Source organism: Streptosporangium sp. NPDC050148, from assembly GCF_055586505.1.
Window position 1 is genome coordinate 1 of record NZ_JBVJIA010000050.1, and the last position, 47585, is coordinate 47585.

The following is a 47585-nucleotide window of genomic DNA, read 5'->3' on the forward strand; positions in this document are numbered from 1 at the left end:
ATGGCGAGGTGTACCCCCATCCCCCCCCCGGCTCTTTTTGGATTCCAAAGAGAAAAACTCCCCCCCCTCCCGGGCGAGGGTGCTCCTGAACAGCCTGTACACCCTGCCCGCCGCCGATGACCACGACGTCGACCGAGCGCGAAGTGCCCGTCGACGTCGTGGTCATCGGCGCGGTCATACGCCGGTGAGCTTCAAATCGGCCGTCCCAAGGACGGGCGTGGCCAGCGGCGCGAACAGGGCGCCGAGCCTGTTGACCGCCTCGGGGACGATCCAGTAGTAGATCCAGGTGCCGCGACGCTCGGAGTCGATCAGTCCGGCCGTCCGCAGCACTTTGAGGTGGTGGGAGATGGTGGGGGCGCTCAGGTCGAAGGCGGGGGTCAGGTCGCACACGCACGCCTCGCCGCCCGCGTGCGAGCCGATCATCGACAGCAGGCGCAGCCGGACCGGGTCGGCGACGGCTTTGAGCATCACCGCCAGCTCGGCCGCCTCGCCCTCACCCAGCGGCTCGGCCACGATCGGCGCACAGCAGGCGACGGTGGCGGCGGTCATACACCAACTCCTCTATTTCGACATTTGTCTAAATTATACGCGGTGGTAGGCGACCAGCGCGAACGCGGCGACGGCGCAGGCCACCGCCACGGTCGCCATCACCCACGTGTAGCCGGCCGCCTGGGCCAACGCGACCGCGCCGAGAGGGGCCAGGGCCTTGTCGGCGACGGAGAAGGCAGCGATGCGGCCTGACAGCGAGGCATAAGCACTGCTGCCGTAACGCTGCAACAGCAGATGCGGCAGGGTGATGGAGGCGATGCCGAAGCCGAGCCCGAACCCGAGCACGCACCCGACGGCGCCCGGCACCGTACGCCCGGCCAGCGGGAGCAGCGCGGCGGAGACGCCCTGCAGGGTGAAGATCGCAGCGGCGATGAGAGCGGCGGGCAGGCGGCGTTGCAGGCCGGTGGTGAGCAGGCGGCCGGTCACCGACAACACCCCCAGCAACCCGGCCAGCGTGGCGGCCAGCACCGGTGAGTGCCCCAGGTGGATGAGATAGGTGACGAGCAGGACGGCCATCACCGCCACCGCGCCGCCGCTGGCGGTGAAGGCGACCACCAGCAGCCGGAACGGCCGCGTCCGGGCGGCGGCCCTGACGATGTGGGCTCGCTCTTCGGTGGTGACGGGCCGATGCCCGGCGCGGGCCGGGCGGCGTACGACGAGCGCGTGCAACGGGATCGCCGCCGCTCCGTAGAGTGCGGCCAGGATCACCAGGGCGGTGCGCCAGCCGTGGACGTCGACCAGCAGGCCGGTCAGCGGCAGGAAGATGGTGGAGGCGAATCCGGCGACAACGGTGAGCGCGAGCAGCGCGTTGGCCCTGCCATGGCCATGGCCATGGCCATGACCGTGGTTGTGGGTGGCATCGCGGGCAGAGTCGGAGGCGGGGGAGGGGGCGGGGTTGTCGAACCAGCTGACGATGACGGCGAAGGCGCTTTCGTACAGCACCATCGCCGAGGCGATGCCGATCGCGGCGAAGACCGCATACAGCTGGGGCAGGTTCTCCACCCGCGACCAGGCCAGGACGGCGAGCGTGCCGATGACCGACCCGGCGGTCATCAGGACCCGGCCGCCATGGGCGTCCAGCAGACGGCCGACCAGAGGGGCGCACAGCGCGGTGATCAGGACCGAACCGGTCAGCGCGGCCGCGATCTGGGCGCCGCCGGCGTGCAGGTCGGCCGCCATGGGGATGAGGAAGACCGAGAAGGCGTAGTAGAGCACGCCGTAGCCGATGGTCTGGGTGACGGCCAGGGCGGCGACGATCCGCCACCCCTGGGCCGGACGCGGCCGACCGCCGCCCCCGGGAGCGGGGGCGGCGGCCTCAGTGGCGGCCTCAGTGGTGGCCTCGGTGGCGGGTTCAGCGGTAGAGCTCACCCGCGGGTCCCGGCGCAGCCGATCAGCCGACGCCCATCCGCCGTGGTCGTCCAGCGGCCAGGCGACGGGTCTTCGGCGACGAACCCCTGGACGTGCAGCCGCCAGGCCAAGGTTTCGGCCGTCCGGGCGATCGCCGGCGCGAACGTGGGGTTGCCGCTCGGCCCGCGGGCGGCGACCAGGCGCTCTGCCAGCCGGTGGGTGTCGATCGGCCCGTGCTCGCAGATCAGGCGCAAGACTTCCTTCTGGGCGGCGGTTGGGTATCCCTCAGACATCGTAGGCTCCTTGTCGGTGCGGCTTCGTCGCCGGCCGCCGGCCGGTGTTCAGCCGCAGCAGCCACCACCGTCACCATCACCGTCGCCTCCGACGGTGACCAGCGGGAGCGGGGCGGCCAGCAGGCCGCCGCTGATCCCGGTGGCCAGACCGACCTTGCGATCTTGCGCCTCGACCAGCCCTGAGGAGCACACGCCGGTCTCGGGCAGGTCCAGCTGCACGTCGTGAGCGGCCTCCCAGTCGCCGGCCAGCGCGGCGACGACGGAACGGACCTGCTCATATCCGGTGGCCATCAGGAACGTCGGGGCGCGGCCGTAGCTCTTGACGCCGACCGCGTAGTAGGCGGACTCCGGGTGGGCCAGCTCACGGGCGCCGTGCGCGGGGACGGTGCCGCACGAGTGCTGGTTGGGGTCAATCAGCGGGGCCAGGGCGCGGGTGGAGCCGAGGATCGCGTCCAACTCCAGGCGCAGCTCGGTGGCGATGGAATGGTCGGGCCGGTAGCCGGTGGCGGCCACGATGCGCTCGGCCGTGACCGACTGCTCGGCGCCCGAGGGATCGCGGCTGATCACCGTCACCTGGCCGTCGTTCTCTGTGATCGAGTGGGTGTGGAAGCCGGTGACCAGGGTGATACGGCCCGAATCGACGTGCGCCCGCAGCCGGGTGCCCAGCGCCCCACGCGCCGGAAGGGCATCGGCCTCACCGCCACCGTAGGTGCGGCCGGCGTTGGTGGCGCGGATCGCCCATGTGATGGGAGTGTCCTCCAGTTCGGCCAGGGCCAGCAGCGTGGTGGCCGCCGAGTGGCCCGCCCCGACGACCAGGGTGTGCTTGCCCTGGTAGGTGTCACGGTCGGCGCCCAGCACGTCGGGCAGCGCGTGGTCGATGTGCGCGGCCGCCTCGTGCTCGCCATGGGCGGGCAGGCCGCTCGCGCCCAGCACGCTGGGGGTGGTGTAGGTGCCGGAGGCGTCGATGACCGCCCTGGCCCGCAGCTCTTCACCATCGGACAGCCGCAGCAGGAAGGGGACGTCGTCTCGGCCGGTGCTGCGGACCCGGTCAAAACCCAGGCGGCTGATCGCGGTCACCTTCGCGCCGACGCGGACCTTGTCGCCGAACAGCTTCGCCAGCGGAGCGAGGTAGTCGGTGATCAGCTCGGCACCGGTGGGCAGCCAGTCCGAATCCGGGGCGCTCCAGCCGTCGGCCTCCAGCAGCCGGCGGGCGGCATTGTCGATGTTGTAGCGCCACGGGCTGAAGACCCGCACGTGAGCCCACCGGGCGACCGACGCGCCGACCTGCTGCCCCGCCTCCAGCACCAGGAAGTCCAGGCCGCGCGCCGCCAGGTGCGCGGCGGCGGCCAAGCCGACCGGGCCGGCGCCGATGACCACGATCGGCAGGTCGCCGGGTGCGCCGGGCGTGGCGTGCGCCACGATCTGCTCGATCTCCACAGCGGCGGTGGTGGAAGTGGTGGTGCCGCAGCATCCGTCACTCATGAGGGCCTCTCCTGCCATTCGTGCGACGTGTGATCGCTGGATTTCAGCGGTGGAGCAGGGCGGGGGAGCGCAACCGGCGAAACCGGACGCGCACCACTCCTTCTGTTTAGAAAATCATCTAAGTAGTAAAGAGAGTGCCTCACTGATTAGAGGATTGTCAAATCAGTAGATCGGGCGGCGCGGGTCGACCGGCGAGGGGGGCTCACCCGCAGGTGGTGCCCGGGGTGCAGGTGTCGGGCGGGCAGCAGGCCTGCAGGCTGGTCTGGAGATCGCTCAGCGCCTGGCCGATCCGAGCGGGGTCGGCCCGGTAGTAGACCGTCTTCCACTCCCGCCGGGCGCTCAGCACCCCGCCGTCGCGCAACGTCGCCAGATGGGTGGAGGCGGCCGACTGGGCGAGCGCCATCCGCTCGGCGACCTCGCCCACCGTCAGCTCGATCCCGCCGGCGAACAGCATGAGGATCTGCTGGCGGGTGTCGCTGGCCATCGCCTTGAGGAAGCCGCGCGCGGCCTCGGTCAGCTCGATGTCGGTGCTTCCCGTCTCCATGAGGACGACTCTACCCGTCATATTGTCACTTCTTGATTTGACGATACGATGCGGCGCATGGACACCATCGTCATCGGCGGCGGCCAAGCCGGACTGGCCGCCACCCGAACTCTTCTGGACGCCGGCTTGACTCCGGTGCTCTTGGAGGCAACAGATCAGACCACCGGCTCCTGGAGGCACTACTACGACAGCCTCACCCTGTTCTCACCCGCCCGCTACAGCTCCTTGCCCGGCCTTCCTTTCGGCGGCGACGGCGATCGCTACCCGCACCGCGACGAGGTCGTGGACTACCTGGCCCGCTACGCCCACGATCTCGGCCGCGGGGGCGCCGAGATCCGCACCGGCGCCCGCGTCATCGCCGTCGAAGCCGATACCCATCGCGGTGCCCGAGGCGGTGGCTTCGCCGTGCACCTCGCCGACGGCAGCACACTGAACGCGCCCACCGTGATCGCCGCCAGCGGCTCCTTCAACCGCCCTCACCTGCCCACCCTGCCGGGCCGCGACGACTTCACCGGCCAGATCCTGCACGCCGCCGCCTACACAAACCCCCTGCCCTACGCGGGCCGGCGCGTCGTCGTGGTCGGCGCCGGCAACTCGGCCGTGCAGATCGCCTACGAACTCGCCGAGGCCAACACGGTGACCCTGGCCACCCGCGCACCGATCCGCTTCGTCGACCAGCGCCCCCTGGGCAAGGACCTGCACTTCTGGTTCACCGCCACCGGCTTCGACCGCCTGCCCGCCCGCCTGGTCGCCACCCCGCCCCCCGTCCCCGTCCTGGACCGGGGCACCTACCGCCAGGCGCTGCGCGACGGCCGCCTGGACCGGCGCCCGATGTTCACCCGCCTCGACGGCGATGACGTGGTGTGGGCCGACGGCAGCCGCGAACCCGTCGACGTCGTACTGCTGGCCACCGGATACCAGCCCGACCTCGACTACCTGAACGAGCTCGGCGCCCTGGACGAGACCGGCCACCCCCGCCATGACCGGGGCCTGTTCATCACCCACCCCGGGCTGGGCTTCCTCGGCCTGGAATGGCAGCGCACCCCCGCCTCCAACACCCTGCGCGGCGTGGGCCGCGACGCTCGCCACCTCACCCGCAAACTCACCGCTCACCTCAACACCCGCCGCTCCCGGGCGGGCATATAACGATGGGCGCCTCTCGGTTCTCCGCCGCCGAGAACGCCGTATCGCCTTCAGTGACACATCAGCGCGGTAACCACTGTCAAAAAATCTGACAGTAACCCAGACTCATCGGTCCATTCCTACTGGACCCCCAGCATCACGTGTCCATCGAGCCGGGCGGCGAGCTCCTCGGCGTGCTCCAACGCCATGGCGAGCGGGATGTTGTGATAGCCACCGATGTGCATCGTCTCGAACTCCGCGCGAGTGCGGACGTCGATCACCGTCATGGCGCTGTCGCAGCACAGGTGGTCCAGGAAGGTGGAAGCGTCGATAAGACAGCAAGCGGGAGTGAGCACCTGGTCTCCTCGAAAGACGCCGTATCTCACCCGGTGACCAGTGCTTTACAGGGCGCACGACGATGGCGAGCACGGTCGTCGCCTCAACGTCGAGTGTTCCACCACGCCGTGGTGGTACCAGGACCAGCCCCAGCACGAAAGCAGACATGTTATATGGAACCGGTATCGGCGTCCTGTTGTGAGACGGCTGCGCTCGGCCTGAGCACTTGACAGCATCACCGCGACCCTCGCCCTGCCCGCCATCTTGGGACGGCCTGTCGACCTCACCGCAGCCGGTCTGCCATGAGCGTTCACCCCCTGATGACGTTCGGTAGATTCGTGCTCCTCGGCGACCGGCGGGACCTGCTGAAGCGTCACCGGATCCTCAGTCGCCGGATCGCCCCTGTACGCCAGGGCCTTGCTGATCGCCGACCTTCTCAACCCCCTGGCATGCCGATCGGCCCACCTGCCCCCGCAGAGCCTGGACCGCCGCACTCATCGCGCCGAGGAGGCTCTGTATGATCACCGTGATCTTCTTCAAGGAGGATCCGCAACCAGGCGATCGTGATCTGCGCGGCTGCCACCGGCGTGAACACTACGCTCAGCGTGCCCGTTGGCGCTCTGCCGGCCGGGTTGATAGCGGGACTTCTTCGTCGACGCCTCGATCGGTGTGGTTATTCTCGCCTTCCGACGAGCACTCTGCGCCGATCACCGCGCCGCTTTCAGCCGCAGCTTCGATGTGGGCGGTGCGCTCGGCCCGGTGATGGCCGCAGCCGTCGTCTGCCCCTGACGACGACCGGATCGGCTCCGACCTGTTTTCAGCTACCGCGCTGACCGGTGGCCTCAGCCTCGACGTCACCCGGGGGAGCGAGGCCGATGGTTCTGGCCGCCGATGTGGTCAGAGCACGCCCGGCGTCGACGAACCGGCCGCAGTGAACCCGCGAGGCAACCGGCACGACAGCAGAGGCTCTACTACGGCCGATAGTCATGTTGCTCGACCGATGACCCGTTGCCGCCACAGGAACCGGCAGATGGCAAAGCGCCCGCACGGGCGAAGGAAACACAGGCTGAGCAGGAAGGATGCGACAAGGTGCGGTGCGGGTGGCTTCGCGACCTCACCCGGACGCACGCCAGGATCGTCCCGCGCCGGTTCGGAAATACGGAGTAAACGGTGAATAACCCGTGCCGCTTCTGTAGCATTTCGCCCGACATCGGGACGAGGGAAGGCATCACACAGTGGCCGTTGCGGGCATGCCGGTGCGAGTCAGGCGGATACCTGTGGTGGTGGGAGTTGCACTCGCCGTCTTGTTGTCGCCGCTCGACGGAGCGGGTGCCGAGCCGCAGCCCACCCTGCCCCAGGCCAGGGCGAAACTCGCAAAGCTCAACGACCAGGCCGGTAAGGTCGTCGACCGCTACAACCTGGCCAACGAGCGCTGGAAGAAGGCCAAGAAGCACTACGACGCGCTGAATGAGGCCTACGGCCAGCAGCGTGAATCGGTCGACGCCCTGCGTCGCAGCCTCGTCACCTTGGCCGTCAGCAGCTACCAAAGCGGCGGGATGAGCGGCGGAGCGGAGCTCATCTCCAGCGGAGACCCTCACTCGCTACTGAGCGGCATGGCCGTGTTCAGCCAGATATCGGCCGGGTACGTGCAATCGCTGCGGACGTTCGACACCGCCACCCAAGCCCTTAGAGCCCAGCACGCCAAGGCCAAGGATGCGCTGACCGAAGCGGACAAGGCACGCGACACCCTGGCCGAGGAAAGAACCAAGACCAAGCGCCTGATCGCCGAGCAGACGAAACTGCTGCGCAGGCTGGGTGCCTTCCGGGTCGGCGACCCCACCAGCGTCGGCATCGCCTACACCGGCTCAGCCTCCGGCAATGCGAGGGTCGCCTTGCAGTTCGCCTACGCGCAGATCGGCAAGCCCTACCAGTGGGGCGGGGAAGGACCGGGTTCTTACGACTGTTCGGGCCTGGCGCAAACCGCCTGGCGCAACGCCGGGGTCAGCATCCCCCGCACCACGTGGGAGCAGTGGAGCTGGGGCGCCAGCAGACGGGTACCGCTGGATGTGAACCAGCTACGGCCCGGTGACCTGCTCTTCAGCAAAGGCCTGGGCCACATGGGCATATACGCCGGCAACGGCAAGATGGTGCATGCCCCGCGGACCGGCGACGTCATCAAAGAGGTCGACCTCGACGACTACTGGTGGGGCCGCCTCCTGGGCGCCGTGCGCCCATGACGCTCTTGATGCCACCGCCGGCGGCTACCGGCGCGAACCGCGCGTTGCCCGTGCGACATACGCCCGCCCGTAGCGGGTCATGCCCCGCGGTTTGTACATCGCCAGCATGGTGATCACGAGGAGCACCAGCAGGGCGGCGCCGGCATGGAGTGCGACGGAGGGGGTGCGCAGCACATTCAGGTCGGCAGCGGAGAGCGTCGGTTTCGCCGCCACGCCCGCCAGGTAGGCAAGCGTTTGGGTGTACACCACCAACACGACGGTGGCGAGAACGGTCAGCAGGAGTTTCGCCACCACCCAATAGTGTCGCAACAGGCCCCAGGCGGTGCCGAGGGACTGGACGAGCCCGGTGAGCAGTGAGGCGAAAGCCAGCGGAATGAGGACCAAGCGGCCCATCGCCTCCATCGCCAGATGGGCCGCCCGCACCATCTGAGCATCCCGGCTGCTCAAGCCGACGGCAGCCAGAGCAAGGACGGCGAGGACCGCGCCAAGCCAGCCGATCGAGAAGACGACGTGCGCGGTGAGGGCGAACGTGCGCAGGCGAGGTTTCATGGTCATCGTGGCTGACGGCCCGCCGTGGGGGATGGATGCTCCCCGGTGTCGGAGACGGCAGGTGAGGACACCGCAGCGGCGGGGCCATCGTGGGATGACATGTGGCGGTCTGGGCCGTGCTCGCCGCCGGCACCGGTGAGCAGCAGGGCGGCAAACAACACGATCAAGATGGCGCCGATGATTACTGAAATCTTCACCCAGCGCGGCAGGCCGGGGGTCGGGCTGCGGCCAGGTCCTGCACCGGTGCCGCCAGAGTCGGATGAGTCGCTCATGTGCCCCCCGCTGTCGTGCCTGGTGAAACAGATTGCCGCGACGGTAGCATTTTGCGAGACATTGTGTCTATGTGATAGACGAGATGTCTTGTGGTTGTCGCCGCGTACACTGAGGCGGTGCCGAGATTGTGGAACGAGACGATCGAGACGCACCGCCGCGCCGTGCGCGACGCCACCTTGGACACCACCGCGGCACTGGTGGCCGAGCATGGGCTTGCGTCGGTGACGATGTCGCAGATCGCCGCGCAGACCGGCATCGGACGCGCGACGTTGTACAAGTACTTCTCAGATGTCGAAGCGATCCTGATCGCCTGGCACGAACGCCAGATCAGTGGCCACCTCGAACACCTCGCCGCGGTCCGTGACCGGGCCGGCAGCGCCGGCGAGCGGCTCGAAGCCGTACTCGAGACCTACGCGCTCATCTCTCATGAGCACCACGGCACCGAGCTCGCGGCGCTCCTGCATGGAGGCGAACATGTCGCCCGGGCGCAGCGGCAGCTCAGCGACTTCATCCAAGACCTGCTGGCCGAGGGCGCCAAGGCCGGCGATCTGCGCGACGATGTCGCACCGGACGAGCTCGCGAACTACTGCCTGCACGCCCTTCGGGCAGCGAGCAGTCTGCCGTCTGCGACTGCGGTTCGACGGCTGGTCATGGTGACCTTGACCGGGTTGCGTTCCCCGGCACGTTCCGCCTGACTGTGAGCCGGATGCTCCCCGTCCTTGTCGTCGGCCCGGACGATTGTGGCATCCAAAGCCCGAACACCACTGCGGGAGCTGTTCAGCTCGCCAGGCGTCCGGCATGTCGGCGCTTGGGCACCGGCCCTCCAGCGCCTTTCGCGTCAACCAGCCCACCCGCGCCGGCCTCCCACGGCGCACATGGCCGGCTACCTCGGCTGGCTTCTCGGCCGATCATCAGCAGGGTGGGCGATCACGCTCCAGGAAGGGCGACAGCAGCGCATACGTCGGCTCAGGGCAGTCGCGTCATGCAGGGAGTGCCCGCAGGCCGAAAAGACATGAGGTTCGGCTGATGGCAGTCGTGCGGTGAATCGGCTGAGGAGGTGGACGGGAAAGTAGCGATCCTCGCTTCCCCGCAAGAGCAGGACGGGTATCTGGACGAGGTGAAGATCTCGTTCGGTCTGTCGCCAGTTCACCGACCGCTCGACACGCAGCATGGTCTTCGATCTGGCCGCCGCGCCGGGATCGGACCTCATCGTCTGCACCACGTCCTGCACCAGGTCCTCGGGGATGTGGTGGCGATGCACGAAGGACTTCCTCAGCATGTGGCGCACCGAGCCTATGGAGGTCAGGTGGATGGCGATCTCGCCCAGGATCGAGGAGCCCCGGACCACGCGTAGCGCACGATCCGGCTTCGATGTCCCAGTTATTCAGTCCCGGATCCTTGCGGCTCCTGCGGCACGTGACGGGGGGGCCGCGACGTCGGCCTCGGCCAGGGCGCGGTAGACCGAGGCTGGGGAGGGGTTCTTGCCCGCTTGATCCCGGTCTTGATCGTCAGCTTCCTGGCGATCTCGGAAACCGGCACGCCCTTGTCGCGCAACGCCAGGGTGGAAGGTGAGTATGTCCTCGTCGAAGACCTTCGGCCGGCCGCTGTGGTTGCCCTTGGCCGTCGCGGCCTGGGCAGACGACCACCACCGGCTTCAACCGCCTCCCCCAGGGCGTCTTCGAGGCCTCCGACTTCCCCGGCGACGACTACGCCTGGGTGGCGGTCAACCCCGCCTGGACGACCTCGCCCGCGGTGGCCACCGGCCAGGGCGGCACCGTGCCGGTCGCCGGGGCCAAGGTCGCCATCGAGGGCGCCTCGGTCTGCCGGGCCGGCTCCACCACCGACTGGCACTGCGGCCTCGTCCAGCAGCGCGACGCCAGCATCACCTACCCCCAGGGCACCGTCTTCGGGTCGACCCGCACCACCGTCTGCGCCGAGGCCGGCGATTCCGGCGGGGCGTTCATCTCCGTCGACCAGGCCCAGGGGATCGCCTCGGGCGGCTCGGGCGACTGCAGCCTCGGCGGCGTCACTTACTTCCAGCCCATCTTGGAGGCCTTGTCGGCCTACGGCCTGGAGCTGAGGCCGACCGCGGGCAATCCCCCGCCGCCGAGCACCGGCACCTGCACCGGCTACACCGTCACCTACGACGGGATCCTGAAGACTGAGGAGTCCGCTTACCAACCACGAGGGATCTTCTACACGACCAAGGTCAAGGGAAGCCATGTCGGCTTCCTGGTCAGCCCCGCCGACGCCGACCTCGACCTGTGCCCGCAGAAGCTGTTCGGCGGGGTGACCTGGGAGATCGTCGCCACCGCCGACAGCGTCGGCCCGGATGAGAAGATCACCTACGTCGGCACGCCAGGTCGCTACCGCTACAAGGTGACCGCCACGGGCGGCTCCGGCGCCTACACGTTGGGCTTCAACGCCCCCTGACCCGCCCTTTGGGACACTGCTTCTCAGGCTACGGTTACCTTCAGCGTCACGGCGCGGTGTCTTCCCGTCGTATTTCAGCCGTACCCGCCACTGACAACAAATCGGCGCGACCCACTGACACCCATCGGCTCTGGCTCACTCTCGATGATGTGGTGACGGAGCGTGGATATGGTCACAGGAAGTAGAGGTCTTGAACCGTGACCAGCCGTATTCAGCCAGCGTTGTAGGCGCCGTGGTCGAAGGTGAGATCGTCAGCGAGGTCACCCCGTCCTGAGCCTCAGCCGGCGTCTGCCGCCCACCTGCGTACTGGGGCATGCTGGAACCATGACTGGTGATCAGTTAATCGCTGCTGTCCGCGCATTGATCAACCGATACGATCCCGAAGGCCTGTTGGGCATGGGTGCCCCTGACGACGAATACGACTCCGAAGTGCGTGAACTCACCGCTCTCGTGCGGGGTAGAGAAAAGATCACCGTTGGCGTCGTCGGCTCCGTCTGGAACCGGTGGTTCAACGACGCCTCCGATTGGTGCACCCGGCAGCCTGAGCAGGTTCGTGAGGTCGCGGCTGCGCTGGAGGACCTTCGTGGCCGACGATAGCGTTCAGGCCTTCCCTGATAGCAGGCGCCTTGCTGGAAAGCGTCACGGCGATCGGTGACGCCCGACCTCACTGACACAACCGGCTCGGACCCACTCTTGAGGGTCGGACGACAGAGCGTGATGGGGTCAGCGGTGGCGAAGTACACGGATTCGGAGCAAGTCGAAGTTGGCGCGACCGAACATCTGACGCTTTAGGAATTTGATCTTGTTGACGATGCCCTCGACCGCGCCGCTGCTGTAGGGCAGTGTCAGCCCGGCGGCCACCGCGGCATGGTCGCGACGTAGGCCAGTAGCAAAGGCGGCCAGCTGGGGCGAGTTTCCTGCCGCGACCGTGGCGATCCAGTCGTCGAGCAAGTGACCGTTGCGGCCGGTCATCATCGCGGCGAAGCCGCGGACGTGTTCAGCGGCGGCGTCGAGTTCGCAACAGCGGGTCAGGATCTGTTTCAGCTGGACGTGGTCGTCGGCGTCCAGGCGATCGGGATGGGTCATGATCCAGCCGGTGATGCGGCGAGGACTGGGCGGTGGACAAGGTTCGGGTCGTACTTTCCGGCGTCCGCGCAGCGGAGTCAGCCAGCCCTGGACGGCGCGCAGGCCACCTTCCCATCCCTGGGCCTGCAGTTCTTGGTGAAGCTGGACGGCATTGGTGCAGCCCTCGTTCCAGCGTCGGGTTAGGTAGGGCTTGAACTCGTCCAGTTTGCTGGAGCGGTTAAGGGTGGGGGCCAGTAGTTCGTCGATGCTTTCGGCGGTGGCGAACTTGCGGGCGGTGCGAAAGGCCAGGCCGAGTTCACGGCTGATCGCGTTCAGCGATGCTCCGCCTTGTCGAAGTTCCTGCACTTTGGCGTATCGTTCCTGGATCCGCGCCACCAGCAGCCGCTCATTGCCGTGGGCGTCCAGCGTCTTGGGCCGCTCGACGAGTTCGGCCCCGTCGTCGGTCTCACCTTCGACCCCGGGGCCTGCTTCGAAGACTTCCTGTAGGCAGGACCGGTGAGCGCGGATCGTTTTCTCCAGCGCCTGAGCAAGGTTCTGCCACAGGTGGAAGCGATCAGCGACCTGGGTGGCCTCGGGAGCCCCTTGCCGGGCGCCGTCAGCGTAGGCGCCGGCCCGGTCCCGGCAGATCACTTTCACCCCGGGATGGTCCTTCAGCCAGGCGGCCAGGTCGCCGGCGGCGCGGCCGTCCAACAGATCGATCGGGCGATGGGTGTCCATGTCCACCAGGACGGTGCCGTAGGAATTTCCTCGGCGTTTGGCGAAGTCGTCGACGCCCAGAACCACGATCTTCCCGGCCACTGGGTCGGGCAACGCCCGCAGCATCCGCAGCAACGTGGAGCGACTCACCGGCATCCCCATCAAGGTCGCCAGGCGGGCCCCGGCCCGCCCAGCCAACGCGACCGCGATCGAGGTGAGCAGATCGTGCAACGCGCCGGTGCGACGGGCGTGCCGCCGCGTCAGCCCATCGGCCTGCTCGGCGAAGATTTTCTGCTCACAGGACGGCTCGCCGCAGAAGAACCGACGCACCTCCAACTCGACCAGAACCTGCCGTCGACCCGCCGCCAGGTCCCCCAGCATCCGCCGGTAGCGGCTGTGCACCCGGATCGAGGGGCGGCCACAGCGCGGGCATGCGGCTTCGGCCGCTACGGTCCGCGCCGTGATCAGCAAAGTGTCACCTTGGTCCTCGACTCCCCGGACATGCATGTCCTTGAGCGCGGGACAAAACAGATGGAGGCAGCAGGCATCGTCGCCTGCCGGGGGAGGTAGCACAATTGACTCCACGGCCGCTCGTTGGTGATCGGGTTCTCGACAAACCAGATCGTTGACGAGCGGCCGCTTGCGCGTGCGGCCCGTTACGAAATCGCGAGCAACGACGGCATGAGCCCAGCACTCTCTGAACTCACCCTGAGTTACCGATCACCAAAAGTGGGCCAGAGCCGCTTGTTGTCAGTGGATGCGCGGGATTGTTACCTGCTGGCCGCCCATGGCTCCGCCTGGCAAAGGTATACCGCGCGGGTCGGCCGCTTCGTGCCCGGTCTGGGCCGTCTGCCCGGACCGGGCGCCACCGCACGGACGGACGGATCATCCGTGGCCTGCGGCCGACGGCCCGCTTCACTGACAACAACCAGGCGCTCAACAAGCTCGGAAGCGCGTATCAGTGCGGCTGGGCGGCGGCGATGACGCCGTGCACGGCCTGGTCGATGCGGCGCGCGGCGGTCTCGGGGTCGGGCCGGCCGGCGTCCAGCCAGGCGATGACGGCCTCCAGGGTGAGGGTGGGGATCAGGTTGGCCGCCCAGTCCAGCCACGGCCCCGCGGGGATGACTTTGGCCAGGTTGCGGTGGGCGATCTCGCGGGAGGCGGCGGTGATGGAGTCGATCAGCTCACCGAAGTCGGGCTCGCGGGCGGCGTAGCGGAACAGCAGCCGGAAGCCGTCGGGATCGGCGGTGGCGGCACGCAGCAGCGCGGGGATGGCGCTGTCGTCGAAGTCGTCGCCTCCGGTGGCCTCGGCCAGCCGGGTGCAGGCGCGGTCCAGCACGGCCCGGTACAGGTCGGCCTTGGACTCGAAGTGCCGGTACAGCATGGCCCGGGTGAGTGCGGCCTCGGTGGCGATGTCGTCCAGGCCGGTGGCGGTATACCCGGCGCGGGCAAAAGCGCGGGTGGCGGCGTCGAGGATCTGCTCGCGGCGCTCGGCGCGGCGCATCCGGCGCACCGGCGCCGGTGCGGCCGACATGAGGGCGGCCTGCGGGCTGTGCGGGTTAGGGGTGCTCATCTCCACTCCTCCACTTGTAGAAAAGAGAGTATACAAGTAGCGTTTTAGACGTTCACGTATACAAAGTGATGTCTACTTCTGGAGGAGTCGTGTCCGAACCCGCCCGGTTGCCGTTCGCCCAGCCTCATCCGATGCGGCCGGCCCCGCTGCTGCGCCGGTTGCAGGCCCGCGGCCCGATTCACGCGATCCGCACCGCCGTGGGTGATCCGGCCTGGCTGGTGACCGGCTATGAGCAGGTCCGCGTCCTGCTGGACGATGAGCGGCTGGGCCGCGCTCATCGCATGCCCGAGACCGCCTCCCGCACGGGCGAGTCGGCGCTGTTCGGCGGACCCCTGGGGGACTTCGCCACCGAGCAGGCCGACCACCGGCGGATGCGCGCGCTGCTGCGGCCGCATTTCGCGCCCAAGCGGATGCGCGCGCTACGCGGCCGCGTCGAGGCGCTGAGCGCGGCCTTGCTCGATGAGCTGGAAGCCGCAGGACCGCCCGCCGACCTGCACGCCGCGCTCGCTTTGCCGCTGCCGATCGCGGTCATCTGCGAGCTGCTCGGCGTGCCGTATGAGGACCGGACGCAGTTTCGGGCCTGGAGTCAGGCCGCCGCCGACACCACCGACCGGGCTCGCTCCGAGTACGGCCTGGCCGAGCTGTTCTCCTACGGCCAGAAGCTGATGGCCTCCAAGCGGGCCGATGGCCGTCTCGACGCCGCCGCGGATGGCGATGTGATGTCCCGCCTGGCCGCCACCGAAGGCGTCGGTGACGACGAGGCCGCCGCGCTGGCCATGTTCCTGCTGTTCGCCGGGCATGAGACCACCGTCGCCGCGATTGGCAACGGCGCGGCATGGCTGCTGGCCACCCCGGGTCAGTGGCCGGCCCTGTGCGGCGATCCGGCGCTGATTCCTGTGACGGTGGAGGAGATCTTGCGCGTGCCGGGCCTGGGGGGCGGCGGCATCCCCCGCTACGCGCGCACCGACTTCGAGATCGACGGGGTCCTCATCACGGCGGGGGATCTGGTGTTGCTGGACACCGGCGCCGCCAACCACGACGCGGCCGTGTTCACCGACCCCGACCGCTTCGACCTGGAGCGGCCGGCGGTGCCGCATCTGGCCTTCGGCCACGGCGCCCGCTACTGCATCGGCGCCCCGCTGGCCCGCATCGAGCTGACCGCGGCCTTCTCCCAGCTCGCCCAGCGCCTGCCCACTTTGCGGCTGGCCGTGGCGGTGGAGGAGCTGAGGTTCGCCACCACGCTGACCGGCGGCCTGACCGGGCTGCCGGTCACCTGGTGACCCCGAGATCAGCAGGAACAACGCTTGAACAGGAGAGCGCATGGACACCTCGACGGTGAGTCGTCCGCTGTTTGCCCGGTTGTATCCGCGCATGAGCCGGGCCATGGACGATGGCGGCATGGCCGAGCATCGCAGGCGCCTGCTGGCCGGTCTGACCGGGCAGGTGGTCGAGGTCGGCGCCGGGCACGGCGCCACCTTCGCCCACTACCCCGCCGAGGTGGCGCGGGTTTTGGCCATTGAGCCGCAAGCACGACTGCGTGCGCTGGCCCGCACCGCCGCCGCGGCCGCACCGGTCCCCATCGAGGTCACCGCTGGGCTGGCCGAGTGCCTTGCGGTTGCCGACCACAGTGCGGACGCGGTGGTCTTCTGCATGGTGTTGTGCTCCCTGCCCGATGTCGGTACGGCGCTGGCCCAGGCGCACCGGGTACTCAAGCCGGGCGGGCAATTGCGGTTCCTGGAGCATGTGCGCGCCAAGACCCCGGGCCTGGTCCGGGTGCAGCGGGTGCTGGATGCCAGCGTCTGGCCCCGCCTGATGGGCGGCTGTCACACCGGCCGTGACACGGTCGCGGCGATCCGGCACGCCGGCTTCGCCGTGCGGGATCTGGAGGACTTCTGCTTCCCGCTGGCGCGCACCCCGTTCTCCTTGCACGTCATCGGCGCCGCCATACCGCAGGCGAACGCGCCCCGGGCGACCTGAGCACCCGATCAGGCGGTCGGCGACCAGCGGCCGGGACCAACCAGGCGCCGGGGATGATCGCGGACCCCGGGGGCGTGCTCGCGCTGCCCGAGGGTCGGCTCGCCGAGGATCCGCACCGCGCGCACGACCGCATGCCACTCCAACCGCCCCAGCCGCCCAGCTACGCCTTCGGGTTGGTGGCGCGATAGCGGCGGGGCGATCCCCGAGCCGGCAGCGCGGCCGCTCCGGCGGCCGCGCTGCCGATGGGAGTCGGATGACGATCAGGAGCTCAAGGACTCAAGGACTCAGGGGTTCAGGGGCTGGTCACAAAGTGGTGCTTTCACTGAAAGGGCTGCGGTCCCGGCGAGCTGTGAACCGCGCCGGGTTTCGTGGAGACTCTGATGTACCCCGGCTTTCGTGGAGTCGCTTTGGTTGACTTATATGCCCCCGCCCCCTTCAGGAGAGGTCGGCATGGCAAGGAGATATCCCCCTGAGTTCCGCCGCAAGGTCCTGGACCTGTTGAAGGCCGGCCGGACCGTACGGCAGGTGGCCTTCGATCTACAGATCAGCGACCAGACGATCTACAACTGGCGTGAGCAGGAGCTGATCGATACCGGTCAAAAGCCCGGCGTCACCTCCTGCGATCACACCGAGCTGATCGCGGCCCGTCGCCGGATCGCCGAGCTGGAGACCGAGCCGGCCGTGACCAGGCGCGCCGCCGAGCTGTTGAGAGAGGCGGTGCCCCCAAAAGACGGTTCGAGGCCATCGCGGTGATGGCCGCCGAAGGGCTCCCCATCCAGGTCTGCTGCCGCATCATGGACGTGTCGCAGTCGGGCTTTTACGCCTGGCGCAAGCGGCCGCCTTCAGCCCGGACGCTCCGGCACGCCTGGTTGACCGACGAAATCCGGAAAGTACACGCCGCATCCAACGGCGTCTACGGCGTCTACGGCAGCATGCGGGTGCACGCCGAGCTCACCATGGGACGCGGCATCGCGGTCGGACATGGCGCGGTGGCCATGCTGATGCACCGCGCCGGCATCAAAGGCCTGCCCGGCAACAAGCGCCGCCGGCCCGTTCATCAGACCCCCACTGCCGCGGACCTGGTCGAGCGCCAGTTCACCCGAGGCGCCCTCAACGAGCTGTGGGTCACCGACATCACCGAGCACCCCACCCGCGAGGGCAAGGTCTACTGCTGCGTCGCCAGAGGACGTCTACTCCCGCCGGGTGGTGGGCTGGTCCATCGATGCCAGCCAGACCGCAACGCCGGTCACCAACGCGCTCGGTATGGCAATCCACAACCGCACACCGCGGCCTGGAACGCTGATCCACTCCAACCACGGGGTGCAGTTCACCTCCTGGGCCTTCACCCAGCGTGCCAAGGCCTCCGGCCTGATCCCGTCCATGGGCTCGATCGGCGACTGCTTCGATAACGCCGTCATCGAGTCGTTCTGGGGACGGATGCAGACCGAGCTGCTCAACCGCAAGCGATGGAAGACCCGGATCGAACTGGCGAATGCGATCTTCGAATACCTGGAGATCTTCCACAACCGGCAACGACGCCACAGCGCCTTGGGGATGCTCACCCCCGTCGAGTACGAGATGCTCTACCCGAACGTCCAGTCGGCATGAGAGTCAACCAAGCCAACTCCACCAAACTCGGGGTACATCAGCCGCTGCAGAGGGGCTGGCTTGCTCGCCGGGCTGCGGTGCTTCGTGGTTTTCGGGGTCAGGAGGCGTCAAGGGCCTGGGCGAGGTCGCGGATGAGGTCATCGGCGTCTTCCAGGCCGACCGACAGGCGGATCATGCTGTCGGCGATGCCGCGCCGGGCGCGCTCGGCCGCCTCCAGGCCGTGGTGGGTGGTGGTGATCGGCTGGGTGATGAGGCTTTCCACGCCGCCGAGGCTGGGGGCGATGGCGAACAGGCGCAGCCGGTCGACGATGGCGGCGGTCTGGGCGGCGGTGGCCTCCAGCACGGCGCTGAGCATGCCGCCGCCACCGCTCATCTGCGCCTGCACGATCCGTTTGGCCTCACCGGTGGCCAGGCCCGGGTAGTGCACCCGGCTGATGCGCGGGTGGGCGGCCAGGAAGGCGGCGACGGCGGCCGCGGACTCGTTCTGCGCGCGCACGCGGACCGGCAGGGAGCGGATGGAGCGGGCCAGCAGGTCGGCGACGGGCGGGGCGATGACCTGGCCGAGGTTCTTGCGCCACATGGCGACCGGGGCCAGCAGGTCGGCCGGTCCGATGAGGGCGCCGGCGGTCAGGTCCGAGTGGCCGCCCAGGTACTTGGTGGCCGAGTGGATGACCAGGTCCGCGCCGTGCCGCAGCGGGTTCTGGTTGACCGGGGTGGCGAAGGTGTTGTCGACGACCGTCAGCGCGCCGGCCGCGCGGGCCTGGGCGGACAGCGCGGCGATGTCGAAGACGTCCAGGGTCGGATTGGTGGGGGTTTCGAAGAACACGATGCGGGTGCGCTCGCTCAGCGCCTCGCCCAGCCGATCGGCCTCATCGGCGCGTAGGAAGGTGGTGGTGATGCCGAGCTGGGGCAGGTTGGCGCCGAGTAGCTCGAAGGTGCCGCCGTAGACATCGCCCAGGCACACGATGTGCTCACCGGTGCGGGTGTGGGCCAGGAAGGTGGCGGCTTCGGCGGCCATGCCGGAGGAGAAGGCCAGCGCCTGAGTGCCGCCTTCGAGGTCGGCGAGCTTGTCCTCCAGCGCGCGGATGGTGGGGTTGAGGCCGTAGCGGGTGTAGAGGTTGCCGCTTTTTCGGCCTTCAACGACGTCGAGCAGATCGGCGGTGGAGTCGAAGGCGAAAGTGGAGTGCGCATACAGCGGGGTATGGATCGCGCCTTCGGGATCGCGGCGCTCACCGGCGTGCACGCTGCGCGTGGCCAGTCCCTGCCCGGTGGCGCCACGGGAGATGGCGCCCGGCACGGTGGGGTCTGAGGCGGTGGGGTCGGGGGCGGTGGGGTCGGTCATGCCTCTCCTTGGGGTCGATTACTGGTAGATGTCGGCGTTATCGGACTGTGGCGGCGTCGATCAGTGCGATCGCCGCCGTCTCGACGTCGGCGGGCGTGCTCCAGCGGCCCAGCGACAGCCGCACCGCGCCAAGGGCGCGCTCGGCGTCCAGCCCCATGGCGCTCAGCACCGGGGAGGGGGCATAGGTGCCGCTGTGGCAGGCCGAGCCGGTGGAGGCCGCGATTCGGGGCGCCGCGGCCAGCAGGTCGTGTCCGGGCGCGCCGTCGATGCTGATGTTCAGCGTGTTGGGCAGCCGCCGCGTGACGGGTCCGTTGAGGTGCACCCGGCCGCCCAGAGCAGCCGCCAGTTTCCGGTGGAGGTCATCGCGCAGCGCCGCGATCCGCGCCGGCGCGCCGCCGGCGAGATCGTCGCCGGCCAGCTGGGCTGCGGCGCCCAGGGCGACGGCCAGGGCGACGTTCTCGGTGCCGGCCCGCAGCCCGCGCTCCTGGCCGCCGCCGTAGACGACCGGCTCCAAGCGCACGCCCTCGCGCACGTACAGCGCGCCCACCCCCTTGGGCGCATACATCTTGTGTCCCACCACGGTCAGCAGGTCCACCCCCAGGGCCTCGACGTCGAGGGGGATCTTCCCGGCGGCCTGGGCGGTGTCGCAGTGCATCAGCGCCCCATGCTCGTGGGCGAGGTCGGTCAGCTCGGCGATGGGCTGCAGGGCGCCGGTCTCGTTGTTGGCGGCCATCACCGACACCAGCACCGGCCCGCCGGCGGATGCGGTGTGCTTCTCCAAGGCGGCGCCCAGCACGGCCGGATCCAGCAGCCCCTCGCCGTCGACCGCCAGCACGCTCACCCGCACCCCGTGCAGGCGCTGCAGCGCCCGGCAGGTCTCCAGCACCGCCGGATGCTCGGTGACCTGGGTGATCACATGCGGCCGCGGGCCGGTGAGGGCCGCGCCGCGCAGGGCCAGCAGGTTCGCTTCCGATCCCGAGGAGGTGAACACGATCTGCGTCGCCCTCGCGCCGAGCAGCGCGGCGACCTGCTCGCGGGCGTTCTGCAGCGCCGCTGTGGGCTGCGCGCTGTAGTCGTGACCGCTGGAGGGGTTGCCGAACCATCGGGTCAGGTAGGGCTCCATCGCCTCGACGACGCGGGGGTCGATGGGGGTGGTGGCGTTGTAATCGAGGTAGATCGGCCCGCCGACCAGAGCGGGATGGCTCATCGTGCCTCCTTCGGGTGGGTCTCGGCCATGCGCACCGCCACGACCAGGCCGGAGACGGCGGTGAGGGCGGCGACCGTCCACACGGCCGCGCTCAAGCTCCAGAGGTCGGCGATGATCCCGGCCAGCAGCGCCCCGGCGGCGAAGCCGCCGTCGCGCCACAGCCGGTAGACGCCGACCGCACGGGCCCGCCAGGCCGGGTGCGCGACGTCGCCGATGACCGCCAGCAAGGTGGGGTACACCAGTGCGGTGCCGGCGCCGAGCAGCACCTGCGCGAGCGCCCAGACGGCGAAGCTGTCGCCGAGCGCGACGGCGGCGATGGCGACCGCCTGCAGCAGCATTCCGACGGTGATCAGGTGCTTGCGGCCCACATGGTCCGACCACCAGCCGGTAACCATCTGCCCCAACCCCCACACGGCCGGATACAGCGCGCCCAATACCCCGATCTCCACCACGCTCAGACCCCGGGCGGCGAAGATGATCGGGAAGACGCCCCAGGCCAGGGCGTCGTTGAGGTTGTTGACCATTCCGGCCTGGCTGGCCGCCGACAACGACCGATCGCCGATGCTGGTGCGCCAGGCGATCTGCCCGGTCGACAGCTCGGCGTGGTGGTGGCCGCCCGCCGGGTGGGCGGCGGCCTCGGCCCGGGCGTGCTCGCGGGTCTCGCGCACGATCAGCGTCGACAAGCCCAGGCCGAGGGCGGCGTAGGCGGCGCCGAGCAGGAACGGCGCCGGCCGCAGCCCGTAGATCTCGGCCAGGTAGCCGGTGGCCAGGGCGGTGGCGGCGACCGCGACGTAGCCGGCGGCCTCGTTGAAGCCCATGGCCAGGCCGCGCCGCTCCGGCCCGGCCAGGTCGATCTTCATGATGATGGTCGTCGACCAGGTCAGCCCCTGGGAGATGCCCAGCAGCACGTTCGCCGCAATGATCCAGCCCCACGTCGGTCCCCAGGCGAGCATCGCCGGGATCGGCAGCGCGATCAGCCACCCGGCCACCAGCACGGGCTTGCGGCCGAACGCGTCCGAGAGCGTGCCGGCGAAGAAGTTCGTGATCGCCTTGGTGGCGCCGAAGGCCAGGATGTAGGTCAAGGTCGCGGTGTAGGCCGACAGGCCGAACACGGACTCGGCCAGCAGCGGCAGCGTGATGCGCTCCTGGCCGAGCATGCCGCCGACCAGCGCGTTGACCACCACCAGCAGCACGAACTGGGGAAGGTTGGCGGCCAACCCCAGCCGGACACCCGCCGCAACGGGAACGGGATCAGGGATGGGATCGGGGATGGGGGCGGGGGCGGGGGTGTTCACGCCGTTCCCTGCGCGAGCGCGCGACCGGTGCAAGCGGCCCAGTCCTGCGGGCCGCCCTGCAGCACCCGCACCTGCCGGCGGCCGGCGCGTGCCAGCAGGCTGGCGGCGGTCATGGCGCGCTCGCCGTGCCCGCACATCACCACCACCGGCCCATCGGGCACATCGCCGACGCGGGCGGGCAGGGAGCCGAGCTCGACGTGCGCCGCGCCAGGAATATGACTCTCGGTGTACTCGGCGTCCTGGCGCACATCCAGCAGCCCGGCGCCCTCCAGACGGTCGGCGCCGACCAGGTCGATGTGCTGTGTCGGGCCGTCCCAAGCGGCCATGCCGCCGGCCAGTTCCCCGACTGCCGGTCCGTACCCGATCTTGGCGGCCTGCCAGGCGATCTCCGCGGCGTCTTGCCCGAGATCACGGACGATGACGTACGGCGTGGCCGGATCCAGCAGCCAGCCCAGCCAGGAGGCGAACTGCGCCCGCAGCGGGATGGAGAGCGCCCCGGGGACGTGCGCGGCGGCGAAGGCGCGCACCGGCCGCACATCCACGACCACCGCGCCGCTGCCGCGCAGGCCTCGCACCGCCTCGGCGCCCAGCGGCGCGAGCTCCGCGACACCGTCCAGCAGGGGCGCACCGAGGCGGTTGGCCTCGGGCAAGGTCAAAAAGTACGGGGGGAAGCTGCCCACACTGCCCGACAGCGCGGCTACGAAGGCGTCCTCATCAGGGGAGCGAAGGAGCGGGTTGCCGGTCTTCTCGGCGCCGATGGTGGAGGTGCGCTCGGCGCCGGGCGGGGCCGAGCAGAACGAGCCGGCGCCATGGGTGGGCCACAGCGCGACCTGGTCCGGCAGCGCGGCCAGCCGCTGCAGGGAGCGGTACTGGGCGCGGGCCAGGGCCTCGGTCTGCTCGGGGCCGGACAGGTCGGTGCGGGCGGCCGCGCCGACGATCAGTGACCCGCCGGAGAACACCCTGACCGGGTGGGAGCCGTCCAGCAGCAAAAAGGCCAGGTGCTCGCCGGTGTGGCCCGGTGTGGCCAGCGCCCGCAGCGTGAGCCCGCCCAGGTCGACCTCGTCACCGTCGGCCAAAGCGGTGTGTGCGAAGGCGCGCCCTCCGGCGGCTGAAGCCAGAACGCGGGCGCCCTCATCGGCAGCCAGTTGAACGGCGCCGGACAGGAAATCGGCGTGCAGATGGGTGTCGGCGGCGAACGCCACCCTCAGGCCGCGCCGCTCGGCCGCACCGCGCAGGGCGCGCAGGTCCCGGCTGGCATCCACCGCCAGGGCCCGGCCGTCGCCAAGATCGAGGAGGTAGGACGAGTTCCCCAGCCCCTCGTCCACCATCGGAATGATCATGTTGCTTCTCCGTTCGCCAATAGCTACAGTATTCCAGGGATATTTGGAGGATTGTCAAATGGGTGACGCGATCGCCAAGACGGCGCTGTTCGATGTCTTCGCCTCGGTGGGAAAGGCACTGGCCAACGGCAAACGGCTGGAGCTGGTGGACCTGCTGGCCCAGGGAGAGCGCTCGGTCGAGGCCCTGGCGAGCACCGCAGGCCTGGGGCTGACCACCGCCTCCAACCACCTGCAGGTGCTGCGCCAGGCCGGACTGGTGGCCACCCGCAAGGAGGGCACGAAGGTCTTCTACCGGCTGGCCGGCACCGATGTGGCCGCCCTGTGGGCGCACCTGCGCGACGTCGCCACCACGCACCTGGCCGAGGCCGAACGTGCCCGCGCCGCCTACCTGGGACCCGATGACGCCGAGCAGGTCACCCGGGAGGAACTGCTGGCCCGCCTCCAGGCCGGGGACGTCACGGTGGTCGATGTACGCCCGGGCGCCGAGTACGCCGCCGGGCACATCCCCGGCGCGCTGTCGGTCCCGCTGGACGAGCTCGCCGACCGGCTGGCCGAGCTGCCCGCCGACGGGCAGATCGTCGCCTACTGCCGGGGCGCCTACTGCGTGATGGCCCACGAGGCGGTGCGGGAGCTGACCGCCCGCGGACACCGCGCGGCGCGCCTGGCCGACGGCATGCTGGAATGGCGGCTGGCCGAGCTGCCGGTGGCCGTATGAGCGAGCCCCTCCTCGGCGGGCCGGTGGTGCTGGACGGCGGGGACCGGCGGTGCGTGCAGCTGCTGATCGAACTGCTCCGCCTGGTCAACGCTCTGGCTCCGGGCGCCGTCGTGCACCTGATCGCGGCCGACCCGGCCGCACCGATCGACCTGCCCGCCTGGTGCCACCTGACCGGCCACACCTACCTCGGCCCCGTCGGCGCGTATGCGCCCCGCGCGGCATACGCCCTGGCGGTGGCCGCCGAGGCCCGCTCCACTGCGGCCGACCGGCCCTGGCATTTCGGCGACCGCTGAGCAGGCGGCCGCCGCAGAGCCAGGACCGGATCAGTCCCAGCGCAGCCGCTCTTCCAACAGCGCCTGCTGAGCGGGGTTGGCGGTCAGCTCCAGCGCCCGCGCGTCCGACGTCCTGGCCTCGGCGTCGCGGCCCAGATCCCGCAGCAGCTCGGCGCGGGTGGCGTGAAAGAGCGGGTAGCGCTCCAGCGCCCCGCCGAGCCGCCCCAGCTCGGCCAGCGCCGCCTCGGGCCCGGCGGTGTAGCGCAGGGCGACGGCCCGGTGCAGCCGGGTCACCGGGGACGGCGCCAGCGCCAGCAACATGTCGTACAGCACCCTGATCTGCCGCCAGTCGGTGGCGGCGAAGGTTTCGGCCTCGGCGTGGCAGGCGACGATCGCGGCCTGCAGCTGGTACGGCCCCGGCCTGCGGTACGTACGGGCGGTACGGGTGAGCAGCGCGATCGCCTCCTCGATCGCCGTGTGGTCCCAGCGGCCGCGGTCCTGGTCGGCCAGCAGCACCAGGCGGCCCGCAGCGTCGAAGCGGGCCGCGCCGCGCGCCCGGTGCAGCCGGATCAGCGCCAGCAGCCCGGCCGCCTCCGGCTCCAGCGGCATCAGGTTCGCCAGCAGCGCGGCCAGCCACTCGGCGTCGTCGACCAGGTCGCGCGCCTGGGCGCGCTCAGCGGTGCTGGACAGATATCCCTCGTTGAACAGCAGGTAGATGACCGCCAGCACCTGCTCCAGCCGCCCGGGCAGCTCATCCGCGGGCGGGATACGGTACGGGATCCCGGCCTCGGTGATCTTCCGTTTGGCGCGGGTGATGCGCTGGGCCACCGTGGTCTCGGGCACCAGGAACGCCGCGGCGAGTTGCGCGGTGCTCAGCCCGCACACCACGCGCAGGGTGAGGGCGACCTGCGCGGGCCGCGGCAGGGCCGGGTGGCAGCAGGTGAAGACCAGCCGCAGCCGGTCGTCAGGCTGCGCGAGGACCGGCCAGGTCAGCTGGGCCAGCTTGGCCCGGTAGGTCGACTCGCGGCGCAGCACGTCCAGGCCGCGCCGCCGGGCCACGGTGAACAACCAGGCATCCGGCCGGTCCGGGATGCCCTCGAGCGGCCAGCGCCGCAGCGCCGTCTCGATCGCGTCCTGCACCAGGTCCTCGGCCGCGGCGAAGTCGCCCAGCAGCGACATCAGGGACGCGGCCAGCCGGCCCGCGTGCTCACGCACCACGCGGGCCAGCGCCTCATGCGCCTGCTGCTCATCCACGCCCAGGCCTCCCGCTCACCGCCTCGACCATCTCGGTCATGAGGCGGGGCGGATCTCCACCACCGGGCACGCCGGCCAGGATCTTGCCAGGGCCAGCGCCTCGTCCAGGTCGGCCACCTCGACCTCGGCGAACCCGCTGACCACCTCCTTGCCTTCGACGAACGGCCCGTCGGTGACGATCGGTTCGCCGCCACCGCTGCCGCCGCCGTCCAGTCGGACCGTGGTGGCGGTGTGCACCGGGTGCAGGTGAGTGTGGTGGGTGATCTTGTCGGCGTGCTCGGCGAACCAGTCGCCCACCGCCTCGAACGCCGCCTCCCGCTCGGTCTCGTCCATCGCCTCCAGGTCCCGGGCGAACTGCTCGGTCTCGACGAACATCAGCACGTACTTCATGGGCGTTCTCCTCGGGTGTGCGCTGCTGGACTCGGAGGTCAGGTGGCGGGCAGGGCGGCGTACAGGTCGATGCCGGTGCCGTCGGGATCCGTCACGGTGGCGTACCGCATCCCCCAGAACGCATCGAACGGCTCGGCGATGCCGCGGTAGCCCGCCTCGGTCAGCTCCGCGTACTTGGCGTCCACGTCGGCCGGGGCATCGAACTCGAAGCACAGCAGGGCGCGTGGCCCGCCGGTCGGCGCACTCCAGCCGGGCAGGAACGGGGTACGGAAGGCCTCGCTGTCGAGCATCAGGTGCAGCCCGCCCGGCAGGTCGCAGGAGGCGTGTTCGGCGGTGTTCGGGTCGAGTTTGAACTCCAGCCCGAGCCGGGCGTAGAAGGCGATGGTGGCCTGCATATCGGACACCACGATGTCGATGGTGTTCATCGTCGGGTTCATGACCTGCTCCGTTTCGGGGAATCGTTGATCTGTCACGGCTCGGTGAGGGCCGCCGCGCCGGCGTGGTGATCGGATGGTGGTCTCCTTGTCCGTCCCCCTGCCGGGCGGCCTGCTCACCGGCCTCATCAGCAAGACGATTCGCGGCCAGGCCGATACGACACTCCGGTGAAGATTGTTGCGCTTGCATCGAGCCGAGGTCGCTCCCGGGCCGCGGCATACCCGGACGAGAGATCTGAAGGAGGGCCCCTGCTTCACACGCTGACCGCTCATGGCTGCACCTACCAAGCCTCCGCAGAGGATCGGACCGGGTTTTGGCGCTGCACAGTTGCTCTTGACGACGATTCGGTGGAGACGGCCGTTTGCCACGGTCGAGGTCCTTGGCGTGCCTGTTCGTGCCTCATATGGGGGGTATACAGAGGGGCAGGGCCGGAGGGTGCCGAGAGCCACGCCTGCCTCCTGAATCCCGGCCCATTGGTCCGGCTCTCCACGGCGGCGTTCAACGTGGGAACGCTCAGGCCGGCGTCCAGTCCCGGCGGCGTCGTAGTCGTCCGCCGTGGCGGCGAGGTGGGCGCGCGGACGGCCAGCGTCGGGTGGGGGTTGTCGCGGTGCCACAGGAGCGAGTGCGGGTAGACGGGCGTCGGGCCGGTCACCGGGATGCGGCGCAGGCCGTGCCCGGCGGGCCAGAGCAGGCGGGTCCGCTCGCCCATGAAGGTGGCCGGGCCGGGGTGTCGGCGATCGTGTCCAGGAGCGCGTCGGAGCCGAAGTTGGGGCCGGTCGCCTCGATGGTGAGGCCGAACTCGGCGACGAGGTCGTCGTAGTAGGCGGCCCACTCGGTGCCGGGGACGATGCCGGGCATCCAGATCCGGTGCCCGGCGAGCCGGGCGACGCTCACCGACCGGGCGGACGCCAGCGCGTGGGCGGGCCCGGTGAGGAGCTGGAGCACCTCGTCGAGCACCCGGACGGACGCGACGTCCCCGGGAAGGGGCCGGCCGGGCACGGCGACGGCGCGGAAGGAGGCGTCGATCGCACCGGAGCGGAGGGCGTCGAGAGCCGTCTCGATGTCGAACAGCATCACCACGTCGAGGTCGATCCCGGGGTGCGCGCGGTGGAAGCCGCGCATCAGGCCTGACGCCGCCGAGCGCGAGGTGAGCACGTCGACGCGCAGCGGGCGGCTTCCGGCGCGCACGGACGCGACCGCGCGCTCGAAGGCGCGCAGCAGTTCGCGGGCGTGGGGCAGGAACGCCTGCCCGTCGATGGTGAGCGTGGCGCCGCGCGCGGTGCGGGTGAACAGCCGCACGCCGAGATCGCGTTCCAGTGCGGCGATGCGCTTGGAGACGGCCTGCTGGGTGACCACCAGCTCGGCGGCCGCCTCCTGGAACTGTCCCGCGTCGGCGGCGGCGACGAAGGTCCGGACGGTGTCGAGCATGCGGAGTGGGCATCGGGCCGCTGCTGATCGCGACGAACCTGGTGCGGTTCGCGGCGCTGCTGACGATCCCGGCCGCGGTCGCGCTCGGTGTGCTCACCTTCCCATAGCTCCTGCTGGTCTTGGTCGTCGTCGCGGCGGCCGACATCACCTTCCGCGCTGTCTCGGAGGTGTACCTGAAGACGCTGCTGCGAGCCGAGGACCTGCTCGTCGCCAACGCCCGGTTCGAGGCCACGAGCTGGACGATCACGATCGTCGGACCGCCGTTGGGCGGCGCGGCGATCGGGCTCCTCGGCCCGGTGGCGACGGTGGCGGCCGACGCGATCAGCCACCTGCTCTCGGCCCTGGGCATCGGCGCGATGGGCGGGCCGGAGCCACGGCCCGAGCGGCGACAGGCCGCGCGCACGCGGGCCCGGGACCTGCTCGACGGCTGGCGCCACATCCTCGCCGACGCGACGCTGCGTCCGCTGCTGCTCAACACCGCCCTGTTCAACGGCTTGGTGATGGCCGCCGGGCCGCTGCTGGCCGTCCTGATGCTCGGACACCTCGGGTTCGCGCCGTGGTAGTACGGCCTCGCCTTCGCCGCGCCCGCGATCGGCGGCGGTGGGGCCGGGAAGGGCGATGCCATAGGTGTTCTTTCGCAACAGGGGTGGGGCGTTGACGGACACGTGCCGGCTCGCGGGCCTGAGGGCGGTTCACCAGTCCAGTTCGTCGCAGCCGTGGTGGTCGGACGGTTCCACCTGCAGCGTGGCGTGGGCCACGCCGTGGCGTTGGCGCAGCAGGTCGCGGGCCTGATCCAGCACGGCGTGATTGTCGCTCATGTCGGTGGTGACGAGGTGAGCGGTGGCGACGTTCATGCCGGAGGTGAGCGTCCACAGGTGCAGATCGTGCACGTTGCGGACGCCGTCGATGGCGGCCAGGTCGGCGGTGACGGCGGTGGCGTCGACGCCTTCGGGAACGTGCTGGCCCAAGACGGCGAAGACCTGACGGCCGAGCGAGACGGCGCGCACGGCGACGAAGACGCCGATGGCCAGGGCGACGGCGGTGTCGAAGAAGCGCTGGCCGGTGGCGGCCACCAGAGCGCCGGCGACGATGACGCCGACCGATCCGGCGGTGTCGGCGACGACCTCCAGGTAGGCGCCCTTGACGTTGAGGCTCTCAGCGGCGCCGGAGCGCAGCAGCAACAGCGCGATGAGGTTGACCGCCAGGCCGAGGGCGCCGACGACGATCATCGGGCCGGAAGAGACCGCGGCCGAGTCGCCGATACCGCCGGTGTCGCTGATGCGGCCGATGGCCTCGATGACGACGTAGAGCGCGACGCCGAGCATCATGATCACAGCCAGCAGGGAGGCGAACACCTCGGCCCGGTAGGAGCCGTAGCTGCGCCGGCCGGTGGTGTCTGGCCGGGTGGCGACGCGGGTGGCCACCAGCGCCGCGCCGAGGGTGACCACGTCGGCGGCCATGTGCCCGGCATCCGACAGCAGCGCCAGCGACCCCGAGAGCAGGCCGTAGACCAGCTCGACGACGAAGAACGCGCCGATCAGCGCGAACGAGACGGCCAGCCGCCAGCGGTGCCGGCCTCCCGCATGCCCGGACGCCTGTTCCTGCCCGTGGCCGTGGCCGTGTCCGGCGCCCATCACGCGCCTGCTTCGCGCTCGGGGTGGATGGCGTCGGTGTGCCCGGTGTGCGCCAGCGCCAGATCCAGCAGCATCCGTACGTGCGGATCGGCCAGCCGGTAGTAGGCCATCCGCCCCGAGCGGCGGGCGGCCACGATGCGGTGGGCGCGCAGCAGCCGCAGCGCGTGCGAGACGGCCGACTCGCTCTGGCCGGTCACCGCCGCCAGGTCGCACACGCACAATTCGCCGTCCAGCAGCGCGACCAGCAGCCGCAGCCGGCCGGGATCCGACAGCAGGCCGAAGACATCGGCGGTGTCGATCAGGTCCTCGGCCGGCGGCATGCGCTCGTGCACGGCGGCGACCCGGTCGGCGTCGACCACCTTGACGGTGCAGCCGTCCACCGCCAACACTCCAATATCTGAATAGTTGTTCATATGTACAACATAGGTGGTGCTTCTGCTCGGCTGTCAAGAGCCGCCCCGCGCCACCTCGCTGCAGCCCTGTGGTTGCCGCGATCGTTCGGTCGTGCGCGTCCTGATGAGATGGTCATCCGGTGGTGGCCGCCGGGGCCGGGGGACGGCGGCTGATGGCGCGCAGCGCCTGGGCCAGGCGGTCCACGTCGTCGGCGGAGGTGAACAGGGCCGGGGTGACGCGCACGGCGCCGCCGCCGATCATGCCGGTGCGGGCGACGGTGAAGATGCGGTGACGGGTCATGAGGTGTTCGGCGATGGCGAGGTTGTCGGCCTGGCTGGTGCGGCCGCGCAGCCGAAAGGCGGTGATGGCGCCGTAGGCGCCGTTCTCGTCGGGGGTGAGGATCTGCACGTTGCCCAGGTCGCGCACTTGGCCTACCCAGCGGTCGCGCAGCCAGCGCAGCCGGGCCGCCTTGACCGGCGCGCCCAGCCGCTGGTGGAAGTCCAGGGCCGCATCCGCGCTCAGGTAGGGGGCGACGTTCATGGTGCCCGAATGCACCCGTGAGCGGATGTCGGTGGCCGGGTAGGTCTCGTCGGCATACAGCGGGTCGACGTCGGCCAGGCGGTGGCGGCGGATGTAGACAAACCCCGTCCCCAGGGGCAGGCCCATCCACTTGTGCAGGGAGAAGACGGCGAAGTCGGCGCCCAGATCGGCCATGGTGAAGTCGATTTGGCCCCACGAATGCGCGGCATCGACGATGACGTCGACGCCGCGGCGGCGAGCCATCGCGACGATCTCAGCGACCGGCGTGACCAGGCCGGTGCGGTTGTTCATGTGGCTGAGCAGCAGCAGCCGCACCTTCGGGTGCTCGCCCAAGGCGCGCTCGTAGGTGTCCAGGACGGCTTGGCGGGTGGCGGGCTCGGGGATGGCGATCTTCTCGACGTCCACGCCGCGTCGCGTGCGCAGCCAGTTCATCGCGTACTGGCCGCTGTGGTAGTCCAGGTCGGCGTACATCACGGCATCGCCCGGCCGTAGCCGGGCGTATCCGCCGATCAGGTTCTGCAGCGCCTCGGTGCCACCCCGGGTCAGCGCGATCTCCTCCCGCTCGACGCCCAGCAAGGCGGCCAGGCGCCCGCGCACCTGCTCGGCGTGTGGCTTGTAGGTGGTGCGCAGCAGGTGGGAGCTGCGCTGGTTGAGCTGGTCGACGTGATGGTGGTAGGCGCGCCGGACCGGCTCGGCCATGATGCCGTAGTAGCCGTTTTCCAGGTTGACGAAGTCGGGGCTGACCTGGAACTGCCGGGCCACGCCCGCCCAGAAGCGCTCATCGCGGGCGAGCTGGTCGAGGGAGATGCCAGGTGGCACGCTCAGCGCGTCGCCATCGGCAGGACCCGCCGCCCACGGGGAACGGGTCCCGGTGGAAAAGGTCGCGGCGCCCGCCGCCAGCGTGCCGAGGCCGGTGACGAGCCGGCGTCTGGACAAGGTCATGGCGGCTCCTGGTGAGTAGTGTGCAAGACCTGCACGCAGCATTCCTTTGTGGTGAGACCTGTCGTGAGGGACAGTTTGGCGGACCTTCTTCTTTGCCGCCCGCCATTTCTGCCGCTGTGTCGACGCCATGGATGCGAATATGGACATCCTGTGAGGAATGCATAAGCCGCGAGAGCCGCACAGGGGCGCGGCTCGCCCATGAGCAGGTGAGCTTTACTGAAACCTTTGCCATTGTGGAGCGCGCCCGCAGGGCGTGCGGGCATTATCACCAGTGATGTTCGTGACACCGCCCGCACGCACGCGCCGGCTGGCCGTCTTTCGCGCCGCACGGCTGCTGACGCATGGGTTGGTGGCGATCATCATGGTCGTCGGGGTGGTGTTCGCCCATGGCGGCGCCTGCGCCGCGGTGGAGTTGGCCGAACCCATCGCCCACACCTTTGCCGCCGCCCACACCGCAGGCCAGGGCGAGGCTCGAGGCGGCTTTGACCTGGGCAGTGCCGGGCACGACGGCCGGTGTCCGCATCAGCAGCTGCCGCTTCGCCATCAGCATGGCACCGAGCAGGACCGCTCGGCGATCAGCCCGGCCGGTGTCTGGATCCCGTTGCCGCTCCAGGCGACCGTCGTCGTCGCTGCCCTTTCTGCGGCTGCGGCCGGTATGGCCCCAGCGGGCCGGCGCCTGCCGATCGCGCCCTATCGGGACGAGTCCTGCGTGATGCGCATATAGGACGTGTGGCCGTTCTTTCGCCGCACATCGTCCACTAAAGCTCGCGGCTGTTCGTCATGCCGTGCGTTGCGTCATTCACTATCGGGGATTTCCGTCTATGTCATCGCAAGCGACTTTCGCGCGCCCGCTCGCGGCGCAGTTCACCGCTCATCCGGAGCTTTCTCTCATGGTCGGCAACACGCCGCTGGCGTTTTTGTCCGAGCCGTTCGTGCCGGGTGGCGGATTCTGGGCCAAACTCGAAGGCTTCAACCCCGGCGGGATCAAGGACCGGCCGGCCCTGCACATGGTGCGCGGCGCCCGTGCTCGGGGCGAGCTGCAGCCGGGCGCGACGATCATCGAGTCGACCAGCGGTACCCTGGGGCTCGGCCTGGCGCTGGCCGGGATCGTCTTCGGCCATCCGATCGTGGTGGTGGGCGATCCCGCCATGGAACCGCTGATGTGTCGGCTTTTGACCTCCCACGGGGTACGGCTGGAGATCGTCGCCGAGCCGCACCCGGTCGGTGGCTGGCAACAGGCCCGCCGCGAGCGCGTACGACGACTGCTGGCCGACACTCCCGGCGCCTACTGCCCTGACCAGTACAACAACCCCGACAACGTCGAGGCCTACGCCGGGCTGGCGCACGAGCTGCTGGCCCGCCTTCCGCACATCGACGCGCTGGTGTGCTCGGTCGGCACCGGCGGCCACAGCGCCGGCATCGCCCGCGTGCTGCGCCGTCACTTTCCCGACCTGCACCTGGTCGGGGTCGACACCATCGGCTCGACCATCTTCGGCCAGCCTGACCGGGCGCGGCTGATGCGCGGGCTCGGCTCCAGCATCCATCCGCGCAACGTCGCCTACGAGGCCTTCAACGAGGTGCACTGGGTCGCCCCGGCCGAGGCGGTGTGGGCGTGCCGGGCCCTGGCCGCCCAGCACTACGTGTCCAGCGGGTGGAGCACCGGCGCCGTGGCCCTGGCGGCTCGCTGGCTGGCTCGCACCAGCCCCGGCCGATGCGTGGTGGCCATCTTCCCCGACGGGCCCTGGCGCTACTTCAGCACCATCTTCGACGATGAGTTCTGTCACGCCCACGACCTGCTCGGGGCCGTCCCGGCCGATGAGCCGGATCTGCTGGCCCACCCGGCCGAGCGGGAGGTGCACCGCTGGAGCCGCTGTACCCGCATCAGCGACCCGCTGGCCAGTGCGCGATGAAGGGCATCTGGGCCGAGTTTCGCTCTTTCGAGCGGCCGATCCAGCTGCTGCAGATCAACCAGGCGGGCATCAACCTCGGCTTCTACATGCTGATGCCGTATCTGGCGCTGCACCTTTCGGTCGACGCTCATCTGGCCGCCTGGACGATCGGGCTCATCTTGGGCCTGCGCAACGCCAGCCAGCAAGGCATGTTCCTGATCGGGGGCACCCTGGCCGACCGCCTCGGCTACAAGCCGATGATCATGGTCGGGTGTGCGTTGCGCACCTTCGGCTTCGCCCTGTTCGGCCTGTCCACCGCGGTGCCGCTGCTGATCGTGGCCGCCGTGCTGACCGGACTGGCCGGGGCGTTGTTCAACCCGGCGGCACGCGCCTATCTGGCCGCCGAGGCCGGCGAGCGCAAGGTCGCGGCGTTCGCTGTGTTCAACGTGTTCTACCAGGGCGGCATCCTGGCCGGCCCGCTGGCCGGTCTCGCGCTGCTGCGCGGTGGCTTCACCGTGGTGTGCCTGACGGCCGCCGCCATCTTCGCGGTACTGACCGTGCTGCAGGGATGGTGCCTGCCGGCCCGGCGCACCGTGGCCCAGCAGCGCCAACCGGTGCTGCGTGAGTGGCGTCAGGCGTTCACCGACCGCGCCTTCGTCTCCTTCTCGACGGCGATGATCGCCTCTTATGCGTTGTCGTTTCAGATGTATCTGGCGCTGCCGCTTCAGGTGCAGCACCTGGGGGGTGGTCAGACGGCGGTGATGGCGCTGTATGTGCTTTCGGCGCTGCTGGGCATCACCGCCCAGGTGCGGCTGACCGCGTGGTGCGCGGCTCGGTGGAGGCGCGGGCAGGCGATCAGCCGCGGCCTGGTCGTGATGGGGGTGGCGTTTTTGCCGCTGGCCGGCGCGGCGTACCTGCCGTTGCCCTGGCCGTGGGCGCTGGTTCCGGTGGTGGTGTGCACGCTGCTGCTCACCTTGGCCACCTTGGTGGTCTTCCCGTTCGAGATGGCGACCATCGCCGACATGGCCGGAGAAAGGTTGATCGGCACCTACTACGGGTTATACAACCTGGCCTGCGGCGCCGGCATCCTGGCCGGGAACCTGCTGGCCGGCGCGCTGGTCGATGCCGCCCGCAGCGACGGCCTGGCCGCCCTGCCGTGGCTGTTGCTGGCCGCGGCAGGGCTGGCCTCGGCGGCAGCCGTCAGCCGCCTGGACCGGCGCGAGCACCTGTACGGCCCCGGCCAGGAGGCCGTCGCCACCTGACCTGCGAATGTCGCACCGAAGCCGGGTCTGGCCATAGCCGCATGACGTGGCCGCGATCAGGCCCCGCCGGTGCTGTCGCCGCCGTCCGGGCCGTCAAAGGACGGCCGACATCTACCCCGCCATCCTGCCAGAGCACCCCATCACGAGCGCGCTCCCTTTTCCCATCGCCGTGATCGCCCTGCCCGGTGCGGGCTTATGCCCTCACCCTGCGCGCTCGCGGTCCTTCCTGGGTCGTGTGGGCTGTCCGCTGCTGCCGGGCGGCTACAGGAGAGTGCAGATGATGGGGGCGATCAAGACGGTCAGCGGGCCGCTGAGCAGTCCGGCCGCGGCACTGTAGGCCGCGATGGCCGCCCCGTGGCGCGGAATGGTCGCCTCGCTCAGGAGGCGGCGGAGACGCTGGGCGACGTCTACCTGGGCCAGAGCCAGGGTGTGAGCCGATTGCTGCTCGCCGGGGGTGATCATCTCGACGATGGCCTGGGCCAGGACCAGGTCGCCGTGCTGGCGGCGTGCCTGATCGTCGGCGAGCATCTCCAGCAGCACCGACACCGCCCGCATGGCCGTCTTGGGGGCGCTGAGGATCGAAAAGGCCTGCGCCAGCGCCGCAAACGGCAATAAGACCAGGTCATGACGGCCGCGGGCGTGCGCGCGCTCGTGGGCCAGGACGGCGTGCACGTGACGAGGGCTCAACCGCTGAAGCGTGCCCCGGCTGATCACGACGCGGGCCCCTCGCCTGCCGCGTCCGGGCACGCAGTAAGCCACGGGCCGGGCCTCGGGCAAGACGTAGGCGCCGTAACCGGGGTGCAGGTCGGCGACCAGGTCGATCATCAGGCGCTGGCGGCGCCGGCCGGCGGCTGTCGTGGTGAGGGCGCGCGCCGTGTGAACCAGCAACCAGGCCGGTAGCGACAGCGACCACGCCAGTGCGGCGACGTGGCCCCAGCCCAGGCCGGACAGGCCTCGTCCATCGACGATCTGGTCGCCGAGGGTGTGCACGCCGTGCGGGAAGGCCGCCGCCAGCGGCGCGACCGCGGCGATCAGCCCCAGCCCCAAGGCGCCCAGGCCGGCGGACAGGCCGATGGCCTGCCACAGCACCAGCGCGGCACGTGGCTGGCGGCTCGTCCACGCGGCCGAGGCCAGCGGCAGGGTCACGTGCCGGCCGAGCAGGAGGGGAAGCAACGCGATGCCGGCGGCGAGCATCCACGCCGTCATGGCGCCTGCCCCCCTCGCGGGTGCTGGGCGTCGTGGCGGCCTTCTCGCTGCTGCAGGGCCAGGCGCAAGGCGGCGGCGACCTCGGGGGAGACGGTTCCGACGAAGCGGTGGACCACGGCGTCGACGTTGCCCGCTTCGCTGAGGGCTTCTTGCATGACCTCGGCGACGAAGGCATCCTTGCCGGCGCTGGCCCGGTAGCGGTGTGCCCGGCCGGTGCGTTCCCGGGTGGCCAGGCCCTTGCGCGACAAGCGCAGCAGCACGGTCAAAACGGTCGTCACCGCAGGCCGGGACGGCAAGGAGTCGGCGAGTTCCTGGGCGAGCATCCCGTCGGGGTGCTGCCACAAGACCTCCATGATCGAGCGCTCCAGATGGCCGAGCCGCACTGGTGCCCCCCCTTTTTTCTTCGTGGTCGCCCCACCGTGGGCAGAAGGGTACGCCAGCGCGCAGGCGAGCCCCCCGGCCCAAGGCACCCCCGCGTCCTGAACCGAAGCGGTGCGGACAGTTTTATGCCAATCTTCTACGCCGTGTAGAAGTATGGGGACAGCCGCCAGGTTCCGGCCACCAGGCCGGGCATCCCCACGCGGCGGACCAAGGGTGAGGAGCGCAGGTGTCGCAGCAACACGACCACAGTGAGGGCAGGCGCGCCAAGATCGCGGCGATGCGCGCCGCGGACGTCCGCCAAGACGCCCGAAGGAAGAACCTCGCCGTGACCGCGGCCGTGCTGGGCGCGGTGGTCGTGGTGCTGGCCGCCGTCATCCTCATCAGCAAGATCGGTGACGGGGGCACGACCGGCGCCGTGGCCACCGGGGAGTCGCAGCTGGTGCGGGCCGACAGCCACAAGGTGCAGACCGCCGCCGACGGCAAGGTGACCTTGGTGGAGTTCCTCGACTTCGAGTGTGAGGCCTGCCGGGCCGCCTTCCCCGTCGTAGAAGAGCTGCGCAAGCAATACGCCGGGAAGGTGACCTTCGTGGTGCGCTACTTCCCCGTTCCCAGCCACTTCAACGCCGAGCGCGCCGCCCGCGCCGTGGAGGCCGCCGCCGGCCAGGGCAAGTTCGAGGCGATGTACCAGCGGATGTATGAGACCCAGACCCAGTGGGGGGAAAAGCAGGTTCCCGCCGACGCGCTCTTTCGGACCTTCGCCCAGGATCTGGGTCTGGACATGGCCGCCTGGGACAAGGCCTACAGCGACCCGGCCACCCTGACTCGGATCAAGAAGGACATGGCCGACGGCCAGGCGCTGGGCGTGCAGGGGACGCCGACGTTCTTCCTCAACGGCAAGAAGCTCGAACCCGAATCCTCCGACGACCTCAAGGCGGCCATCGATGCAGCACTCGCCGGCTGAGCCCGCCCCCACCGAGCATCCCGAGCATCCCGAGCACGCAGACCACCCAGGCCCTCTCGGCCCCCCAGATTCCCTGGATCGGTCGGGCCGCCGAGCAGGCACCGCACAGGCAGGCCAGGGGCGGCCAGTAGAGCCGTTCCCTCGCCTGCTGCCCTGGCTGCTGGTGATCGGCGGCGCGCTCGGATGGCTGGCGGCGGTCGTCTTGACCGTCGAGAAGATCACCCTGCTGAAGGACCCGGACTACGTGCCCAGCTGCAGCATCAATCCGGTGCTGTCGTGCGGGTCGATCATGACGACTCCCCAGGCCGAGCTGTTCGGGTTTCCCAACCCGCTGCTGGGCGTGGCCGGCTTCGCCGTCGTCGTGACGGTCGGCGCCGCGTTGCTGGCCGGGGCCGGTTTTGGCCGATGGTTCTGGCTGGGCCTGCAGGCAGGAGTCACCGCCGGCGCGCTCTTCGTGCACTGGCTGATCTTTCAGAGCCTGTATGTCATCGGCGCCTTGTGCCCGTACTGCATGATCGTGTGGGTCGTGATGATCCCGCTGTTTTGGTACGTCACCCTGCACAACCTCACCCGAGGCCACCTGCCGGGCGGCGATAAGGTCTCACCCGCTCGCGGGGCTCGCGTGGTGGCGACCTTGAGGGATTACCACTCGGTCGCGATCGCGCTGTGGTTCGGCGCGCTCCTCGCGCTGATCGCCATGCGCTTCTGGTCATTCTGGATCACCCTCGTCTAACCCCCAAAAGTACAGGGTTTTCTGAATTCATGAAACCCTGTACTTTTGGGGTATGTTGACGATCGCCCCCGAGATCGAGGTCCTGGCACGCTTCGGCCGCGCGCTGGCCGATCCGATCCGCTGCCGGATCCTGCTGGCCCTGCGCGAGGCCCCCGCCCACCCGGCAGACCTGGCCGAGACCCTCGGCATCTCCCGCACCCGCCTGTCCAATCACCTGGCCTGCCTGCGCGACTGCGGCCTGGTCGTCGCCGTCCCCATGGGCCGCCGCACCCGCTACGAGCTGGCCGACCCTCGCCTCGGCCACGCCCTGGGCGACCTGAGCAGCGCCGTCATCGCGGTCGCGGCCGACGCCGAGCGCACCTGCGCCGACGCCGACGAGCAGGGGTGTTGCTGATGAGCGCCATCACGCTCGGTCCCACCCCGGCCCGCCGCGCCGCGCTGGCGCGCCGCATCCGGCTGCTGGTGGCCGCCACCATCACCTACAACGTCATCGAAGCGGCCGTGGCCATCACCGCCGGCACCATCGCCTCCTCGGCCGCCCTGATCGGTTTCGGCCTGGACTCCATCGTCGAGGTCGCCTCCGCCGCCGCGGTGGCCTGGCAGTTCTCCGCCACCGACCACGAGGCGCGGGAGAAGACCGCATTGCGCGTCATCGCGCTGTCGTTCTTCGCGCTGGCCGCCTACGTCACCTTCGACGCCGTGCGCGCGCTGCTGGGCACCGGCGAGGCCGAACACTCCACCCCCGGCCTGATCCTGGCCGCCCTGAGCCTGATGATCATGCCGTTCCTGTCGGCCGCCCAGCGCCGCGCCGGCCGCGAACTCGGCTCCGCCTCCGCGGTCGCCGACTCCAAGCAGACCCTTTTGTGCACCTACCTGTCCGGCGTGCTGCTGGTCGGGCTGGCACTCAACAGCGTCTTCGGCTGGTCCTGGGCAGACCCGATCGCCGCCCTGGTCATCGCTGCCGTCGCGGTCAAGGAAGGCCGCGAGGCCTGGCGCGGGGATGCCTGCTGCGCCGTCCCGGCCGCCGGCACCCTGTCCGGCAATACGGTGTCCGCCGGTGCGGTGCCCGCGGCTGAGGGCTGCGCGGACGGCTGCTGCTCACCCGTCCAGGACCCGCCGCGGGACACGCGATGATCGGCCGTCCGATGCCCGCATCGGTGCGGGCCGCCTACCATGCCGAGATGCGCGCCGCCCGCACCACCACCGAGCCACAGGCACGCTGGCGGCACCTGGAACGGGCGCACATCATCTCCCAGCCCTGGCCCTGGCCACACACCGCCAACCACCTCGCCATGTTCGCCCTCGCCGTTCACCAGCGCGACCGGCGCGAAGCGCTCGGCCAGATCGTGCGCATCATCATCGCCGCGCCCGGCTCAGCGCTGGGCCGCTACCCCGAAGGCAACACCGGCCGCGCCCGCGCCGGCCTGACCCAGCTGATGCCCGTCCCCGACGATCTGGCCACGTTGCTGCAGGCCGATCGGTGAGCGGCCACCGCACGCCATAACGGAGCACCCCTATGAGCACCACTGCGCCGAACTGCTACCCGCCACCCTGACACCTCGGCAATCTCATCGGCCCTGCTTCGGCTCATCCGGCGAAGGAGACCTCCCTATGGCGACCGCGCAGATCGGCGACAAACAGCTCGGCTACGACCTGCACGGGCCCGACGACGGCGAACCGGTCCTGCTGCTGGGGGGCACCAGCATGCCCCGAGGCGTCTGGGCACTGATGCAACTACCCGCCCTGACCCAGGCGGGCTACCGGGTGGCCGTGCTGGATCCGCGCGGCACCGGCGAATCGAGCCACCTGCCCGGTCGCGCCGCAGGTGAGCGGCCTCCTGCTCAGCCGGGCAGCGCATCCGGCGCCTACAGCGTCGACGACCTCGCCGACGACGCCACCGACCTGATCAAGTACCTGGGCTGGCGGCAGGTCCGCCTGCTGGGGCTGTCACAGGGCGGGTTCGTCGCCGAGCAGTTGGCGTGGCGCCAACCAAACCTGGTGCGGGCGGCGGTGCTGCTCGGTTGCGCCGGCGCCACCACCGCCTACCAGCGTGCCTGGTTCACCGCGATGCGCGCTCTGCTGGCCGCCGGGCCCGTACCGGCCGAGTTCTATGTGGCCGAGAACCTGATGAACGCCCTGCCCGCGCACGTGCTGCGCGACGACGACACCCGGGTAACGCAGTGGGCCGAACTCATCACCGCCAAGGACTGGGACACCCCGGGCGACCGCGGCCAGTACCTGGCCTGCATCTCCTGGCTCCTCGACGTCGACCACGCCGCGCGCTGGCCGCAGCTTCGCCCGCCCATGCTGGTGCTCGCCCTCGAACACGACCTGATGTTCCCACCCCGCACCGGTCGCACGGCCGCGGCCGCCATGCCCGACGGCAGCTTCACCGAGATCACCGGGTACGCCCACGGCGGCGCCATCGAGGCCGGCGACCAGATCACCCCGCTCGTGCTGGACTTCTTTGCCGCCCACTGACCTGCTGACACTTTTTGTACCGCGACCACCGGCACTCCCGCTCGGGCCCACCAGCATGCCGCTCGGCACTACCGGCCGGTACCGCTAACGGAGCTGCCCTGTAGTTCTTCACGCCCGAACACCCTCAGCCCCGCCGGGCCGCCCCCCTCGACTGGCTTCTAAAAATACGGTTGTCGTGCCTGGTGACACACCAGCTCACGGCGATCCCGTCAACTGATGTGACACCAACCCAGGTTGGCCGGTCCGTTTCTACCGGACCCCCAACACGTATGTGAGTGCTCTGAGGCGGTAGCCGCGTTGGAGCGCGCGGTCTACCCCTGAGGTGCGGTCGCTGTCTGGCCCTGCTGTGGTGGATGGGGCTCGCCGGCCTGGCCGGCGAGGAGCCGACTGATTGTCTGCTGTGCGGTGGCCTCGCGTTGTTCGGCGGTTGTGGCACGATGGTCGGCCTGCTGCAACGCCTGCTGCAGGGTTTCCAACTGGGCGGTGGCCACCGCGGCGGCGGTACGGGCCTCGTCGCGTTGATCACGGATCCGTTGCAGAGCCTGAGCTTGGCCGGCGAGTTCCTCGCGGACCCGGCTGGCCTCGGCGCGAGCCGTCTCGGCTTCCTGGTGCATCTGATCACGGGCGGCCTCGGCGCGTTCGGCGCGGCCACCAACGGTTTTCAGATCGGTACGCACCTGATCAAGGGTGGTGGCCTGTTCGGCCAGTGCGGATTCCAATGTGATGATCTGCCGGTCGTATTCGGCGGTCGCGGCGGCGGCTTGTCGGCGTTCGGCGTCCAGGACGCCCTGCAAGGCGTCACGCTCAGAGGTGGTCCGCCGGACCATGCGCTCAGCGGTGGTGACGCGCTCAGCGGCTGCCGCGGCGTCCTGTTGAGCGCGAGTGCGTTCGGATTCATGCTCACCGGCCGTGCGCCAAGCCGTCCGTTCGGACTCCTCAGCGCGTTGCTGTGCTGCGGCGGCCTGCTGGATGGCCTTCTCAGCTGCGGCGATCGCAGCCTCGGCCTTGTCTTGGGCGGCGGCGGCGCGCCGTTCGGCGGCGACGATGTATTCAGCGGCGCGCTGTTCGGCGGCCGCGGCGGCAGCCCGGGCTTCTTCGGCGGCCTGCTCGGCGGCATCGATCTGAGTGAGCGCACCAGTGGTGGCCGCGGTCAGTGCCTCGGTGAATGCGGTCAGCTGAGCCGTCCACTGCTCGCCTGCGCTCAGCAGATCACCGTTTAACGCTCCGGCTCGCCGTAGTGCTTCGGTGACCAGTGGGGTGTGCGCGGCGGTGCGAGCGCGGTGTGCGGCGGCGCGGCAGGCATCCCCGCAATACAAGGCCGGCCGACCAATGCGGCGACCACTGCGACCAGAAGACTCCAGCCGGTTGACGCACCCAGAACGGGCGCACATCCGCCCGGTATCGGGGGTGTCGCTGCTCATGTCGAGGTTCACGAGGTGCTTGGGCGTGCCGGAAGGGTCATCGATCACCCGGCAAGCCTAGCAACATATCGTTCTCGAACGATAAAGATTTCGTACTCAACAAAACAAAATACAAGTGCTGGCGACAATCCTCTGACCCGCGATAACACGCCTTATCGCGGGTCAGAGCGGCCCGGGGGAGCAGCCGGCACCGAAGGGGGAATCGTCGTGTTTCACCCACCTGAGGCGCCCCCACCCCGAAGGGAGCCCGCAGCTCCCACCGCAGGGGCGGTGCATGCGGCAGACGGCTCCGACGCGATCCCACCGGAGCCTGCCCATCCGCAGGCTCAACCGCCGAAAGCGTCGCTGCAACCGCTCCCGCGTCCCGTCACCCCCTACCCCGACGAGACCCTCGCCTCCTACCTGCACCGGCTCGCCCGAGCCAACCGGCTCGATGCCGGGTGGCTGCACAGTTATCTCGCCAACGACCACCGCAAGACGGCGAAAGTACCCGCCGACCGACTGGCCGCCCTCAGCGGCCTACCGGAGCGCACCCTTCGCTACGCCATCTTGGAGCTGTGTTCTGCCGAGGAACTGGCCGACATGAAGATCGCCGGATGCCCTGCTCCCACCTACGGTGCCGCCATGGCCTGCCATCTGTGCTCGCTCGCCCGCGGCTGCCAACAGAAGGTGATCTACCAACGACAGCGCGAGAACGTGATCTGCCTGCGCCACCGCCGCTGGATCGGCACCGCAACCTTCGGACCCAGCTCCTCACAACTCGACCTGAGCCACCAGCCCGAGATCCTGAACGCCGCCAAGCGGCACCGGCGCCTTATCCGGCGGCACGGCCAAGAACGCGTCAACTACTACGCTTACTGCGACGCCGAACGCATCTGGCACCAATGGCCCACTAAAATTGCCTGGGACGAGGGCTTCTATCGCAGGATGCGCATCTTCCACGGGGACGGATGGAGTGTCGCCAAGGATGACGCAACAATCCACGCCGCAGCATATCCACAGATCATCGCCCTCACCCGCCTCCTTGTCTCACCGTATTGGCGCGCTGCGGCCTTGGAAAATCTTCCCCAGCCGCGTCGCTTCGTCACAGAATTACGCCGCACTGTCGCCCCGGCATATTCTTGGTTCCCTGAGCGCTCGTATGGGCACTACGAGCCGCTCGCCGCTTGGATCGATCAAGAGTTGCAACAACAAAACGGCCCCGATCTGGCCGACTACCGCGACGCAGAAATTATTTATCGCTCAGGCGATCTAGACGGCCTGGACCTACATGCCTATCCGCTCGAGCAGGTAATGCGGCGTAGAGGTGCTTCTGAGGACCGCTCCCGCCGACTGGCCGCCGCCATTCGGTCTATGGCCACACCCCAGCCCCGCCCGTGAGCCAGCAGCCGATGCACCATGATCGAGGAAATGGCCGCCCGCTGATTCAGTCCGGCCATGGCCCGACCGGGCAAGTGATGGTCCGCACCGAGAACAAGACACCTGAGCGCGATCTGTCGCCGCTACGGTGCCCCATCCAACCGCCGAGAGGCATCGCCGATATGATCCAGTCGATGAGGGTCCGTCCACACCGCCAGCCGCTCGCTGCCCGGGGCCATCGGTGAAAACGGCGCTGCGTCCACTGCCCCGCACCGTTGCCCCGTTCCCCGACGAGACGCTCGACTCCTATCTGAACCGGCTTGCCCGGGCCAACCGGCTCGATGCTCAGGCGTTGCAGACCTATATCGCCCAGGACCACCGCAAAACGGCGAAGATCCCCCTCGATCGCCTCTCCGCTATCAGCGGCACACCGGAGCATGCGCTTCGCTACGCCATCGTGGAATTGCGCACCCCCGAAGAGCTGGCCCGTATGAACATCAGTACAGGCCACATCACCGGGTATACCGTCGGACGCTCCCCGTCCACGGTCAGCAGGACCATGGCCTGTCGTCGATGCACGCTCACCCGCGGCCATCAAGATGCGGTGTGGTGCTGGCACCGGCATGAGGACGTGGTCTGCTTCCAGCACCGCCGCTGGATTGGTCCCGGATCGGTCAGGTCCGGCTCTTCTCAGCTCGACCTCACCGATCAACCCGAAATCCTGCATGCCGCCAAACAACATCGGCGTCTCATCAGGCGTCACGGCAGAATAGGCGTTGACCACGCCTACGCAGAAGCGGATTTCATCTGCCAGCAATGGCACACACGTCATTCCCATGAGGATGACTTCTCCCGCAGGATGGACATCTTCCTTGGCGAGGAGTGGCATGTCCAGCGACTCCATGCAACGATCTACGCTTCGAAATATCCACAGGTCGTTGCTCTTACCCGGCTCCTGGTCTCGCCCTACTGGCAGTCCGTGGCCTTTGAAGATCTTCCTCGGCCGCGCCGCTTCATTGCAGAGGTGCAGCGCACGGTCGCCGCGGACTACTTCTGGCCTACCGAGATCTCATACGGGCACTTCGAGCCCCTAGCCGATTGGTTCAACACGCAACTACGGCAAGCAGAGGCTCCCGATCTCTTCGATTACCGGGTCGCAGAGCGCCTTCAGCGCTCAGGCGCCCTGGACGGCCTGGATCTTCGCACCTCTCTGCTGGAGCAAACGCTCCTGCACGCAGGTGTTCCGGATGGCCCAAGTCACCGCGCCTTCCAACTTGCCGAAATCATCCGCTCCAGGGCGAAAAACAAGCACCCCCGTGAACCTTCTAGGCATACACCATGATCAACGAGATGGCGTTCCGCTGATTTGACTCCTTCAGGAGCAGACGCCGCAGATCAGGGCTTCATCGGGCCGCACACCGAACGAGACGGAACAACAGTGGTGATCCACGACGGGCACATCGTCCGAGCAGAAGAGCACGGCCTCGACGGCTCGCTCACCCCCTCCGGCAGCGCGGAGCACACCGCGGCGGACTACGCGCTCAGCGACGCGGCCCGCGCACGCATCGCCGACGGTGTCCCGGCCAACACCCGGCGCGCGTACGAGCGCCAATGGGCGGCCTTCACCCTCTGGTGCACCGACCACGGCCGCCTCCCGCTGCCCGCCACCGGCCACACACTGGCCGAATACGTCGAGACGCTGTGCGCGGCCCACCAGGCCCCGGCCAGTATCGAACAAGCCCTCGCCTGCGTGCGTACCATGCACCGCCTGGCCGGCCACACCAACCAGCCCCCCACCGACGCCGCCCGCCTGGCCCTGCGCGCCTACAAGCGCGCCCGTGCCGAATCCGGCACCCGCGGCCAGCGCGAAGCCCCGCCGGTGAGCATCGACACTCTGCGTGCCATGATCAGCGCCTGCGACCTGAGCACCCGCATCGGCATCCGCGACCGGCTCCTGCTGGTACTCGGCTTGGCCCTGATGGGCCGCCGCTCCGAACTGGTCGCCTTGACCTGCGACGACATCCGGGAAGTCCGCGACGGCTTGGAGGTCACCATCCGCACCTCCAAAACCGACAAAGACAGCCACGGTGAGATCATCGCCATCCCGCGCGGCAGCCACCCTCTGACCGACCCCGTCGCCGCCTGGGCCGACTGGATCACCGTCCTCACCGACGCCGAAGGCGCCTCCGGGCGGCTGTTGCGCCGTATCGACCGCCACGGCAACCTCGGTCCCCGCCTCGGCGCCGACGCCGTCAACGTCATCATCCGCGCCCTGGCCATCCGCGCCGGCATACCCAGCGCAGAGACCTTCACCGCACACAGCCTGCGCGCCGGCGGCGCCACCGTCGCCTACGCCGCAGGCGTCCCCATCTCCGTCATCGCCAAGCACGGCCGCTGGGCCCCCGCCTCTCCGGTGGTCCTGCGCTACATCCGCGCCGTCGACCGCTGGCGCGACAACGCCATGCGAGGCGTCGGTCTGTAGAACCCACTCAAAACCCGCACGGAGCACTCCAGCAACAACGCTTTGAGCAGCGCTGATGCCCTCAAACAGGTCGCTCACTACGAAGCAAGAAGACGATCATGCCTCAGATGGGTTGAGACGAAACACCAGATACCTCAGATCGAATGAGACGCTCAACCCGACACGGGAGACGGTGGGGGCCACCGCAGGAACGGCCACAGACAAGTCGCAACTCCGGCTTGGCCCTGCGCGGATCCTTCACCCCGTTAAGAAAACCCCTCCTGACGTGGGGCGATGCTGTAGACGGCACAGCAGCCGTGAGCGATCATGCCTCAGATAGGTTGAGACGAAACACCAGATGCCTCAGATTGAATAAGACGAGCCTCGGCTCGATACAGAAGGACGCCCCTTCTTTGGCCGGTGGCCCATCCATCCGAGACCAAGTGGATCTTCGGGGGAGCGCCTTCACCGAACTCTCGCTTCGGTTTGGCCCCCATCCGGTAGCCGCCGCTGCCTGAAACCCTCTCTGAGCTGGTCTTTTAGATCGTCATGCGAGCCCGAAGAGACAGTCGAGCCCATGATGATCATGCCTCAGATAGGTGAGACAAAGCACCGGATACCTCAAGTTGAGTGAGACTGCCTCAGATTGAGTGAGACGGGACACCAGGACAACTTCGTGGCAGTTCGCACACACAGACGGCCGTAGTCGTACCGAAGACAGCAACTTGCGGGAATTTACATTCCCGGTACTTACCTTCAGCAGGCATGAACGCAACAGATCTTCTTTATTGATTTCTAATTTCCAGAAAATCAGTCCTGCTACGCTGGGGGCATGCCGGAGCAGGGGACGATGACGCCGTGTAAGCACTGCGGGACGCCGATCGAGCAGCGGCAGGGGCGGGGGAGACCGCGCGCCTACTGCGCGCAGGGGGACTGCCAGGCGGTGGCCAAGCGGGAACGCGAGATGCGGCGGGCGACCCCGGGCCTGGAGGGGGCGCTGGCGAGGGCCGAGGAGTTCTACGAGCGCATGGAGAAGGGCATGATCGCGGCGATAGAGCCACTGGCACAGGTGCTCTCCCAGGAGCTGAGCCCGGCCGGGGTGGAGGCCAAGGTGAGCGCGGTGCAGGCCGAGGCCCACACCCGGGTGGCGATCGCTCGCACCGAGCGCGAGCAGGCCTTCGAGCAGGTACGGCTGGCGAGGGAGGCCTCCGAGCACGCCCGGCGCGAGCGTGACGCGATGGCCGAGCGGGTACGGGAGGCCGACGCCGAGCGCGACACCGCGCTGACCGATGCCGAGACCGCCAGGCAGCAGGCCCTGGCCGCGCTGCACGAGGCCGCCAGCACCGAGCGCCGGGCCAGGCAGGCCGAGCAGGAGGCCACCCGCAGGGCGCAGCGGGCCGAGGCGGCCAGGGACGCGGCGCTGCGGGAGATGGCCGAGCGGGTGGAGGCGGCCGAGGATGAGGCCGGCCGGGCCAGGGAGCAGGTGCTGGCCGAGCAGGAGCAGGCCCGGCAGGCTCTGGCCGAACGCGACCGCGCACTGCAGGAGGCCGCCACTGCCGCCAAGGCGGTGCGGCAGGCCGAGCAGGCGGTCGCCGCCGCGTCGGCGCGCGCCCAGGCGGCCGAGGCCGAACGCGACCGCGCGCTGGCGCGCGCCGACGCCGACGCCGAGGGACGCGCCCAGGCCGTGGCCGAGGCCGCCGAAGCGCGTACCCGGGCCGAGCGGCTGGAGAAGCACGTGGCCGAGGTGGAGAAACGGACCGCGCGGCGGCTGGCCAAGGCCGAGGAGCGGGCCTCGGAGAAGGTCGCCGAGGCCCGGGAACGTGCCGCGGCCACGGCGGCCGAGGCGGTGGCCGAGCGCGACGAGGCGCGGATGCGCCTGGCCATGGAGCAGATGCGCCTGTCGGACCTGCGCGAGCAGATGGAGGCGCTGCGCGCCGAGGCGGCGCTCCTGCGCGAACGCGCGGTGACCGCGGAACTGCGGGCCGACCCCGGCTGAGAGGCGCTCCTGGCCGCGTTGGGGCTGGTCGTCCGTGCGGTCGCTCTAAGAGCGCCTAACAGAATGAGTTCTGCTGTGCTTTGATCTCTCGCTGTAGCGATGGTGAGAGGGGTGGGCGGGTGGCGCGGCTGAAGCCGTGGGAG

Annotated in this window: 46 protein-coding genes and 2 pseudogenes; 25 read left to right on the forward strand and 23 right to left on the reverse strand. The window is 69.6% G+C overall.

Going from position 1 to position 47585, the window contains the following annotated elements:
- Nucleotides 1-174: 174 nt before the first annotated feature.
- From ACZ6RT_RS34790 to ACZ6RT_RS34810, 5 genes are all read right to left on the reverse strand, one after another.
- Nucleotides 175-549 (reverse strand): metalloregulator ArsR/SmtB family transcription factor, encoded by a 375-nt coding sequence (locus ACZ6RT_RS34790; protein ID WP_470158222.1) that lies wholly within the window; start codon nucleotides 547-549, stop codon nucleotides 175-177.
- 33 nt (nucleotides 550-582) lie between these two features.
- On the reverse strand, nucleotides 583-1917 hold the full coding sequence (locus ACZ6RT_RS34795; protein WP_470158224.1) for an MFS transporter: 1335 nt from the start codon (nucleotides 1915-1917) through the stop codon (nucleotides 583-585).
- Entirely contained in the window at nucleotides 1914-2189 is a 276-nt protein-coding gene (locus ACZ6RT_RS34800) for a hypothetical protein (protein ID WP_470158225.1), read from the reverse strand. The genes ACZ6RT_RS34795 and ACZ6RT_RS34800 overlap by 4 nt, the downstream gene beginning before the upstream one ends.
- Nucleotides 2190-2237: 48 nt before the next feature.
- A complete protein-coding gene (locus ACZ6RT_RS34805) occupies nucleotides 2238-3671 on the reverse strand; it encodes an FAD-dependent oxidoreductase (protein ID WP_470158227.1) in 1434 nt (477 codons plus the stop codon).
- 202 nt (nucleotides 3672-3873) lie between these two features.
- Complete coding sequence (locus ACZ6RT_RS34810) at nucleotides 3874-4215, reverse strand: ArsR/SmtB family transcription factor (RefSeq protein WP_470158228.1); 342 nt, start codon at nucleotides 4213-4215, stop codon at nucleotides 3874-3876.
- Nucleotides 4216-4272: 57 nt separating this feature from the next.
- Between ACZ6RT_RS34810 and ACZ6RT_RS34815 the strand changes: the two genes are divergently transcribed.
- Nucleotides 4273-5361: a flavin-containing monooxygenase gene (locus ACZ6RT_RS34815; RefSeq protein WP_470158230.1), complete on the forward strand. Its 1089-nt coding sequence runs from the start codon at nucleotides 4273-4275 to the stop codon at nucleotides 5359-5361.
- Nucleotides 5362-5477: 116 nt separating this feature from the next.
- On the opposite strand, the gene ACZ6RT_RS34820 is transcribed toward ACZ6RT_RS34815, so the two are convergent.
- The gene (locus tag ACZ6RT_RS34820; RefSeq protein WP_470158232.1) at nucleotides 5478-5693 is read right to left on the reverse strand and encodes a rhodanese-like domain-containing protein; all 216 of its coding nucleotides are present in this window, start codon (nucleotides 5691-5693) and stop codon (nucleotides 5478-5480) included.
- Between the two features lie 497 nt (nucleotides 5694-6190).
- Between ACZ6RT_RS34820 and ACZ6RT_RS34825 the strand changes: the two genes are divergently transcribed.
- Both ACZ6RT_RS34825 and ACZ6RT_RS34830 read left to right on the forward strand, forming a co-directional pair.
- Nucleotides 6191-6436 (forward strand): hypothetical protein, encoded by a 246-nt coding sequence (locus tag ACZ6RT_RS34825; protein ID WP_470158233.1) that lies wholly within the window; start codon nucleotides 6191-6193, stop codon nucleotides 6434-6436.
- 520 nt (nucleotides 6437-6956) lie between these two features.
- Nucleotides 6957-7910 (forward strand): C40 family peptidase, encoded by a 954-nt coding sequence (locus ACZ6RT_RS34830; RefSeq protein ID WP_470158235.1) that lies wholly within the window; start codon nucleotides 6957-6959, stop codon nucleotides 7908-7910.
- Between the two features lie 24 nt (nucleotides 7911-7934).
- Here the strand turns inward: ACZ6RT_RS34830 and ACZ6RT_RS34835 are convergent, their stop codons facing one another.
- Nucleotides 7935-8459, reverse strand: coding sequence for a hypothetical protein (locus ACZ6RT_RS34835; protein ID WP_470158236.1), 525 nt, complete (start codon nucleotides 8457-8459; stop codon nucleotides 7935-7937).
- A 389-nt stretch (nucleotides 8460-8848) separates the two neighbouring features.
- On the opposite strand from ACZ6RT_RS34835, the gene ACZ6RT_RS34840 reads away from it, so the two are divergent.
- The 3 genes and pseudogenes from ACZ6RT_RS34840 to ACZ6RT_RS34850 all read left to right on the forward strand — a co-directional run bounded on the left by ACZ6RT_RS34840 (nucleotide 8849) and on the right by ACZ6RT_RS34850 (nucleotide 11762).
- The gene (locus tag ACZ6RT_RS34840) at nucleotides 8849-9427 is read left to right on the forward strand and encodes a TetR/AcrR family transcriptional regulator (RefSeq protein ID WP_470158238.1); all 579 of its coding nucleotides are present in this window, start codon (nucleotides 8849-8851) and stop codon (nucleotides 9425-9427) included.
- Between the two features lie 1015 nt (nucleotides 9428-10442).
- A pseudogene (locus tag ACZ6RT_RS34845) lies at nucleotides 10443-11165 on the forward strand (S1 family peptidase); the annotation flags it as partial.
- A gap of 324 nt (nucleotides 11166-11489) precedes the next feature.
- The gene (locus ACZ6RT_RS34850; protein WP_470158239.1) at nucleotides 11490-11762 is read left to right on the forward strand and encodes a hypothetical protein; all 273 of its coding nucleotides are present in this window, start codon (nucleotides 11490-11492) and stop codon (nucleotides 11760-11762) included.
- A gap of 126 nt (nucleotides 11763-11888) precedes the next feature.
- On the opposite strand, the gene ACZ6RT_RS34855 is transcribed toward ACZ6RT_RS34850, so the two are convergent.
- Nucleotides 11889-13418, reverse strand: coding sequence for an ISL3 family transposase (locus ACZ6RT_RS34855; RefSeq protein WP_470158241.1), 1530 nt, complete (start codon nucleotides 13416-13418; stop codon nucleotides 11889-11891).
- A 487-nt stretch (nucleotides 13419-13905) separates the two neighbouring features.
- Nucleotides 13906-14520 (reverse strand): TetR/AcrR family transcriptional regulator, encoded by a 615-nt coding sequence (locus tag ACZ6RT_RS34860; RefSeq protein ID WP_470158243.1) that lies wholly within the window; start codon nucleotides 14518-14520, stop codon nucleotides 13906-13908.
- Nucleotides 14521-14609: 89 nt separating this feature from the next.
- Here ACZ6RT_RS34860 and ACZ6RT_RS34865 point away from each other — a divergent pair, with 89 nt between their 5' ends.
- From ACZ6RT_RS34865 to ACZ6RT_RS34875, 3 genes and pseudogenes are all read left to right on the forward strand, one after another.
- Entirely contained in the window at nucleotides 14610-15800 is a 1191-nt protein-coding gene (locus ACZ6RT_RS34865) for a cytochrome P450 (protein ID WP_470158244.1), read from the forward strand.
- Between the two features lie 40 nt (nucleotides 15801-15840).
- On the forward strand, nucleotides 15841-16497 hold the full coding sequence (locus ACZ6RT_RS34870; protein ID WP_470158245.1) for a class I SAM-dependent methyltransferase: 657 nt from the start codon (nucleotides 15841-15843) through the stop codon (nucleotides 16495-16497).
- A 450-nt stretch (nucleotides 16498-16947) separates the two neighbouring features.
- A pseudogene (locus ACZ6RT_RS34875) lies at nucleotides 16948-18105 on the forward strand (IS3 family transposase).
- A gap of 97 nt (nucleotides 18106-18202) precedes the next feature.
- On the opposite strand, the gene ACZ6RT_RS34880 reads toward ACZ6RT_RS34875, so the two are convergent.
- Genes ACZ6RT_RS34880 through ACZ6RT_RS34895 form a run of 4 tightly spaced genes read right to left on the reverse strand, consistent with a single transcriptional unit; the run spans nucleotide 18203 to nucleotide 23289 of the window.
- The gene (locus ACZ6RT_RS34880; RefSeq protein WP_470158247.1) at nucleotides 18203-19447 is read right to left on the reverse strand and encodes a trans-sulfuration enzyme family protein; all 1245 of its coding nucleotides are present in this window, start codon (nucleotides 19445-19447) and stop codon (nucleotides 18203-18205) included.
- Between the two features lie 37 nt (nucleotides 19448-19484).
- On the reverse strand, nucleotides 19485-20654 hold the full coding sequence (locus tag ACZ6RT_RS34885; RefSeq protein WP_470158248.1) for a cysteine desulfurase family protein: 1170 nt from the start codon (nucleotides 20652-20654) through the stop codon (nucleotides 19485-19487).
- On the reverse strand, nucleotides 20651-21949 hold the full coding sequence (locus ACZ6RT_RS34890; RefSeq protein WP_470158250.1) for an MFS transporter: 1299 nt from the start codon (nucleotides 21947-21949) through the stop codon (nucleotides 20651-20653). The genes ACZ6RT_RS34885 and ACZ6RT_RS34890 overlap by 4 nt, the downstream gene beginning before the upstream one ends.
- Nucleotides 21946-23289, reverse strand: a complete 1344-nt coding sequence (locus tag ACZ6RT_RS34895; protein WP_470158252.1) for an MBL fold metallo-hydrolase — start codon at nucleotides 23287-23289, stop codon at nucleotides 21946-21948. The genes ACZ6RT_RS34890 and ACZ6RT_RS34895 overlap by 4 nt, the downstream gene beginning before the upstream one ends.
- Before the next feature lie 58 nt (nucleotides 23290-23347).
- Here ACZ6RT_RS34895 and ACZ6RT_RS34900 point away from each other — a divergent pair, with 58 nt between their 5' ends.
- Nucleotides 23348-24004, forward strand: a complete 657-nt coding sequence (locus ACZ6RT_RS34900) for an ArsR/SmtB family transcription factor (protein ID WP_470158254.1) — start codon at nucleotides 23348-23350, stop codon at nucleotides 24002-24004.
- Nucleotides 24001-24297, forward strand: a complete 297-nt coding sequence (locus ACZ6RT_RS34905) for a sulfurtransferase TusA family protein (RefSeq protein ID WP_470158255.1) — start codon at nucleotides 24001-24003, stop codon at nucleotides 24295-24297. Before ACZ6RT_RS34900 ends, ACZ6RT_RS34905 begins: the two co-directional genes overlap by 4 nt.
- A gap of 30 nt (nucleotides 24298-24327) precedes the next feature.
- Here ACZ6RT_RS34905 and ACZ6RT_RS34910 read toward each other — a convergent pair whose 3' ends face one another.
- The 4 genes from ACZ6RT_RS34910 to ACZ6RT_RS34925 all read right to left on the reverse strand — a co-directional run bounded on the left by ACZ6RT_RS34910 (nucleotide 24328) and on the right by ACZ6RT_RS34925 (nucleotide 27783).
- Nucleotides 24328-25530, reverse strand: a complete 1203-nt coding sequence (locus ACZ6RT_RS34910) for an RNA polymerase sigma factor (protein WP_470158257.1) — start codon at nucleotides 25528-25530, stop codon at nucleotides 24328-24330.
- Nucleotides 25531-25566: 36 nt separating this feature from the next.
- Nucleotides 25567-25920, reverse strand: coding sequence for a YciI family protein (locus tag ACZ6RT_RS34915; protein WP_470158259.1), 354 nt, complete (start codon nucleotides 25918-25920; stop codon nucleotides 25567-25569).
- A gap of 38 nt (nucleotides 25921-25958) precedes the next feature.
- Nucleotides 25959-26357: a VOC family protein gene (locus ACZ6RT_RS34920; RefSeq protein WP_470158260.1), complete on the reverse strand. Its 399-nt coding sequence runs from the start codon at nucleotides 26355-26357 to the stop codon at nucleotides 25959-25961.
- Between the two features lie 646 nt (nucleotides 26358-27003).
- Entirely contained in the window at nucleotides 27004-27783 is a 780-nt protein-coding gene (locus tag ACZ6RT_RS34925) for a LysR family transcriptional regulator (RefSeq protein WP_470158262.1), read from the reverse strand.
- Between the two features lie 119 nt (nucleotides 27784-27902).
- On the opposite strand from ACZ6RT_RS34925, the gene ACZ6RT_RS34930 reads away from it, so the two are divergent.
- Entirely contained in the window at nucleotides 27903-28346 is a 444-nt protein-coding gene (locus tag ACZ6RT_RS34930; protein ID WP_470158264.1) for an MFS transporter, read from the forward strand.
- Nucleotides 28347-28475: 129 nt separating this feature from the next.
- Here the strand turns inward: ACZ6RT_RS34930 and ACZ6RT_RS34935 are convergent, their stop codons facing one another.
- The 3 genes from ACZ6RT_RS34935 to ACZ6RT_RS34945 all read right to left on the reverse strand — a co-directional run bounded on the left by ACZ6RT_RS34935 (nucleotide 28476) and on the right by ACZ6RT_RS34945 (nucleotide 31292).
- Nucleotides 28476-29417: a cation diffusion facilitator family transporter gene (locus ACZ6RT_RS34935; protein WP_470158266.1), complete on the reverse strand. Its 942-nt coding sequence runs from the start codon at nucleotides 29415-29417 to the stop codon at nucleotides 28476-28478.
- Nucleotides 29417-29830 carry an ArsR/SmtB family transcription factor gene (locus ACZ6RT_RS34940; RefSeq protein WP_470158268.1) on the reverse strand — a complete coding sequence of 138 codons (414 nt, stop codon included), beginning with the start codon at nucleotides 29828-29830 and terminating at the stop codon, nucleotides 29417-29419. The genes ACZ6RT_RS34935 and ACZ6RT_RS34940 overlap by 1 nt, the downstream gene beginning before the upstream one ends.
- A gap of 112 nt (nucleotides 29831-29942) precedes the next feature.
- A complete protein-coding gene (locus ACZ6RT_RS34945; RefSeq protein WP_470158270.1) occupies nucleotides 29943-31292 on the reverse strand; it encodes an aminotransferase class V-fold PLP-dependent enzyme in 1350 nt (449 codons plus the stop codon).
- A 274-nt stretch (nucleotides 31293-31566) separates the two neighbouring features.
- Between ACZ6RT_RS34945 and ACZ6RT_RS34950 the strand changes: the two genes are divergently transcribed.
- The 3 genes from ACZ6RT_RS34950 to ACZ6RT_RS34960 all read left to right on the forward strand — a co-directional run bounded on the left by ACZ6RT_RS34950 (nucleotide 31567) and on the right by ACZ6RT_RS34960 (nucleotide 34443).
- A complete protein-coding gene (locus ACZ6RT_RS34950; RefSeq protein WP_470158271.1) occupies nucleotides 31567-32016 on the forward strand; it encodes a hypothetical protein in 450 nt (149 codons plus the stop codon).
- Nucleotides 32017-32182: 166 nt separating this feature from the next.
- Nucleotides 32183-33202, forward strand: coding sequence for a PLP-dependent cysteine synthase family protein (locus ACZ6RT_RS34955; RefSeq protein ID WP_470158273.1), 1020 nt, complete (start codon nucleotides 32183-32185; stop codon nucleotides 33200-33202).
- Nucleotides 33199-34443 carry an MFS transporter gene (locus tag ACZ6RT_RS34960; protein ID WP_470158274.1) on the forward strand — a complete coding sequence of 415 codons (1245 nt, stop codon included), beginning with the start codon at nucleotides 33199-33201 and terminating at the stop codon, nucleotides 34441-34443. The genes ACZ6RT_RS34955 and ACZ6RT_RS34960 overlap by 4 nt, the downstream gene beginning before the upstream one ends.
- A gap of 261 nt (nucleotides 34444-34704) precedes the next feature.
- Here the strand turns inward: ACZ6RT_RS34960 and ACZ6RT_RS34965 are convergent, their stop codons facing one another.
- Together ACZ6RT_RS34965 and ACZ6RT_RS34970 are read right to left on the reverse strand one after the other, a co-directional pair.
- Nucleotides 34705-35649 (reverse strand): M56 family metallopeptidase, encoded by a 945-nt coding sequence (locus ACZ6RT_RS34965; RefSeq protein WP_470158275.1) that lies wholly within the window; start codon nucleotides 35647-35649, stop codon nucleotides 34705-34707.
- On the reverse strand, nucleotides 35646-36032 hold the full coding sequence (locus tag ACZ6RT_RS34970; protein WP_470158277.1) for a BlaI/MecI/CopY family transcriptional regulator: 387 nt from the start codon (nucleotides 36030-36032) through the stop codon (nucleotides 35646-35648). The genes ACZ6RT_RS34965 and ACZ6RT_RS34970 overlap by 4 nt, the downstream gene beginning before the upstream one ends.
- Before the next feature lie 224 nt (nucleotides 36033-36256).
- Here ACZ6RT_RS34970 and ACZ6RT_RS34975 point away from each other — a divergent pair, with 224 nt between their 5' ends.
- The 6 genes from ACZ6RT_RS34975 to ACZ6RT_RS35000 all read left to right on the forward strand — a co-directional run bounded on the left by ACZ6RT_RS34975 (nucleotide 36257) and on the right by ACZ6RT_RS35000 (nucleotide 40205).
- Complete coding sequence (locus tag ACZ6RT_RS34975; protein WP_470158279.1) at nucleotides 36257-36991, forward strand: DsbA family protein; 735 nt, start codon at nucleotides 36257-36259, stop codon at nucleotides 36989-36991.
- Between the two features lie 145 nt (nucleotides 36992-37136).
- Nucleotides 37137-37724 (forward strand): vitamin K epoxide reductase family protein, encoded by a 588-nt coding sequence (locus tag ACZ6RT_RS34980; protein WP_470158295.1) that lies wholly within the window; start codon nucleotides 37137-37139, stop codon nucleotides 37722-37724.
- Nucleotides 37725-37776: 52 nt separating this feature from the next.
- Nucleotides 37777-38118, forward strand: coding sequence for an ArsR/SmtB family transcription factor (locus ACZ6RT_RS34985; RefSeq protein WP_470158281.1), 342 nt, complete (start codon nucleotides 37777-37779; stop codon nucleotides 38116-38118).
- The gene (locus ACZ6RT_RS34990; RefSeq protein ID WP_470158283.1) at nucleotides 38118-38858 is read left to right on the forward strand and encodes a cation efflux transmembrane domain-containing protein; all 741 of its coding nucleotides are present in this window, start codon (nucleotides 38118-38120) and stop codon (nucleotides 38856-38858) included. The genes ACZ6RT_RS34985 and ACZ6RT_RS34990 overlap by 1 nt, the downstream gene beginning before the upstream one ends.
- Entirely contained in the window at nucleotides 38855-39208 is a 354-nt protein-coding gene (locus ACZ6RT_RS34995) for a DUF3703 domain-containing protein (protein ID WP_470158284.1), read from the forward strand. Before ACZ6RT_RS34990 ends, ACZ6RT_RS34995 begins: the two co-directional genes overlap by 4 nt.
- A 127-nt stretch (nucleotides 39209-39335) precedes the next feature.
- Complete coding sequence (locus ACZ6RT_RS35000) at nucleotides 39336-40205, forward strand: alpha/beta fold hydrolase (RefSeq protein WP_470158285.1); 870 nt, start codon at nucleotides 39336-39338, stop codon at nucleotides 40203-40205.
- 311 nt (nucleotides 40206-40516) lie between these two features.
- Here ACZ6RT_RS35000 and ACZ6RT_RS35005 read toward each other — a convergent pair whose 3' ends face one another.
- The gene (locus ACZ6RT_RS35005) at nucleotides 40517-41674 is read right to left on the reverse strand and encodes a hypothetical protein (protein WP_470158287.1); all 1158 of its coding nucleotides are present in this window, start codon (nucleotides 41672-41674) and stop codon (nucleotides 40517-40519) included.
- 222 nt (nucleotides 41675-41896) lie between these two features.
- Here ACZ6RT_RS35005 and ACZ6RT_RS35010 point away from each other — a divergent pair, with 222 nt between their 5' ends.
- The 4 genes from ACZ6RT_RS35010 (at nucleotide 41897) to ACZ6RT_RS35025 (ending at nucleotide 47442) form a co-directional block, all read left to right on the forward strand.
- On the forward strand, nucleotides 41897-43006 hold the full coding sequence (locus ACZ6RT_RS35010; protein ID WP_470158289.1) for a TniQ family protein: 1110 nt from the start codon (nucleotides 41897-41899) through the stop codon (nucleotides 43004-43006).
- 220 nt (nucleotides 43007-43226) lie between these two features.
- Nucleotides 43227-44327 carry a TniQ family protein gene (locus ACZ6RT_RS35015; RefSeq protein WP_470158290.1) on the forward strand — a complete coding sequence of 367 codons (1101 nt, stop codon included), beginning with the start codon at nucleotides 43227-43229 and terminating at the stop codon, nucleotides 44325-44327.
- Nucleotides 44328-44423: 96 nt separating this feature from the next.
- Entirely contained in the window at nucleotides 44424-45467 is a 1044-nt protein-coding gene (locus ACZ6RT_RS35020; RefSeq protein WP_470158291.1) for a tyrosine-type recombinase/integrase, read from the forward strand.
- 811 nt (nucleotides 45468-46278) lie between these two features.
- Nucleotides 46279-47442 (forward strand): hypothetical protein, encoded by a 1164-nt coding sequence (locus tag ACZ6RT_RS35025; RefSeq protein WP_470158293.1) that lies wholly within the window; start codon nucleotides 46279-46281, stop codon nucleotides 47440-47442.
- Nucleotides 47443-47585 lie beyond the last annotated feature (143 nt).

Excerpts from the sequence above, each read along its gene's own strand:
- ACZ6RT_RS34790 (WP_470158222.1), bottom strand. The coding sequence starts at position 549 with ATGACCGCCGCCACCGTCGCCTGCTGTGCGCCGATCGTGGCCGAGCCG.
- ACZ6RT_RS34800 (WP_470158225.1), bottom strand. The coding sequence starts at position 2,189 with ATGTCTGAGGGATACCCAACCGCCGCCCAGAAGGAAGTCTTGCGCCTG.
- ACZ6RT_RS34805 (WP_470158227.1), bottom strand. The coding sequence starts at position 3,671 with ATGAGTGACGGATGCTGCGGCACCACCACTTCCACCACCGCCGCTGTG.
- ACZ6RT_RS34810 (WP_470158228.1), bottom strand. The coding sequence starts at position 4,215 with ATGGAGACGGGAAGCACCGACATCGAGCTGACCGAGGCCGCGCGCGGC.
- ACZ6RT_RS34815 (WP_470158230.1), top strand. The coding sequence starts at position 4,273 with ATGGACACCATCGTCATCGGCGGCGGCCAAGCCGGACTGGCCGCCACC.
- ACZ6RT_RS34825 (WP_470158233.1), top strand. The coding sequence starts at position 6,191 with ATGATCACCGTGATCTTCTTCAAGGAGGATCCGCAACCAGGCGATCGT.
- ACZ6RT_RS34835 (WP_470158236.1), bottom strand. The coding sequence starts at position 8,459 with ATGAAACCTCGCCTGCGCACGTTCGCCCTCACCGCGCACGTCGTCTTC.
- ACZ6RT_RS34850 (WP_470158239.1), top strand. The coding sequence starts at position 11,490 with ATGACTGGTGATCAGTTAATCGCTGCTGTCCGCGCATTGATCAACCGA.
- ACZ6RT_RS34860 (WP_470158243.1), bottom strand. The coding sequence starts at position 14,520 with ATGAGCACCCCTAACCCGCACAGCCCGCAGGCCGCCCTCATGTCGGCC.
- ACZ6RT_RS34870 (WP_470158245.1), top strand. The coding sequence starts at position 15,841 with ATGGACACCTCGACGGTGAGTCGTCCGCTGTTTGCCCGGTTGTATCCG.
- ACZ6RT_RS34880 (WP_470158247.1), bottom strand. The coding sequence starts at position 19,447 with ATGACCGACCCCACCGCCCCCGACCCCACCGCCTCAGACCCCACCGTG.
- ACZ6RT_RS34885 (WP_470158248.1), bottom strand. The coding sequence starts at position 20,654 with ATGAGCCATCCCGCTCTGGTCGGCGGGCCGATCTACCTCGATTACAAC.
- ACZ6RT_RS34895 (WP_470158252.1), bottom strand. The coding sequence starts at position 23,289 with ATGATCATTCCGATGGTGGACGAGGGGCTGGGGAACTCGTCCTACCTC.
- ACZ6RT_RS34900 (WP_470158254.1), top strand. The coding sequence starts at position 23,348 with ATGGGTGACGCGATCGCCAAGACGGCGCTGTTCGATGTCTTCGCCTCG.
- ACZ6RT_RS34905 (WP_470158255.1), top strand. The coding sequence starts at position 24,001 with ATGAGCGAGCCCCTCCTCGGCGGGCCGGTGGTGCTGGACGGCGGGGAC.
- ACZ6RT_RS34915 (WP_470158259.1), bottom strand. The coding sequence starts at position 25,920 with ATGAAGTACGTGCTGATGTTCGTCGAGACCGAGCAGTTCGCCCGGGAC.
- ACZ6RT_RS34920 (WP_470158260.1), bottom strand. The coding sequence starts at position 26,357 with ATGAACCCGACGATGAACACCATCGACATCGTGGTGTCCGATATGCAG.
- ACZ6RT_RS34925 (WP_470158262.1), bottom strand. The coding sequence starts at position 27,783 with ATGCTCGACACCGTCCGGACCTTCGTCGCCGCCGCCGACGCGGGACAG.
- ACZ6RT_RS34935 (WP_470158266.1), bottom strand. The coding sequence starts at position 29,417 with ATGGGCGCCGGACACGGCCACGGCCACGGGCAGGAACAGGCGTCCGGG.
- ACZ6RT_RS34940 (WP_470158268.1), bottom strand. The coding sequence starts at position 29,830 with ATGAACAACTATTCAGATATTGGAGTGTTGGCGGTGGACGGCTGCACC.
- ACZ6RT_RS34945 (WP_470158270.1), bottom strand. The coding sequence starts at position 31,292 with ATGACCTTGTCCAGACGCCGGCTCGTCACCGGCCTCGGCACGCTGGCG.
- ACZ6RT_RS34950 (WP_470158271.1), top strand. The coding sequence starts at position 31,567 with ATGTTCGTGACACCGCCCGCACGCACGCGCCGGCTGGCCGTCTTTCGC.
- ACZ6RT_RS34955 (WP_470158273.1), top strand. The coding sequence starts at position 32,183 with ATGGTCGGCAACACGCCGCTGGCGTTTTTGTCCGAGCCGTTCGTGCCG.
- ACZ6RT_RS34960 (WP_470158274.1), top strand. The coding sequence starts at position 33,199 with ATGAAGGGCATCTGGGCCGAGTTTCGCTCTTTCGAGCGGCCGATCCAG.
- ACZ6RT_RS34965 (WP_470158275.1), bottom strand. The coding sequence starts at position 35,649 with ATGACGGCGTGGATGCTCGCCGCCGGCATCGCGTTGCTTCCCCTCCTG.
- ACZ6RT_RS34985 (WP_470158281.1), top strand. The coding sequence starts at position 37,777 with ATGTTGACGATCGCCCCCGAGATCGAGGTCCTGGCACGCTTCGGCCGC.
- ACZ6RT_RS34990 (WP_470158283.1), top strand. The coding sequence starts at position 38,118 with ATGAGCGCCATCACGCTCGGTCCCACCCCGGCCCGCCGCGCCGCGCTG.
- ACZ6RT_RS34995 (WP_470158284.1), top strand. The coding sequence starts at position 38,855 with ATGATCGGCCGTCCGATGCCCGCATCGGTGCGGGCCGCCTACCATGCC.
- ACZ6RT_RS35000 (WP_470158285.1), top strand. The coding sequence starts at position 39,336 with ATGGCGACCGCGCAGATCGGCGACAAACAGCTCGGCTACGACCTGCAC.
- ACZ6RT_RS35025 (WP_470158293.1), top strand. The coding sequence starts at position 46,279 with ATGCCGGAGCAGGGGACGATGACGCCGTGTAAGCACTGCGGGACGCCG.